Here is a 56,172-nt window from a genome sequence, read left to right on the forward strand (position 1 = left end):
CGGACAGTACCCCATCGTGTTCGTCACCGCCTACGATCAGTACGCGGTCCAGGCTTTTGAGGAAGGCGCCATCGACTACCTGCTGAAGCCGGTGGAAGACGCCCGGCTGCTGCGCACGCGCCAGCGCTGGGAGCAGAAGCAGCCGCCGCTGCCGCAGGATTGGCAAAGTACTTTATTAAAGCTCAGCCGCCAGCTGGATAAGCCGGAATACCTGCGCTGGATACGCGCCTCGGTGGGCAACAGCCTGCGCCTGATCAGCATCGATGAGGTGCTGCTGTTCCAGTCGGACGAGAAATACACCCTGGTGCAAACCGCCAGCTGCGAAGCCCTGATCCGCACCCCGCTGAAGGAATTGCTGCCGCAACTCGATCCCGAGCAGTTCTGGCAAGTGCACCGCGCCACCCTGGTGCGGGTGGCGTCGATAGAAGAAGTGCGCCGCGGCGAACGCGGCCTGCTGCTGAAACTGCGCGCTTACGGCCCGCTGGTGGAAGTGAGCCGCAGCTACGCCCATCTGTTTCAGCGGATGTAAGCCTTGTCTCAAACGTCAACAGCCCCTACTCCAGCTTGAACGCCAGCGTGGTCTGCTGCAGCCGCTCCGCCACCACCGCCAGCTCACGTGTGGCTTGCGAGAACACATCCACGGCCAGCCCGTTTTCCTTGGACATCTCGGCGATGGACTCCACCCGTCCGGCCAGCTCGGTGCTGGCCTGGCGCTGCTCGCCCACCGCCATGGCGATCTCGCCGATCGCGGCCACCACCTCGGCCGCCCGCTCCTCCACCGTACTGATGGTGGCCGACGCGCTTTCCGCCGCCACCACCACATCGGCCACGATCTGCCGGCTGCCGCGCATGCCGTCCACCGCCACCCGCGCGCCGTCCTGGATCTTGCCTATCATATTGGTGATTTCCTGGGCCGAGGTGGTGGTGCGCTCGGCCAGCTTGCGCACCTCGTCCGCCACCACCGCGAAGCCGCGGCCCTGTTCACCGGCGCGCGCCGCCTCGATCGCCGCGTTTAAGGCCAACAGATTGGTCTGATCGGCCACGTCCTTGATCACGGTGGCGATGCTGCCGATCTGCTGCGCCTGATCGGACAGCGATTCCAGGCTCTCCGCGGAATGCGTCACGCTGTCGTTGACCTTGCGCACCCGCACCGTGGATTCCTGCACTTCCTTGTTGCCGGCCTTGGCTTGCTGACCGGCGTCCGCCGCCTGTTGGTTGGCCTGGGCGGCATTGCTGGCGCACAGGTCTATGCTGACCGTCAATTGCTCGATAGACGCCGCCGCGCTGGAAGTGGCGTTGACCTGCTGGCCTATGCTGGCGCTGACCTGTTCGGTCGACGCCGCCAGTTGCTCCGAGGTGGACGCCACGCTGCCGGCGGAGCGGATGATCTCGCCCACGGTCTTGCGCAGCCGCTCCTGGGTATCGGCCAGCGATTGCATCATCTTGGCGATTTCATCCTTGCCTTTGGGAACAATCCTGCCGGTCAGATCGCCCTCGCCCATCTTTTCCATCGCTCTGGAAGCTTCCTCCAGGCTGCCCACGATGCCTCTCTGCACCAGCAGCCCCAATGCAACCAGAATGATCAAGCCCACCAGCAGCACACTGAAGGCCAGCGTCCGCACCGACTGATAGTTGCTTTGCGCATCCTCCAGCCCCTTGTCGGCCAGCTTGATATTGATGTCGGACAGCTCACGCAGGATGTCGGCTGCAGCGGTAAACAAGGGCCGGCACTGCTTGGCCATGATCTGCAGAGCCTTCTTGTTGTTCTCGCCATTGCCGGTATCGTTGTAACTCAGCTCCCGCACCTGCTTGCACGGCCCCTCCATCGCCTCCCAGGCCGCGTCGAAACGCTTGAGTCCGTCTACTTCTGGCGGCGTCAATTGAGTCTTGCGGTACTGGTCGAGAAAGCCCTTCATCGCCGCTTCGTACTTGTCGCGATTGGCTTGTATCTGATCCATCACCGGCTTCTCGCTTTCCGCGATATAACGGTAATCGCCGCGATTGACATAAAGCGCCTGAATGGAAGCCTGTCCCAGCAGGTAAACCGGCTTCAGCATGTTGTCGTGCATGTCGGTGGTGAGATCGAACATCTTCGAGGCGCCGTTCATGCCGTTGACGCCGATGATCAGCGCGGACAGGATGCCAAGCAGGATCAAACCGAAAATCTTCAGCCGAATGCTGAATTGGGCAAGTAAATGGTTCACGCTACGCTCCCAACCAGTTAGGTGGATACACATAGCGTTTTAGTTGCAATCAGAACCAATCACCAGTCATGATTTGCGCCGCAAAACCATGCGGCGCGACAGGCCGGGCCGGTTGACGCTTGCCGAGGGGTCGCGAAAGGCGCCCGGCCCTACGGGTTTGGCGAAGCGCGAGCGCGATCCGCGCGGCAGACGTCAACGGCCCCGAGGCTCAATCCGCCCGCAAACACTTGCGGTAGAAGATGCGGCTATGTCCTGGCGGGTAGTCTTCCAGCTCGCCGAAGCGCTGATAACCCAGGCTTTCGTAGAACTTGGGCGCCTGGAAGCTGTGGGTATCCACCCACGCGCCAATGCAGCCGCGGGCGCGGGCCTCGGCTTCGGCCTGTTCCATCATTTGCCGTCCCAAACCCAGGCCGCGCGCGCCGGTCGGCGCGGACAGCAGTTCGGTATACAGCCAGCCGCCGCGGGTATAGCCCCACAGCCCGCCTACCACCTGGCCGGCTTCATCCTCAATCCGGATCACCAGCGGCCTATGGTCGCTGGGCCCGACCTTCCCCTCGTTGTAAGCAATCAAGGGGGCCACGATGGCAGCCCGGGTTTCCGCTGCCGCCACATCGCTCAACACGGTTTGGTACTGCATGCTTCACTCGCTTTATTGTCATTGTCGGAAAAACTGGAATCGCCGCCGCGCGCACGGCTCAGGTCCGGCATCCGCCGCCTCAATCGCCGACGACGATGCCCATGCCGCGGCCGCGCGGGTCGGAGGCGGTTTCCGTCACCGCGCCGTCCACCCGCACCGCCTGGATGTCGCCCATGCGCCAGCCCTGATCCTGCAGCGTGTAGCCCAGCGACCGCAACTGGTCCGCCACCGGGCCGGTCAAGGGCGCGTACTCGTCGTAATAAATGGTGTCCTTGGGCAGCAACTGGTGATGCACGCGCTGCGCCGCCACCGCCAGCTGCAGCGGCATGTCGAAGTCATATAGATTGTTCAGCACCTGGAAGATGGAAGTGAAGATGCGCGAACCGCCCGGCGTGCCGATCACCAGCGTCACCTTGCCGTCGCGGGTGACGATGGTGGGCGTCATCGACGACAGCATTCGCTTGCCCGGCGCGATGGCGTTGGCGTCCTTGCCCACCACGCCAAAGGCGTTGGCCACGCCGGGCTTGGCGCTGAAATCGTCCATCTCGTCGTTGAGCAGGAAGCCGGCGCCCTTCACCACCACGCCGCTGCCGAAATCGAAATTCAGCGTATAGGTATTGGCCACCGCATTGCCCCAACGGTCCACGATGGAGAAGTGCGTGGTCTGGTGCGGCTCCAGCCCCGGCTGGATGTCCGGCGTGGCGGAGATCGCTCGCGGATTGATCTCGGCCGCGCGGCGCTTCAAGTAGCCCGGGTCGACCAGCGCGGCCGTCGGCGCGTCCACGAAGTCCGGATCGCCCAAGTAGTCGGCGCGGTCGGCGAACACGCGCTTTTCGATCTCCGCCAGCAGATGGATATAGCGTGGGGAATTCAGCGCGACGCCGGCGAAGTCCGCCGCGCGGTTCTCCTTGATGCCCAAGAGCTGCGCCAAGGCCACGCCGCCGGAGCTGGGCGGCGGCGCGGTATAGATGACGTTGCCGCGCCAATCGATGCGGATGGGATCACGCCAGCGCGCGCGGTAGTCTTTCAGATCCTCGGCCGAGATCAGGCCGTGATCGCGCTTCATCTGCGCCACCAGCAACTGGGCGGTCTGGCCCTGATAGAAATCGGCTGCGCCGTAACGGGCGATGCGCTTCAAGGTAGCGGCCAGCTCCAGCTGGCGGAAGGTCTCGCCCGCCTTCATCTTGCCAAAGTACTGCGCGAAATTGGTCTTGCCGGCAAACAGTTGCACCGCTTCGCCGCGGTACTGGAACTGGCGGTCGGCCACGGTGAAGCCGCGCTCGGCGTAGCGGATGGCCGGCTCCACCAGCTGACGCCACTTGAGCTTGCCGAAACGCTGATGCGCCTGCCACAGCCCCATCACCGTGCCCGGCACGCCGGCGGCGCGGGCGCCGACCAGGCTCATATGCGGCACCACCTTGCCGTCCGCGTCTAGATACATGTCGCGGCTGGCCGCCTTGGGCGCTGTTTCGCGGTAGTCGAGGAAATAAGGCTTGCCATCCTGGTAGATGGTCATGAAGCCGCCGCCGCCGATATTGCCGGCTTCCGGATAGGTGACGGCCAAGGCGAAGGCCGTGGCTACCGCCGCATCCACCGCGTTGCCGCCAGCCTTCAGCACATGCGCCGCCACTTCGGCGCCGTAGCGGTCCGGCGACGCCACCGCGCCCTGGCCGGCATGAGCCGGCAGGCCGCACAGCAGCAGACAGCCAACAGTGAGCAGACGAGTCAAGACTTCCGGGCGCATGCAATTCCTCCACAATGGTTTGCCGATAACATGCTTATGCCATCAATCGCCGCCGTCCGACAAATGTTTTTCATACTGCGGCCACGCGCCGGCAAGCGTGGCAAACGGATGCGGCAAGGCTCGCCGGCGTGCCCTCAGCAAGCGTCAACCGCCTCGCAACGGTTTATAAAGACTGGAGGAGAGCCCTTTTCTTTGCCCACGGCCGCAAATGGAAACGCCATCATGATCAAGCCGATTGCCAGCGGCTGCCTGCTGCTATTGCTGTATGGATTGAGTCCACATGCTTGCGGGCAGTTGCCCGAAACCGTGCGCATCTGCGTGGACGCGGAGGAGTGGCCGCCGTTCTTCTATTTCGAGCGCGAGGGCACACGCGTCACTCAGCGCAATATCGGTTACACCGTTGACTATTTGCAGGCCATCTTTGAGCAAGCGCGGCAAAAGTACACGGTGACGCGGATGAGCTGGATTCGCTGCCAAGCGGAAGTGAAGAGCGGCAATCTGGACATGACGGTGGATGCGGTCAGTTCGCCGGAACGGGAGCAAGCCTACTTGCTAAGCAAGACCTATTACTACACTACCGGCATCTACTTCTTTTCGCGCGCCCGGCCTATGCCCAAGATCCATAGCCAAGCCGACCTGAAAACCCTGCATGTCTGCGGCCAGCACGGCTACGCCTACCAGCCGTTCGGCTTGGGACCGCAGGACGTGGACACCACACCGTACACGCTGTCCGCCGCGATGATGCAACTCAAAGCCGGCCATTGCGACGCGGTGCTGGAAGAAAAGGAAGTGGCGATTGGCATGGCGGCAATCGGCCTGACCAATTATCTGAAGCACCCGGACTTCGGCTACCGCGAGGTGCCGGGCATGGCCGGCTCCGACTACCACATGCTGATCAGCCGCCAGGTGCCCTACGCCAGCCAGCTGCTACGGCTGGTTGATGCCGGCATCAACGATGAACTGTCCGCCCGGCTGCGCCGGAAAGATGTGGACCCCATATTGGATCTGCGCCAATAGCACCCGCTCGCCTTGCGTAAGGAGGGTCAGGCCGCCGCGCCGTCCAGCGCCGCGCGCAATGCCCTCACCTCGTCCACCGCCGTTTCCTTGCGCAGGTATTCATCGGCGCCCGGCGCGCCCATGCTCAAGCCCGGCTGGCGATAGCGCATGCCGCTGGCCACCTCGGCCCGCGCCGAGGCGTGGAATTCATGGCAGCCGGTGCGGCGCGCCAGCTCGGCGATATTGGCGGCGCGTACCCCTGCGCCCGGCATCACGATCAACCGTTGGCCAGCCTGCTGGCGCAACAGGGCCAGCAAGTCTGCGCCGTCCAGCGCCGTAGTGGCCTGGCCGGAGCTGAGCAGCCGGGCGCAGCCGGTGGCGATCACCTCTTCCAATGCGCGGATCGGATCGCGCGCCATGTCGAAGGCGCGGTGGAAGGTCACGCTCATCGTCCCGGCCAGGCCGACCAGCTCGCGCGTGCCCGGCCCGTCGATGTCGCCATCGGCCGTCAACATGCCCAGCACCACGCCGTTTACGCCCAACTTGCGGCAGAGTTCGATGTCGCGGGCCATGGTTTCGAATTCCAGCGCGGTGTACAGAAAATCGCCGCCGCGCGGGCGGATCAAGACATTGAGGTCTATGCCCAGGCTATCCCGCGCCAGGGCCACCATGCCGTAGGACGGCGTGGTGCCGCCTTCCAGCAGGTTGTCGCACAGTTCGACGCGCTGCGCGCCGCCCTGCTGCGCCGCCAGACAGGACGCCAGCGAACCGGCGCAGATTTCCAGAATCGATTGCATGGCTTTCTCCTTTGCTTACCCTATCTGACTGACTCTCCATGCGCGGCAAAGGTGCCGCCCAAAGGCAAAAAAAACGCCGACACGCAGTGCCGGCGGCGGTCAGGGAGAATGACGCGATGAAAAAATCAGGTGACTTTCAGCCCGCGGCTGGCGAACAGCGCGCGCGCATGGGCGGCTTGGGCCGCCGTGGGAATCGGCGTATCGTTCAGCTGGTATTCCATGCCCAGCTGCGCCCATTTGTCCTTGCCCAATTGATGGAAAGGCAGCACTTCCACCCGCTCCACCAGATCGCCCAGCTCGGCCACGTAGTCGGCCAGGCGCTCGATGTCGGCGTCGCCGTCGGTCAGGCCCGGCACCAGCACGTAGCGTATCCACATTTTCTTGCCAAGCCGCTTCAGGCGCTGGGCGAAGTCCAGCGTCGGCTGCAAGGGCTGGCCGGTGAGCGCCAGGTATTTTTCGGGGTCTGAATGCTTGATGTCCAGCATCACCAGATCGACATCGTCGAACCATTCGTCCGACACCCGCTCGTGCAGGAAGCCCTGGGTGTCCAGCGCGGTGTGCAGGCCATAGCGTTGCTTGATCTGATGGAACAGCTCGCCTACGAACTCGTGCTGCATCAGCGGCTCGCCCCCGGAAATGGTGACGCCGCCGGCAAACTTCAAAAAGCGCGCGTAGGTGGCCACTTCGGACAGCGCCTGCTCCACGGTCACCTGGCGGCCGTTATGCAGCTTCCAGGTATCCGGGTTGTGGCAGTACAGGCAGCGGAACTGACAGCCCGAAACGAAAAACACGAAGCGCATGCCGGGGCCGTCCACGCCGGCGCCGCTCTCGGTGGAGTGCAGATAGCCTATGGTTTCGGCTTTGACGGATGCTTCGGTGTGGTCAGCGGCAATAGGTGGGGTCATGCCGTATCTCCGGTGAATCTTGTGAAAAAGCGGGGCTTTCCTTCCGGACCGCCCCGCCATTGATGCGATGGTGTTTCCGCGCGGGCAAGCCCTGCGGCCTGCCCGCCCTACGGCGTCTTACATCTTGCCGTGGAAGGTGCGGTTGATCACGTCCAGCTGCTGCTCGCGCGTCAGCTTGACGAAGTTCACCGCGTAACCGGACACACGGATGGTCAGCTGCGGGTACAGCTCCGGGTGCTCCATGGCGTCCAGCAGGGTTTCGCGCTTGAATACGTTGACGTTCACGTGGAAACCGCCGCCGGCGATGTTGCGCTCGCCGTCGCAATCGAACGGGGTGCAGTTGGCGCTGCTGAACTCAGTCGGGTGAGCCGAGCAGAAGCCGTCCAGGCAGTTGGCCAGGTTGACGATACGCTCTTCAGCAGTATGGCCCAACGCGTCCGGCGTCGCCGAAGCGGTCCAGCTGATGCCGTCCAGCGCGGAGTCGTACGGCAGCTTGGCCACGGAGGCGCCTGCCGCCACAAAGCCCTTCACGTCGCGGCCGTTCATCGGGTTGGCACCCGGGGAGAACGGTTCGCCGGCGCGGCGGCCGTCCGGGGTGTTGCCGGTCTTCTTGCCGTACACCACGTTGGAGGTGATGGTCAGCACCGACTGGGTCGGCTTGGAGTCGCGGTAGAAGTACGGCTGGGCCTTGATCTTGTCCATGAAGGACTGGGTCAGCCACACCGCGATCTCGTCCACGCGGTCATCGTTGTTGCCGAATGCCGGGTATTCGCCTTCGATCTTGTAGTCAACCGCCAGGCCATCTTCATTGCGGATGATGTGAACCTTGGCGAACTTGACGGCGGACAGCGAGTCGGCGGCCACGGACAGGCCGGCGATGCCGCAAGCCATGGTGCGGACGATGTCGCGGTCGTGCAGCGCCATTTCGATGCGTTCGTAGGCGTACTTGTCGTGCATGTAGTGGATGCAGTTCAGCGCCTTGACGTAGGTGGCGGCCAGCCAGTCCATCATCTTCTCGAACTTCGGCATCAGTTCTTCGTAAGTCAGCACGTCGCCGGTGATCGGCTCGAAGCCGTGGGCCACCAGCGCGCCGGACTTCTCGTCGCGGCCGCCGTTGATCGCGTACAGCATGGCCTTGGCCAGGTTGGCGCGAGCGCCGAAGAACTGCATCTGCTTGCCGATCTTCATCGCCGACACGCAGCAGGCGATACCGTAGTCGTCGCCCCAGTACGGCAGCATCAGGTCGTCGTTTTCGTACTGGATGGCGCTGGTGTCGATGGACACCTTGGCGCAGAAGTTCTTGAAGCCTTGCGGGAAGCGGGTAGACCACAGCACGGTCAGGTTCGGTTCCGGCGCCGGGCCCAGGTTGTACAGGGTGTTCAGGAAGCGGAAGCTGTTCTTGGTCACCAGGGTGCGGCCGTCTTCGCCCATGCCGCCGATGGATTCGGTCACCCAAGTCGGGTCGCCGGAGAACAGTTGATCGTATTCCGGCGTGCGCAGGAAGCGGACGATGCGCAGCTTGATCACCAGATCGTCGATCATTTCCTGAGCTTGCTCTTCGGTCAGCACGCCGGCGGCGATGTCGCGCTCGATGTACACGTCCAGGAAGGTGGACACGCGGCCGAAGGACATGGCGGCGCCGTTCTGCTCCTTAACCGCGGCCAGGTAGGCGAAGTAAACCCACTGGATGGCTTCGCGGGCAGTGGCGGCCGGACGGCTGATGTCGTAGCCATACTTGGCGGCCATCTGGCGCAGTTCGTCCAGGGCGCGGAACTGTTCGGACAGTTCTTCGCGTTGACGCATCACTTCGTCGGTGAAAGCCACGTCATTCAGTTCGGCGAACAGCTGCTGACGCTCCTTGCGCAGGAAGTCGGTGCCGTACAGCGCGACGCGGCGATAGTCGCCGATGATGCGGCCGCGGCCGTAGGCATCCGGCAGGCCGGTGATCACGCCGGACTTGCGGCAAGCCATGATTTCCGGGGTGTAGACATCAAACACGCCCTGGTTGTGGCTCTTGCGATACTTTTCCCAGATTTCCTTGATCACCGGATCCAGCTTGAAGCCGAAGGCTTCCAGGCCGTTCTCCACCATGCGCAGACCGCCGTTCGGCATGATGGCGCGCTTCAGCGGAGCGTCGGTTTGCAGGCCGACGATCACTTCATTGGCTTGATCGATGTAGCCCGCATCGTGAGCGGTAATGGAAGAGGCGCGGTCGGCCGAGACATCCAGCACGCCCTTGGCGCGTTCTTCTTTCAGCAACACACCCAGGGTGTCCCACAGCTTCTTGGTACGCTCGGTGGCGCCAGCCAGGAAGCTGTCGTCGCCTTCGTACGGTTTGTAGTTCAGCTGGATGAAGTTGCGTACATCGACCTTGCTCTGCCACTCGCCAGCGACGAAATCGCGCCACGGGTTGGCTTGAGCTGCATTTTGAGTGATGGCGTCCATCTGGGGCCTCCTTACTTGGCTTGGTCCGGTAACGTGTTAGATATTGAACACATGGTACATTCGGAATCGAAAATTTCGTTTGATCTTGATCAAGTAGCGCCCCGCTTACGGCGCGATTTCGATCCTGCAGCGCAACATGCCAACCGCCTTCAACATCATTGATTTATCAGTGATTTATAGCAAAGTCGGCGCAATACAGGCTGTACTGCGCCGACTACATTCGAAAACGAACATTCACATGCCGTTTACAGGCCAAAAGCCTGCCTTAATGTTCAGACCGCTTTCAGCGTGTGGCGTTCCAGCAAGTACACCACCAGGCCGACGCCAAACGCGCCGCCAACGATATTGCCCAGCGTAGCCGGCACCAGATTATGCGCGATATCCGCCCACTCCAGCCCCGCCATGCCCTGCAGCTTGGCCAGCGCGAAGAAAGCCATGTTGGCGATGCTGTGCTCAAAACCGGAGAAGAAGAACACGAACACCAGCAGCATGATGATCAGCAGCCGCGCCGCTTCGTTACTTAGACGCATCGGCACCCATACCGCCAGGCAGATCACCCAGTTGCACAGCACGCCCTTCCAGAAGATCTCCATGCTCGAGGCGTGCACCTTATGCTCCACCACGTTGAACAGCAGGTGATCGGCAGGCAGTACGCCCATGCCGCCGGCGCCGGCAAGCACGGCGACGAACAGCAGCACGCCCAACAGATTGCCCAGATACACCATCGTCCAACTGCGCAACATATTGCAGGTGCGGCAGCGGCCGCTAAGCCGGCCGACGGTGAAGTACATCACATTGCTGGTGAACAATTCCACCTTGCACACGATGATGCTGACCAGCGCCACGCCAAAGAAGCCGGAAGTGGCGATGTAATAACCGGGAGCGCCGCTGGCGAAGAATACCTGGCCGAGCTTCAGGCTGACGGCCAGCACTACGGCGATCAGCGCGCCGGCCATGGCCGCGCTGAGCAGATAGCGCCCTGGTTCGGACAGCAGCACCTGCTGTTTGCTGGCGGCCTCGTCGACCACGTAGGCGAGAGTTGAAGAGTGGCTCATGATGTAACGTCTCTATAAGGATATGGGTAAGGCGGCGTCGCGTGATGCGGCCGGAGGCGATTCGCATCCGATGCGACTTTGCGAAAATTTTATGTTCGTTTTAGTAAATTCGTGTTTGATACCGATCAATCCATAGCGCACCACCGCTCAAGCCACCCCCACACGGCCAGACTGCAGCACAATCCTTCAACATTGCCACGAATGCCGGCACAAAACACCAGGGAAATGTTGCAGCATCCCGCCAACGCAATGCAGGCAAACCTCCCCGGCCGGCCCGCTTCGCATCAGCCATGCCTGTTGTAGCGCTGGCATTTCGCTATCTCCGAGCCAAGAAACGCGCCCTTGTCATTTCACAGAATGCGAAAGAAAAGGTGTTCATTTTTGTAACTTTATTTTCACATTCGAAAATATTTTAGCAATTTCACGCTCGCATATCATGCACACCGTCACCCAAATCATCAAAAGTGAACAATACAAATTAGTACAATTTAGACACAAGACCATGCTATTCCACCCGGCAGCCCATGCAAATAAATCCATTTCCATCAAAGGCTTGCGCAAACCAAGCACGGAAACGAACGCCATCGCCTGGCTCCCGGCATCTTTGCGTGGGCAGGCAATAGCAGACCCAAGAAAGGCAAAACCACGCAATAAATTGCGCAGAGCAATCACTCAAATTTCAAACTTGTGGCAAGGATAAAAAATGACCATGGCAAAATTACCCATGCGCAATCATTTTATAAAATAGAAAATTTATTGAAATTTAATTGCACCAAAAATGACTTTAAAGGATATAAAACCAATAAAAAAATATTGTCATTTAGAATTTAGGGGGAGAACCATTCCTCAGCCATGTTCATTTGTTCATTTGGTGACAAATTTATCTTGATTAGAATCAACTGATGTTCTTAAATGTGTACCTTGCAAACTACAAATGCCCTTACGATGGGCAGCAATTAAGCAAGACGCGGTTCACAAACAACGACATACAGAGAACCCGTCGGCAACAGTTCGATCCGCCCCCCGCCACAAGCCGTCAACGCCGGCGGCGGAGGATGGAAACCCGGAATTTGCGAAATATCGTTTGAAAAGGCACCTCATCATGTCACAAGCAATCGCCTCAACCGCCTCCCGCTCCGGTTCGTCCGGCTGGACCAAGCACGACACCACCTGGATGCTCGGCCTCTATGGCACCGCCATCGGCGCCGGCGTCCTGTTCCTTCCCATCAACGCCGGCATCGGCGGCCTGTGGCCCCTGATGCTGATGGCCATCCTGGCCCTGCCGCTGACCTTCTTCGCCCACCGCGGCCTGACCCGCTTCGTGCTGTCCGGCAGCAAGGAAGGCGCCGACATCACGGAAGTGGTGGAAGAACACTTCGGCGTAGGCGCCGGCAAGATCATCACCTTGCTGTACTTCTTCGCCATCTACCCGATTCTGTTGATGTACAGCGTGGCCATCACCAACACGGTGCTGTCCTTCCTCAATAACCAGCTGCACATCGACGTGGGCACCGGCATCGCCACCCGCGCCGTGTTCTCGCTGGCGCTGATCCTGGGCCTGATGTCCATCGTCCGCCTGGGCGGCCAGATGATCGTCAAGGCGATGAGCATCCTGGTCTACCCGTTTGTGGTGGTGCTGATGCTGCTGGCCCTGTACCTGATCCCGCAATGGAGCGACGCCGCCATCCGCCACGCCGGCAGCCTGGGCGACGCCGTATCCAGCGGCGCCTTCTACAAGACGCTGTGGCTGGCCATTCCGGTGATGGTGTTCTCGTTCAACCACTCGCCCATCATCTCTTCCTTCTCCGTTGACCAGCGCAAGCTGCACGGCGACGAAGCTGAACCGGCCTCCAGCCGCGTGCTGATCCGCGCCCACACCATGATGGTGCTGACCGTGATGTTCTTCGTGTTCAGCTGCGTATTCAGCCTGAGCCCGGCCGACCTGGCCGCCGCCAAGGCCCAGAACATCTCCATCCTGTCCTACCTGGCCAACCACTTCCAGAACCCGGTGATGGAATGGGTTGCCCCGATCATCGCCATGGTTGCCATCAGTAAGTCCTTCCTGGGCCACTACCTGGGCGCCAAGGAAGGCTTCAACGGCCTGGTGGTCAAGCAACTGCGTCAGAGCGGCAAGACCATCGAAACCTCGAAGCTGGACCGCTACACCGCCATCTTCATGATCGTGACCTGCTGGATCATCGCCACCATCAACCCGTCCATCCTGGGCATGATTGAAACCCTGGGCGGCCCGGTCATCGCGATGCTGCTGTTCCTGATGCCGATGTACGCCATCCACAAGGTACCGGCGATGAAGAAGTACTCCGGCGCCGCCAGCAACATCTTCGTGGTACTGATCGGCCTGATCGCCATCTCCGCCATCTTCTACGATCTGTTCGTCTGATCGTAACCAGGCAGGCCGCCCTGCGGCCTGCTCTCCCCTCCGTACTAGCTTCAAAGAGGTAGCATCATGTTCAGCATGAGTGATATCTACAAAATCGGCGTTGGTCCCTCCAGTTCCCACACCGTCGGCCCGATGAAGGCCGGTCACCAGTTCCTGGGCGCGCTCAAGGAAACCGGCAGATTCAACCAAGTCACCCGCATCCACGTGGACTGCTACGGCTCGCTGGCCCTCACCGGCAAGGGCCACTGCACCGATCAAGCCATCATCCTGGGCCTGGCCGGCAACCTGCCGGACACCGTGGACCCGGACAACTCCGCCAGCCTGATCGCCGACGTGGAGCAAACCGGCCAGCTGACGCTGGGCCGCACCCACCAGCGCGTGATCTTCGGCATGGACTTCCATACGGCCAACCTGCCGCTGCACGAAAACGGCATGCAGATCCACGCCTTCGTCGGCGACGAAAAAGTGCTGACCAAGACCTATTACTCCATCGGCGGCGGCTTCATCGTCGACGAAGAGCACTTCAACCAGTCCAGCTGCAGCGACACCCCGGTGCCGTACCATTTCGTCACCGCCCAGCAGCTGATCGACATGTGCGAAGAGACCGGCCTGTCCATCGCCGCCCTGGTGCTGGAAAACGAAAAAGCCTTCCACGACGTCAAGGACACCGAGGCGCACTTCCGCCGCGTGTGGGAAGTCATGAAGGGCAGCATCGAGCGCGGCATGCGCACCGAAGGCAACCTGCCCGGCCCGATGCGCATCCCGCGCCGCGCCCCGGCGCTGCATCGCATGCTGACCAGCTCCCTCACCGTGGCCAAAGACCCGATGAGCGTGATGGACTGGGTCAATATGTACGCCATGGCCATGTCCGAGGAAAACGCCGCCGGCGGCCGCGTAGTCACCGCCCCGACCAACGGCGCCTGCGGCATCGTCCCGGCCGTGCTGGCCTACTACAACCACTTCATCCAGCCGCTGGATGACGACAGCTGCCTGCGCTTCTTCCTGTCCTCCGGCGCCATCGGCTGCCTGTTCAAGCTCAACGCGTCCATCTCCGGCGCCGAAGTCGGCTGCCAGGGCGAAGTGGGCGTGGCCTGTTCCATGGCCGCGGCCGGCCTGACCGAACTGATGGGCGGCAGCCCGTCCCAGGTGTGCATGGCGGCGGAAATCGCCATGGAGCACAACCTGGGCCTGACCTGCGACCCAGTGGGCGGCCAGGTGCAGATTCCATGCATCGAGCGCAACGCCATCGCAGCGGTCAAGGCGATCAACGCCGCCCGCATGGCCATGCACCGCGTCAGCAGCCCCAAGGTGTCGCTGGACAAGGTCATCGCCGCCATGTACGAAACCGGCAAGGACATGGACGCCAAGTACCGCGAAACCTCCTGCGGCGGCCTTGCCCTGCAGATCAAGGTGGAAAGCAAGGTCGTGCCTAGCCAGGCCATCCGCTGGGTGGACGACGCGGCCTGAGCCCGTCGCCCGCGCTAAGACAAACGCCACCGCCACGGTGGCGTTTTTGTTGACGGCGCGGCTTGCCGCGTGGCCGCCCACTGCCTAACATAACGGCCTTTCGCTCAGAAAATATCCAAGAAGGAATGCGATGGCATCCGCCGACTTCGCCCTGCTGTTCGACCTGGACGGCACCCTGGCCAATAGCGACCCGCTGCACTATCAGGCCTTTGCCCGACTGCTGGAAGAAAACGGCAAGACGCTGACGCCCGAACTGTACCAGCGCCACATCGTGGGCGGCTCCAACGCCAGCATCATGCGCGCGCTGTTCCCGGAGCGGGACGAAAACGCGCACCGCGCCATGGCGGATCACAAGGAAGCCTTGTTCCGCTCCTCTGTAATCCGCATGCAAGCCACGCCAGGCGTCACACAGCTGTTCGATTGGGCCGCCACGCGCGGCTTCCCCATCGCCGTCGTCACCAACGCCCCGCGCGCCAACGCCGAACTGATGCTGGAAAAGCTGGGCCTGGCCGCCCGAGTCCACGCCCTGGTCATCGGAGAGGAGCTGCCCGCCGCCAAGCCAGACCCGCTCCCCTACCTGACCGGCCTCGCCCGCATCGGCGGCGTAGCGGAACGCGCTTGCGCCTTTGAAGACTCTCCCTCCGGCATCCGCGCCGCCCGCGCGGCAGGCCTGCACACCTTCGCCATTGGCGACGCCCTGCCGGCCGAGCAACTGTTGGCCGCCGGCGCCGATGCGATTATTGACGACTTCACCGCGCCCGAACTGTGGCGCTGGCTGGAAGCCGCGCTGGCCTGATCCTTACCCAAACGCAGAGTACAGGCCGCAGCCTATCAGGCAACAGCCGCATAGCCGCGCCGGCCATGACTGCCCCTTGCCCACCAGCCTGCCGCTCAGCAGACAGGCGGCGGCGACGCACAGCAGGAACACCGCCAGCACGGTCAGCAGGAACAGCGGCCCCAGCAACAGCATCTGCCGCGCCGCGTCCGGCCCGGGCTGGATGAACTGCGGGAAGTAAACGATCAAAAAACCGATGATTTTAGGGTTGGGCAGCGTCGCCATCAGGCCGCGCCGGAACGCCCCGCCGGGCGCTTGCGCCACCGCCTCTTGTCCTGATGGCGACGTTCGCAACTGCCCCACGCCCAGCCACAACAGATAGCCTGCGCCCAGCCACTTTAGGCCAAGCAAGATAAGCGGCGACGCCTGGGCCAGCGCGCCCAGGCCGCTCAACGCCGCCAGCAGCAGGTTGGCGTCCGCCGTCACCACGCCCAGCGACGCCGCCGCGCCGGCGCGCCAGCCCTCGCGCAAGGCCGCGGCCACAATCACCAGCAGCGATGGCCCCGGCAGCAGGGTGATCAAGGCCGTCGCCACGATAAAGCTCCAGATCATGGCCGCCTCCTCAGCGCAACAAGCCAAGGCTGCCCGTCAACTGGCGCACCCGCTTGGCCGGCCCGCACAGCGCCAGGCCCTGGTATTGCAAAGCCTGCTCCGGCGTGGCGGCCAGCGCGGCCGCGTACTCCTGGTAACTCCGCGTATTCCGGGTGACGCTGGTCAATTCCACCAGCGTCAGCTCATCCCGGTGCGCGCTCGCCGCCGCGCGCAAGGTCCGCAATTGCTCGGCGTCGCACTTCAGGATGGGAATCGCCACCGTAGTGATGCCGAGCCGCAATTCGCCCGCCGCGTCCGGCAAGTCCTCCCCCACCAATTGCGGATGCCGCCTGCCCAGCGATAGCGACAGCACGGCGGCGGTATTGGCGATGACGCCCGACGGCAATGCCGGGTCGATGACGATGACGCAACGCATGTCCTGCATGACAGTCCCCTATCCGATTGGAATGACTCACTATGCGCGGCCACCCACTGCGCTACAATCCGGATTAATTGAAACTGTCTGATCGAAAAAATCGAACTATGATAGACGAACTGCGCGCCCTGGCCGTCTTCGCCAAAACCGTGGAAACCGGATCGTTTCGCGCCGCCGCGCGGGCGCTGGAGCTATCGCCATCAGTGGTGAGCCACCATGTGTCGCAGCTGGAAACGCGCCTGGGCACGGCGCTGCTGTACCGCTCCACCCGCAGGCTATCGCTCACGCCGGACGGACAAGCACTCTACCACCACGCCCAAGCCATGCTGGAAGCGGCGCAAAGCGGGCTGGACACCATCGCCGGCCGCGCCGCGGAACCCGTCGGCACGCTCAGCCTGACGCTGCCCGCCTTTTTCGCCCGCCACCCGCTGGTGGGACAGCTGGCCGAATTCGCTCGCCGCCATTCCAAGGTGGAATTGGCGCTGGACTTCAGCGACGAAAAACGCGACCTGATCCGCGACGGCATCGATCTGGCCATCCGCATCGGCGAACTGCCGGACAGCGCGCTCAAATCGCGCCGTCTGCACGACATGCCACGCCTCACGGTGGCTGCGCCCAAGCTGCTGGCAGAGCGCCACGCGCCGCAAAACCCGCAAGAGCTGGCGGAATGGCCCTGGCTGGGCATCCGCATGCGCCCCAATCGCAAGACGCTGCTCCATGAAACAGGCCTGGCGCAATCGTTTTCCTTCCAGCCGCGCCTCACCGTCAACAGCCTGGACGCCGCCTGCCAGTTGGCCATCGCCGGCTGCGGCCTGGCCACGCCGCCGGCGTTTCTGGTAGCGGACGACATCGCTGCCGGCAGGCTGCAGACGGTGCTGCCCCAGTGGCAGGTGGAGCCGCTGGGCGTCTACGCCGTATGGCCGGCCAACGCCGCGCGGGAAAGCCTGACGCTGCGTTTGGTGCGTTTTTTGGCCGAGGCGGAGACCATCGCCCAGCTCTCGAACATTCCAATGCTATAATTTGCCATCCGCCCGACTCGGAGGCAGATCATGCAAAACCAAGGCGACCTGGATCAAATCATCGCCGCCGCCATCCGCGCCAGCGAACAAAGCGGCGAATTGCAGCGGGCAAAAGGCTGGGGCAAGCCGCTGGAGTTGGACGAAACCTATGCCGCCACGTCGGCCGAGCTGCGGATGCCGTACAAGATCCTGAAAGACGCCGGCTGCGTGCCGGCCGAGGTGGAAATGATGAAGGCGCTGGCCGCACTGCGCGCCGAACTCGCTGAATTGGAGCCGGACAGCGCCGCCTGTCAAGCCAAGCGCCGGCAGGTGCAGCAGCTGGCGCTAAAAGTGGCCTTGCAGATGGAGCGGCTGCGGGGAGGCAACTGAACCGCCTCCGCAGCAACGCCTCAGAGGGGGATGAAACAGCGTTAAGATCCCGCTTGCGCGCGAAAAGCCTGAAGCGCAGCCAGCAAGCTGGATAGATTGTCAGCAACGCCGCCTTGCGCCGCCATGGCTCCCGCCAAGGTGTCTACGTTATAGATTTGCGTTACGCCCATCCCCGCCACCGCCTGCGATAGCATAGTTTGTTGCTGCTGCGCGGAAACAGCGTTCTGGAACATGATGCCGGTGGAATGGACCATGGTTTGATAGATGCTTCCCATCGCCATGGCAGGCGCCTCGGCCAACACCTTCACGTTGCTCTGGGTAACGGCATCGGTAATCTGATCGTTGACTGCAGTGGGAAAAGCCATCTTAAGCCCTTCCGGTTTCTCGGAATTTCAGACTGGCACCCACATCGCCCACGTTCAATCAGTAAGCCTACTTACCCGGTGCGTATCCGTCCGGCTGATCGGTTCATCCCCACTGTCGTGGGAAACACGTCTGGCCGCTGATGGCGCAGGGCAGCATGGCCGGTTCATCCCCACAGACGTGGGGAACACTGCCGCAGTTGCGCCAGGCACTCGCCGACTTCCGGTTCAGCCCCACGGACGTGGGGAATACACCAATTTCAAATTGCTGATTTTTAAAGATAAAAATCCAACCTGAAATTCTACCGATTTTCCACTTCCCAAATACCGTCTCAATCTACCTTGGCGATAACCCGCCAACTGGCCAGGGACAATGGCTGCCCCTGGCCAGCAAAACCACATCGGCATTATCGCGGCAGCTTATTTGCCAGCGCAATCGGCCGCCCGCAACAGTCGCGGCGCTTGGCCGGCGAGCTCGGCCAACAGGCTTTGCGGCGGCAGGGTTTGTCCTCCATTCGATACCGGCGTCGATCCGAAATTGGCGGTGAGGCGGCTGCCGTCGGCAAAACGGGTTTGCTGCAGCGTGTGTTCCGCGTTGAGCCAGGCGAAGCCGGTCAGCGCCTGGGTGGCCAGTTGCTGATGCAACGGACGGAAGGCGCGGTCGGCGCATTGCAGCTGCGGCAGCCGGGCCCTGAGGCTGGCCGCGGACAGGTGGAACAGCGGCGGGACGTTGTACAGCCATTGCGCCAACAGGTTGTTGGCGTAGACGTTGCGGAATTTCAGATTGTCATACAGCCAATGGTTGGTGGTGATCACCGAGCCATGGAACACCGCCTGGTACAGAGGCAGCCGATACTCCGGGCCGTAGTAGAGGTCGCGGTACGGTTGCTTCAGCGGCACCGGCTTGAAAAAGGTTTCCGGCTGATCGGCCGGGAACCAGCGGCCCAGGTAGTACGGCGACTTCGGGTTCCTCTGCAGATCCGGATCGCCCCACCCCAGCACCGGCACCTGCATGCCATGGGCGAAGGCGATGCCGCGGCTGGTGGTGGCGTTGCCCATTTCGGAACCCACCGGCAGCTGGTAGCGGTCCGCCACCCATTGCATGGACTGTTCATAGCCTTGCGCCATCGCGGCCTCGCCTGTGCGGCGGCCCGGCGTGTAGTCGTCAAACACCATGCCGGTGGCGTAGGCGTCCAGGAACCAGCTATTGAAGCCGGTCGCCGACAGCAGCGCGCTCGTGCGCTGCTGCAAGGTATCGCGCACGCAAGCCGGGTTGGTGTAGTAGCCGGATTGCTGGAAACCGGCTTTTTTCTTGCCGTTTGCCAGCGTGATGCCGCACTGGCGGTACACCGCCTCGCCCTGCTGGGCGGTAATCCAGTCCTCATGCTTGCCCGGCTGCAGCGCCGTTTCGTAGGAGTCGTAGCTAGACATCAGATAGCCGGCCGCCACGCCGGCTTTCACCGCCTGCGGCTGCCACAAGCCCCCTTCCCAGTTATCCACGCCCAGCCATAGCCGTTTCAGTCCGGCCGATTGCAGCGCGTCCACCGTTTTGCGCGACAAGCCGCCGCCCCAGCGCGAGGCGTCCGCTTGCAGCGCGGGGCCGAAGGTCTGCGCCGTTTGCGCGCGCAGGGCGCGGTACGGTTCCGCCATTTTGGCCCAGTCCGGCTTGGGGCCGAGCCAGCCGGCGCGCGCCTCCGCGGTCAGCGCCTGATTGACGGCTTCGATCAACACCTTTTGCTGGTAGCGGTCCGGTTTGGCCCCGGCTTGGCGCAGCGCCTGACGCGCTGCCGTGTCGAAGCGGGCGCGCAGCTGGACGGCCAGGGCCGCATCGCCGCGCAGCAGCTTGAGGAAGGCAGGCCAGTCGCGCACATCGCTGGCGTCCAGCAAATTATTGCCCCATAGATAGACATGGCTGGCACCGACCAGCTTAGCGGTTTCGGGCTGGCGCTGGATCTTGTCCGCCAAGGTCTGGTAGCGGCCTGCCGACACCAGCCATTGGCGATAGCGCTGCGCGCCGCCTAGCAAGTTGCCATCGGACAGATGCAGCAGCAGCGTCACCGGCTGGTCTTGGTTCAGCGCGTTGAACTCGTGGCTCAGCGTCAACGCCAGGCCCTGCCCTTGCGCCGCAAAGGCCAGCTGATTGTTGAACGGATTCAGCAGCAGCCAGTGCAGGCTGCGGCTGCCGTAATCCATGCCCCATAGCGGCAGGCTGAGGTTTTCCGAGGTATCCAGGCCGTCTCCGGCAAAGCCCGGCAGGAAGTCCTGCCACAGCTTGCTGCCGGCGGGGATATAGCTGCCCTCGGCCAACGGCAGCAGCAGGCCGCGCCCCATCGCCGCAGCGGGCTGGCGCAATAGCTCCAGCCGTCCCGGCGCGCGGGCCTGCAGCGTCAGCCGCAAGTCCGGTCCATCGAGGACGGCTTGCCAGCGGTAGCGGCCATCGTCCCACTGCCAGCCCGCGGTCTCGCCGGTTTGTTGCAGGGCGGACACCGCCTGCGGTGCCACGCCGTCGGACACGGTGCGTTTGACGTCGCCGGCCGGCTCCACGCTGACGGCCAAAGTGGCCGGCTCCAGCTCCACCCGCCATTGGGCGTTTTGCAGCAGCACGCCGGCCCAGGCGGACAAGGGCAGCGCCGCCAGCAAACTCCATCCATACTTCAAACCCACGGCAATTCCTTTCAGATGTTTCACAGCCTCTCTCAGAGACCGGCCAAACCCAGGAAAATTCGGAATTGGTGATATTGCCGGCCTTCGCGTGGTAAGCTCGCGCGGTCTTCAATTGTTAACAAATTATGAATCGTCAACACTGGGATATTTTCTGCACCGTCATCGACAACTACGGCGACATCGGCGTCACCTGGCGCCTGGCGCGCCGGCTGGCGGGCGATTGCGGCCTGACCGTGCGGCTGTGGGTGGATGATTTGGCCAGTTTCGCCCGCATCGCGCCGGGGCTGGACCCAGCCCTGCCGCAGCAGACGCTGGCCGGCATAGACGTGCGTCTGTGGCCGCAAGCGGGGTGGCCCGCCGACATCGTCCCGGCCGACGTGGTGATAGAGGCCTTCGGCTGCCGGCTGCCGGACAGCTTCGAGCAGGCGATGGCGGCACGGGCGGCTCCGCCGGTGTGGATCAACCTGGAATACCTGTCGGCGGAAGACTGGACGCGCGGCTGCCACAAGCTGCCGTCGCCGCATCCGCGGCTGCCGCTGACCAAGCATTTCTTCTTCCCCGGCTTTGACGCGGCCAGCGGCGGCCTGATCTGCGAGGACGGGCTGATCGCCGCGCGCGAAGCCTGGCAAGCCGATCCCGAGGCGCAGCGCGATTACTGGCGGCGCAGAAACGTGCCCGCCCTGTCGGAAAACGAGTGGAAAGTCAGCCTGTTTGCCTACGACAACCCGGCCGCCGCCAAACTGCTGCAGGCCTGGGCCGACGGCCCGCAGCCGGTGCGCTGCCTGGTGCCGGAAGGCAAGGCGCTGCCCGTGGTGTCCAGCCTGTTCGACCATCCTCTGCAGGTGGGGGAGCATGCCCAGCTCGGCCGCCTGACCATCGACGTGCTGCCCCTGAGCGATCAGGACGACTACGACCGCCTGCTATGGAGCTGCGATTTCAACTGCGTGCGCGGCGAAGACAGCCTGGTGCGCTCGCAATGGGCGGCGCGCCCCATGCTGTGGCATATCTATCCGCAGGACGACGAGGCCCACATCGCCAAGCTGCAGGCCTTTCTCGACCAATACTGCGCCGGCTTGCCGGACGAGGCCGCCGCGGCGATCCGCGAGCTGCATCTGGCGTGGAACCGCGACGGCGATATCGCCACCGCCTGGCGCAATGCCGCAAGATGGCTGCCGGCGTGGCGGCGACATGCGACAAACTGGCAACAACAACTGCTGCAAGGTGGCGATCTGGCGGCGAGACTGCTGCACTTTATCGCCGAAATCGGATAGAATGCGTCGTTTTTGTCGGAAAGCCGTTCCGGGTTTCCGGCGTTAATTCAAGAGTTTGGGACTCATACGCAATGAAAACCGCACAAGAACTGCGCGCTGGTAACGTATTCATGGTCGGCAACGACCCGATGGTTGTTCAGAAGGCTGAATTCAGCAAGTCCGGCCGCAACGCTTCCGTAGTGAAGATGAAGATGAAGAACTTGCTGACCGGCGCCGGCAGCGAAACCGTTTACCGCGCCGACGACAAGTTCGACGTAGTCGTGCTGGACCGCAAGGACTGCACCTACTCCTACTTCGCCGACCCGATGTACGTGTTCATGGATTCCGAGTTCAACCAGTACGAAGTGGAAGCCGACAACCTGGGCGACACCATCAACTACATCGTTGACGGCATGGAAGACGTTTGCCAGGTGACCTTCTACGACGGCAAGGCCATCTCCGTAGAACTGCCGACCACCGTAATCCGCGAAGTGGAATACACCGAGCCGGCCGTGCGCGGCGACACCTCGGGCAAAGTGCTGAAGCCGGCCCGCCTGGTTGGCACCACCTTCGAAGTTCAGGTTCCGGCCTTCGTCAACACCGGCGAAAAGATCGAAATCGACACCCGCACCAACGAATTCAAGAAGCGCGCCTAAGCTCTTCCTGACCGTTGTGCCCAAAAAAAGCGCCCTGCCGGGCGCTTTTTTCATATCTGCCATTAGACATGGCAAATTTCCGGCAAGCGCCGGAAAAAAACCGGCTACAAGCCATCGGCCCCGTTGCTTACAGTAGTCCTCGACTCAACTGACCATGCAACGGAAGCCACCATGTCCTCCCCCGTACTCTCCCCCGACCATACCCAACAACAGATCGAGGCGCTGAGCCAGCAGGTGCTGGCGCGCGTGCCGGCCCTGCTCGAGGCGGCCGGCAAATGCCTGAACGACAGCCAGCAGCTGAAACTGGAGTCGCATGTGCGCGCCATGGCCCGCCGCTCGCTGACCGGGGAAGGCCTGCCGGATTTCGACCGCTCGCTGTTCGATGAGATTTCGCCCGCCGCGATGCAGCTGTCCCAAGCCGTTGTCGCGCTGTTCGGCAATCTGCCGACAGACGAGGCGCTGCTGCTGTCCATCCACTTTGAAATGGCCCAGAACAAGGCCTGACCCACCGCAAGGAGAATGCAATGAGCCAAATTACCGTAGTGATCGGCGACCGCCTGGGCAAGGGCCAGAAAGTCGGCCTCGGCGTGGAACAGGCTAGCGCCCGCGCCGTGGTGATTCCCGGCATGGCCGCCGACATGAAGCTGGGCGATGTGATGAAGGCGGAAAACGCCCAGCTGGGCATCTCCTTCTGCGGCAGCGGCGGCGCCGGCGCCATCACCGCCCAGACCAAGCACGGCTACAAGGCCAAGTACGGCATGCGCTCCATCGAAGAAGGCGTCACCGCCATCGAGGAAGGCTACAACGTGCTGGGCTTCGGCTTCATGGACAAGGAAGAACTGGGCCAGCGGCTGGTGGCGGCCTACCTCAAGAAGCACGGTGGCTGACATGAAAGAATCCTTCCTCACCACCGTGCAGGTGTCCGGACTGGGCGAGAGCAAGGCGCAGGCCTTTGCCGACGCCTTGTCCAAGGTGCAGCGCGCCGTGCTGGGACAGAGCGGCAAAGTGCTGCTACGGATCGAACCGCATGATGTGCGCGTGGTTTCCGCCGAACAGGCGACGATCACCGAGCGCTTTCTGTTCCTGTTCCTGCGGCGCGAACGCACCCGCTACTCGGTGGTGCTGGAAGTCACGGCAAACGTCGCGGCGATCGATGCCGACCGCGTGGCGTTCGACCCCGTCCCACTTCGCACCTTCGCGAGGACACGCCCATGTTCGTGACCATTCTGCTCAAATCGCTGCTGATCGGCGGCCTGGTCGGCACTGCCGTCGGCGCCGGCGCCGCGCGCATGTTCCATGCCCCCACCACCCAGGGCATGGGCGCCTTCCGCACCCTGGGCGAACTCAACTCCTGCGAAGGCGATCCCGCCTCGCACTTCTCGTTCGGCCTGGGATTTTTCTTCAATGCCTGGGCGTCGTCGGTCGCCGCCGGCGCGTTCACCCAGGACATCGACCACCGCATCATCCCGCACTGGGGCGCGGCCGCGCTGCTGTCGCGCAACCGCAATCTGGCGGAAACCCTGCACAACCCCAAGAAGATGGCGCTGGTATGCGGCCTGATCGGCATGCTGGTGGTGGCCTTCCTGAACTCCACCGCCTCCGCCGTGCCGCCCGCGCTGCAGATCACCGCGGTCAAGGTGCTGGTGCCGGCGGCCAACCTGCTGGTCAACATCATCATGCCGGTGATCTTCTGGCTGGCCGCCATCGAGGCCGGCAAGCGCTCCGGCTTCTGGGGCACCATTTTCGGCGGCCTGGCCCAACTGATCATGGGCAACGCGGTGCCGGGACTGGTGCTGGGCATCCTGATCGGCAAGGGCGTGGACGACGGCGGCTGGAACCGCATCACCAAAGTGATGATGGCCGCCATCATCGCCCTGTTCCTGATGAGCGCCTTTTTCCGCGGCTTCGACCTGAAGATGCTGGAATCCTTCCGCCTGGCGGCGCCGGACTGGCTGCGCGCCTTCCATCAGACCGTCCGCGGCTAACGACAGGAGACAGAGCATGGACGACGTGCAAATCGAAGAACTGAAGCGCAATTTCTGGTACGCGGACTGGACCTTCCCGCTGCTGGTGGCGCTGTTGTCGGCCGGCGTTTTCGGCGGCACCCATATGTACTACGTTTACGGCATCGGCGCTTTCAACGAAGTGGCCTTCGTCTCGATGCTGCGGGCCGGCATCGACACCGGCGTCTACGGCGCGGTGGCGGCCTTCGGCGCCAGCTTCCTGTTCGCCAGGGTGATCGAAGGCTCGCTGGTGGGCATTCTGGACATAGGCGGCGCCATCATGACCGGCGTCGGCCTGGGCATCCCGGCGATGTTCCTGGGCGCCGGCGTGCTGTGGCCGGTGGAAAACTTCTTCGGCGCGCTGCTCACCGGCTTGGCCGTCGGCTTGGCAATAGGCGCCGCCATCATCCTGGCGCGCAAGTTCACCATCAATCAGGGCAACTCCACTTTCGGCGCCGACGTGATGATGGGGGCAGGCAACTCGTCCGGCCGCTTCCTTGGCCCCCTGATCATCCTGTCCGCCATCACCGCGTCCATCCCCATCGGGGTCGGTTCGCTGCTGGGCGCGCTGGGCTTCTATCTGTGGGGCAAGCCCATCACCGGCGGCGCCATTCTGGGTGCGATGCTGTTCGGCGCGCTGTTCCCGGTTGCCCTGGCCTGATGGAGACGCCATGTACGATCTGATCATCCGCCAGGCCCGCCTGCCAGACGGCAGCCTGCACGACCTTGCCGCAGCCGATGGCCACATCGCCGCCATCGGCCGGGTGAACGGCCCCGCCCTGCGCACGCTGGACCTGGCCGGCCGCCATTATCTCAGCGCCGGCTGGATAGACGGCCACGTCCACTGTTTCCCTGAATCCCCGATCTACCACGACGAGCCGGATGCGGTGGGCATCGCCTGCGGCGTCACCACCGTGGTGGATGCCGGCAGCGCCGGCGCCGACGATATCGCCCGCTTCCGCCAGCTGGCGGATCGCGCCCGCACCGAGGTGCGAGCCCTGCTCAACATCTCGCGCATCGGCCTGGCCACCCAGCACGAACTGGCCAATCTGGCCGATGTCGATCTGCCGCTGGCGTTGGCCGCCATCCGCCAGCACCGCGATTTCATCGTCGGCCTGAAGGCGCGGCTGAGCGGCAGCGTGGTGGGCAGCAACGGCCTGGCGCCGCTGACCCTGGCCAAAACCTTGCAACAGCAGGCCGGCGGCTTGCCGCTGATGGTGCACGTCGGCAATACGCCGCCGGACCTGGACGACATCGCCGCCATGCTGGACAAGGGCGACATCCTCACCCACTGCTTCAACGGCAAGCCCAACCGCATCCTGGACGGCCAGGCGCGGCTGCGCCAAAGCATCCTCACCGCCATCGAACGCGGCGTGCTGCTGGACGTGGGCCACGGCAGCGCCAGCTTCAGCTTTGAAGTAGCGCGGGCGGCCCTGGCGCAGGGCATCTATCCGCGCACCATCAGCTCCGACATTTACTGCCGCAACCGCGTATCCGGCCCGGTGTTCGGCCTGGCCCACGTCATGTCCAAATTCCTGGCGCTGGGCATGCCGCTGCCGCGCCTGATCGATTGCGTGACCACCCACGCCGCGGATGCCCTGGGCCTGGCCGGCAAAGGCCGGCTGGAAGCGGGCGCGGCCGCCGATTTCACCGTGTTCGATGTCGCCGCAGACGACGCCCTCCTGGCCGATGCCGAGGGCGGCAGCCTGCAAGCCACGCAAACGCTGCGGCCACTGGCCGCCATCATCGCCGGCCAAATCTGGCCAACTCGCGAAGGAAAGCTATCCCATGTCTTCGATCTATGAGAAATACCAGCTCAAGCCGGTAATCAACGCGTCCGGCCGCATGACCCTGCTTGGCGTCTCCACGCCCGCGCCAGAAGTAGTCGATGCCGCCTGCCACGGCATGGCGCATTACTTTGAAATGGCGGACCTGGTGGACAAGACCGGCGCCTACATCGCCGGCCTGCTGGAAGCCGAAGCCGCCACCATCGTGTCCTGCGCCTCGGCCGGCATCGCGCTGTCGGTGGCCGCCGTCATCGTCCGAGACAATCCGGCGCTGCTGGTCAAGCTGCATGCCGCGCCCATCGACGGCCCGGACGAGATTGTGCTGGCAAAGGGCCACAACGTGAATTATGGCGCGCCGGTCGCCACCATGGTGGCGCTGGGCGGCGGCAAAGTCGTGGAAGCCGGCTGGGCCAACGAATGCACGCCGGCCCAGCTGTCGGCCGCCGTCACGCCGCGCACCGCCGCCATTCTGTACATCAAGTCCCACCACGCCGTGCAGAAAAGCATGCCGACGGTAGAGGAAGCCGCGGCCGTGGCGCGCGCCCATGGCGTGCCGCTGATCGTGGACGCCGCCGCGGAAGAAGACCTCAACCGCTATTACCGCCAGGGCGCCGACCTGGTGATCTACAGCGGCGCCAAGGCGATGGAAGGGCCGTCCAGCGGGCTGGTGCTGGGCCGCCGCCAATACGTCGAGTGGGTCAAGCTGCAAGGCAAGGGCATAGGCCGCGCGATGAAGATAGGCAAGGAAGGCATTCTGGGCCTGACTGCCGCCGTCGAGCGCTATCTGTCCGCCCCCAAGAGCAGCGGCGCGGAAATGGCGCGCAGGCTGGAGCCGCTGCTGGCCCGCCTCAACCATCTGCCCGGCATCCGCGCCCGGTTGGCCTGGGACAGCGCCGGCCGCGACATCGCCCGCGCCGAAGTCGCCTTTGACCCGGCGGCCGGCCTAGACGCCGCCGCCGCCGCCCAGCGGCTCAAGGCAGGCCCCCCCGCCGTTTATTGCCGCGAATACCACGCCAACGAAGGCCGACTGGAATTCGACATCCGCAGCGTGGACGACCAACAGCTCGACACGCTGGGCCACTGCATCGAAACCCTGTTGAAGGAACGCTGAACATGCGACTGACCCCCAACTTCCATCAAGACCGCGTCTGCCTGAACGTACTGGCCGGCAGCAAACAGAATGCGCTGGAAATCTACGATGCCGCCGAAGGCCATGTGCTGGTCGGGCTGCTGTCCAAAAACTACCCGGATGTCGCCAGCGCCGTCGCCGACATGCGCGATTACGCCGCCGCCATCGACAATGCGATCTCGGTCGGCCTGGGCGCCGGCGATCCGCGCCAGTCCGCCATGGTCAGCGCCATCGCCGGCCAGTTGCAGCCGCAGCACGTCAACCAGGTGTTCACCGGCGTCGGCGCCAGCCGCGCGCTGCTGGGCCAGGACGAGACCGTCGTCAACGGCCTGGTGTCGCCGTGCGGCCTGATCGGCATGGTGAAGATCTCCACCGGCCCGCTCAGCGCAAGCGCGCCGTCCGGCGTGGTGCCGGTGGAAACCGCCATCGCCATGCTGAAGGACATGGGCGCCGACTCCATCAAATACTTCTCCATGGATGGCCTGAAATTTCGCGAGGAATACCGCGCGGTGGCCGAGGCTTGCGCCCGCCACGACTTCTGGCTGGAACCAACCGGCGGAATCGACCTCCAAAATTACAGGGAAATTCTGCAAATTGCGCTGGACGCCGGCGTACCGCGCATTATTCCGCACATTTACAGCTCCATCATCGACCCAGCCAGCGGCCACACCCGCCCCGCCGACGTGCGCGCCCTGCTCGCGATGACCCAGGCTGCGCTGGCCTGATCCCGTAACCCGCCGGCCTGCGAGGCCGGCTTGCCGAGGTAGCCCATGGTCCGATTCCCGCACCCCCGACTCGCCCAGCTGTTCGCCACCCTGCAAGCGGAAACGCTGCCGCAGGAAGAGCTGGCGCGCCGGCTGGCGGTCTCCACCCGGACGGTGCGCAGCGACATCGGCGCCCTGAATGCCCTGCTGCAGGATCATGGCGCGCAATTCGTGCTGGAGCGCGGCGAGGGCTACCGGCTGGAAATCGGCGATGCGGAACGCTTCGACAAGCTGCGCCAGGCCGCGCCGTCATCGCGGCGGTTGCCGCGCACCGGCAGCGAGCGGGTGCACTGCCTGCTGTGGCGCTTCCTCACCGCCGCCTATTCGCTGAAGCTGCAGGACATCGCCGACGAGTGGTTCGTCAACCGCGCCGTCTTGCAAGGCGACATGACCGAAGTCCGCGACTGGCTGGCGCGCTACCAGCTCACCATCGAAACCCGCCCGCACTACGGCATGAAACTGCTGGGCCGCGAATCCTCCATCCGCACCTGCCTGGCCGAACTGCTGTGCCAGCTGGCGCGCGACCAGCCGGAACATCCGCTGCTGGCGGGCGACGCCCAGCCAGACGATGACCTCGTCACGCTCAGAAGCGCGTTGGCCGACTACTTGGCCGCCAGCCAGATCCGGCTGACCGACGAAGGCATGCACTTCCTCTGCCAATACTGCGCCCTTGCCTGCCAGCGCTTGCGCGAGGGCTTTCCGCTGGAAGATTTCCACTGCGACGACATCGCTCACGACATCCGCCACCTGGCGGCGCATATCGTCCAGCTGCTATGCAAGCTGTCCGGCGTGGCGCTGTCTGCGGCAGAGGAGGCCTTTCTCGCTGTCCATATCTCGGCGCGCAGCGTGGCCAGCCTCAAGCCGGTCACCATCAACGCGGACGATGCCGAAGCGCTGGTGCATTACCTGCTGGACTACATCAATACCCACTACAACTACGATCTGCGCCACGACGAAAGGCTGGCGCAGGACCTGGCCACCCACGTCAGGACCATGATCACGCGGGTGCGCTACCAGATCAATCTGCCCAATCCGGTGCTGGCGGACATCAAGGAGCACTACGCGATGGCCTACGACATCACGCTGGCGGCGGTGTCCAGCTGGGCGCGCCACTCGCCGTACCGGATCAGCGAAGACGAGATAGGCTATCTGGTGCTGCACATCGGCGTCGGCCTGGAGCGGCACTACCAGATCGGCTTCATCTATCGGCCGCAGGCGCTGCTGGTCTGCGACAGCGGCACCTCCTCGCTGCGGATGCTGGAGGCCATGCTGCACCGCCGCTTTCCGCAGATCAGCATCGCCGGCGCGCTGTCGCAGCAGGAGTACGAAGCGCTGCCCGCCGTCGCCGCGGACTTCGTGATCTCCACCGCGCGGCTGGAGGAAAAGAACCGCCCGGTGGTGGTGGCGTCGCCGTTTCCATCAGATTACCAGCTGGAACAACTGGCGAAGATGGTGCAGCCGGACCGCAGCCGCTGCGCCATGCTGGCGCGTTACTTCAATGCGCGGCATTTTCTGGTGGCCGCGCCGGACATGAGCCAGGCGCAGCTGTTCCGCACCTTATGCGAACAGCTGCAAGACGAGGGCTATGTCGACGGCGACTACTACCCCTCGGTCGTGGAGCGCGAGGCCATACTCGGCACCATGCTGGGCGACGGCATCGCCCTGCCCCACTCGCTGGGCCTGCTGGCACGCCGGACCACCGTCTACACCGTGCTGGCGCCGCATGGCATCGCCTGGGGCGACGGCAACATCGCCCACGTGATCTTCCTGCTGGCCATCAGCAAGGACGACTACGAAGAAGCGATGGTGATCTACGACTTGTTCGTATCGCTGATGCGCGAGCGTTCCACCGCCCGGCTGCGAGAATGCCGCAGCTTCGACAGCTTCAAGCAAGTGGCCACCGACTGCTTGTCCCGGCGTCAGGGCGCGGCCGGCTGACGACTGCTGATATACTGTCAGCCCGAGTCACCGCCGTTCCCGCCCGCCATGTCCGATCTTTTTTCCGTCGAACCGCAAAAACCGCTGGCCGAAGCCCTGCGCCCGGCCGCGCTGGATCAGGTGATCGGCCAGCAGCACCTGATCGGCCCCGGCAAACCGCTGAGCCTGGCGGTGGAAGCCGGCAAACCGCACTCGATGATATTGTGGGGCCCGCCCGGCGTCGGCAAGACCACGTTGGCGCGCATCCTCGCCGCCAGCTTCGACGCCGAGTTCATCCCGATCTCGGCGGTGTTCGCCGGCGTCAAGGACATCCGCGAGGCGGTGGAAAAAGCCCATGCGGCGCTGCAACGCTCCGGACGGCGCACCATTCTGTTCGTCGATGAGGTGCACCGCTTCAACAAGAGCCAGCAGGATGCCTTCCTGCCGTTTGTGGAATCCGGCCTGATCACCTTCATCGGCGCCACCACGGAAAACCCTTCGTTCGAGGTCAATTCCGCCCTGCTGTCTCGCGCCCAGGTGTATGTGCTGAACAGCCTGAGCGAGGACGAATTGCAGCTGCTGTTCCAGCGCGCCCAGTCCGAAGGCGCGCTGGACGGGCTGAGCTTCAGCGAGGCCGCCGTCTCCACCCTGACCGGCTATGCCGACGGCGACGCGCGGCGTTTTCTGAATCTGCTGGAACAGACCCGCACCGCGGCGCAGGCGCGCGGCATGACAGACATTGACCCAGACTTTCTGGAAGAAGTGCTGACGCTGAACGCGCGGCGCTTCGACAAAGGCGGCGACGCCTTCTACGACCAGATCTCCGCGCTGCACAAATCGGTGCGCGGCTCCAATCCGGACGCGGCGCTGTACTGGCTCTGCCGCATGCTGGATGGCGGGGCCGACCCGCGCTACCTGGCGCGGCGCATCGTGCGCATGGCCTGGGAAGACATCGGCCTGGCCGATCCGCGCGCCATGCAGATCGCCAACGACGCCGCGGCGACGTATGAACGGCTGGGCAGCCCGGAAGGCGAGCTTGCGCTGGGACAAGCGGTGATTTATTTGGCCGTCGCCGCCAAGAGCAATGCCGGGTACAAGGCGTATAATGAGGCCCGCGCCTTCGTGAAACAGGACAAATCCCGTCCGGTGCCGGTACACTTGAGAAACGCGCCGACCCGCCTGATGAAGGAACTGGGCTACGGTCACGCCTACCGCTACGCGCACGATGAGCCCCACGCCTACGCCGCCGGGGAAACTTATCTCCCGGAAGGGCTGGAAGACATCGAATGGTATCGCCCTGTACCGCGCGGACTGGAAAGCAAGATTCAGGACAAACTGGCTTTTTTGCGTCAGCTGGATGCAGACGCCCAGCAAAATCCCGATAGTGAAAAACAGGAATAATCATGCTCGACATCAACTTACTTCGCAACGACATCGAAGCCGTCGCCGCCCGCCTGGCTGGCCGCGGCTACACCCTGGATACCGCCGCATTCAATCAGCTGGAATCCGAGCGCAAGTCTCTGCAATCCCGCATGCAGGAACTGCAAGCCAAGCGCAACGCTTCCTCCAAGCAGATCGGCATCGCCAAGAGCAAGGGTGAGGATGTCTCCGCCATCATGGCCGAAGTAGCAACGCTGGGTGACGAGCTGAAGGCCGCCGAACTGGCATTCGAAGGCGTGCAGAGCAAGCTGGACGCCTGGCTGATGTCCATCCCCAACCTGCCGCACGAATCGGTGCCGGTGGGCAAGGACGAAACCGACAACGTGGAAGTGCGCCGCGTGGGCGTGCCGCGCCAGTTCGACTTTGAAGTCAAAGATCACGTCGACGTCGGCATCCCGCTGGGCCTGGACGCCGAAACCGGCGCCAAGCTGTCCGGCGCGCGCTTCACCGTGCTGAAGGGCGACATCGCCCGCCTGCACCGCGCCATCGCCCAGTTCATGCTGAACACCCACTCCGGCAACCACGGCTACGTCGAGCACTACACCCCGTACATCGTCAACGACACCGCGCTGTTCGGCACCGGCCAGCTGCCGAAGTTTGCCGAAGACATGTTCAAGGTGATGCGCGGCGGCGACGAATCCGCCACCCCGCAATACCTGATCTCCACCTCGGAAATCACGCTGACCAACACCGTGGCCGACACCATTCTGCAGGTCGACGAGCTGCCGAAGAAGTTCACCGCGCACTCGCCGTGTTTCCGCTCCGAAGCCGGCAGCTACGGCCGCGACACCCGCGGCATGATCCGCCAGCACCAGTTCGACAAGGTGGAGATGGTGCGCATCGAGAAGCCGGAAGACTCCTACGCCGCGCTGGAAGAGATGGTGAGCCACGCCGAGAACATCCTGAAGGCGCTGGAACTGCCTTACCGCGTGATCACGCTGTGCACCGGCGACATGGGTTTCGGTTCGTCCAAGACCTACGACCTGGAAGTGTGGCTGCCGGCGCAGAACACCTACCGCGAAATCTCCAGCTGCTCCAACTGCGAGGCCTTCCAGGCCCGCCGCATGAAGGCGCGCTACAAGGACGAAAACGGCAAGAACCAGCTGGTGCACACGCTGAACGGCTCCGGCCTGGCCGTGGGCCGCACCCTGGTGGCGATCCTGGAAAACTACCAGAACGCCGACGGCAGCGTGACCATCCCGACCGTGCTGCGCCCCTTTATGGGCAAAGATCGGATCGGCGGCTAAGCTACCCGCTGACAAAAGACCGGCTTCGCGAAGCCGGTCTTTTTTTGCGCGTCGCTTCCGGAGCGGGCCGGCTCAGTGGGCCAGCGCCGGCTGACTGGCCTGGATCGCCAGCAACACCTCGAACTGGCTGCGCGCCAGCGGCTTGCTGAACAAAAAGCCCTGGGCGCAGTTGCACCCCAGCTCCCGCAAGAAGCGGCGCTGCTCCTCGTCCTCCACCCCCTCCGCCACCACGTCCAGCCCCAGGCTGCGGGCGATGGAGACGATGGCGCGGGTAATGGCGGCGTCGTCATTGTCGCGCACTGAATCCGCGATGAAAGAGCGGTCTATCTTCAGCCCGCGCACCGGCAGGCGCTTCAGGTAAGACAGCGAGGAATAGCCGGTGCCGAAGTCGTCGATGGACAGATACACGCCCAATTGCTGCAGCCGGCGCAGCATGTCCACCATACCGCCGGCCTCATCCATCGCCACGCTCTCGGTGATTTCCAGCTCCAGGTCGGCGCTGTCCAGATCGTGCCGGCGCAGCATGTCCTCCAGTTGCCGGGTGAAATCGCCGTGCTTGAGCTGGCGGCCGGAAACATTGACCGCCACCCGCCCCGGCAAATGGCCGGCATCGCGCCAGCGGCGGATATCGGCGCAGGCGGTGTCCAGCACCCAGTTGCCGATCTGGACGATCAGCGCGCTCTCCTCCGCGATCGGAATGAAGCGGTCCGGCGGCACCAGGCCCAGTTCCGGATGGCGCCAGCGCAGCAGCGCCTCGGCGCCGACGATGCGGCCGCTGTCGAGCGCGACTTTAGGCTGATACCACAGCTCCAGTTCCTGCTGCGCCAAGGCGCGATGCAGGCTGTACTCCAGCTTCAGCCGTTCCAGCGCCCGCGCGTTCATATCGGCGGTATAGAACTGAAAGCCGTTCTTGCCGCGCTGCTTGGCGCGGTACATCGCCGTGTCCGCATGCACCAGCAAGGTGTCGGCGTCGCGGCCGTCGTCCGGGAACATGCTGATGCCTATGCTGGCGGAGATGAACATCTGCTGGCCATCCGCGCCGGACAAGGCGGTGATGGCGTCCAGGATGGCCTGAGCGCGCGCCGCCACCTGCGCTTCGCCGGCCGCCCCCTCCAGCAGTACGGTGAATTCGTCGCCCGACAGCCGCGCCGCCGTCTCGCCAGGCAGCAGCAGCGACTGCAATTGGCGCGCGATGTGGATCAGCAACTGGTCGCCGGCATAATGGCCCAGCGTATCGTTGACCAGCTTGAAACGATCCAGATCGATGAACAACAGCGCCACCCCATAGCCGCCGGCATCCGCGCCGTCCACAGCCAGCTGCAAGCGCTCCAGAAACAAGGTGCGGTTCGGCAAGCTGGTCAGCGCGTCGTGGTTGGCCAGGAAATGCAGCCGCTCCTCCGCCTGCTTGCGCTGGGTGATGTCGGAAAACACCGCCACATAATGCAGGCATTCGCCTTGGCCATCGCGGATGGCGGTGATGCTCAGGTGTTCGGTGTACAGCAGGCCGCCCTTGCGCCGGTTCACCACCTCGCCCTGCCAGCAGCCGTCGCGCAGCAGGGTCTGCCACATGTGGTAATAAAACTCCGGCGGCTGCCGGCCGGACTTCAGCATGGCCGGCGTCTGTCCCATCGCCTCCTCGCGGCTGTAGCCGGTGATACGGCTGAAGGCCGGATTCACCGACTGGATCACGCCGTTGCGGTCGGTGATGACGATGCCTTCCATGGTCGATTCGAATACCTTGTCGGCCAGCAGCAAGCTGTGCCGCGACTGCTGCAAGGCGTGGTCGCGCTGGCGCAGCGCTTCGTTCAGCTCATACAGGTATTCGTGCTCGATGCCTTGCACGATGTCGTCGAAGCCAAGCAGCTTCAGTAACTGGCCGTGCTCGCCGAATACCGCCAGATGGCGGATATTGTGTTGCTGCACCAGTTGCCTCGCCTGTAGCAGGCTGGCCGTGTCCGCCACGCCGATCAAGGGCTTGCGGCAGCCCTCGCCCAGCGTCGGCGGCAGGGCGTCGGCGGCCAGCCAGCGCAGCACGTCGCGCTGGGTGACGATGCCGTAAGCGCCGTCGTCCAACGCCACCGCCAGCGCGGATAGCGCGTGTTCGCGCATGGCCCGCATCGCCTCCTGCGCAGACGCGGCGGCAGGCAGAATGCGCGCAGGCTGGCCGGGCAGATCGCGCACCCTCTTGACGATCAGGAACGACTCCAGCCCCTGGTTGCGCACGATATCGGTGAGAGTGACCATGCCCAGCGGCGCGCCGTTTTTCATGACCAAAGCGTGGCGCAGCTGGCGCGCGCGGAATTCCCGCACCACGGCCAACAGCGGCATATCGTGCGGCAACAGCACCACCCCGGCGCTGACCGCCTGTCCCACGGGCAGCAGCGGATCGACCCGCCCCAGCGAGGCATCCAGCGCATCGGCCTCGGTCCAGATGCCCAGCACCTCGCCGCTGTCCTCGTGACGCACCACGATGGAGCTGCAGCCGGCCGCCATCATGCGGCTGGCCGCCTCCCGTATGGACAAAGACTGCGGACAGCTGAGCAGGTCGCACGAGGCGATCTCGGCTATGGTTTGGTCGGGATGAGGCAGGGGCATGGGAATGGATGCGTCATATTCGGTGACGGCCATTATAACGTTAACCCTGCTGCAACAAGGCTGCCTGGCGCAAAATAATGCCAAACAAGAAAAAGGCGCCGCGATTGCCGTGGCGCCTTATCAGTAATCCAAATGCCAGCCTAGCGGCGCATGCCCCACAGATCGTGTTCGCTGCAGTCGACGATTTCCACCTGGTAGAACTCGCCCACCTGCATGCCGGCGGCGTCCTCGACAAACACCAGCCCGTCGATCTCCGGCGCGTCGGCGTAGCTGCGGCACACGGCCGTGCCTTCGTCGTCGATCTCGTCTACCAGCACCTGCAGGGTCTGGCCGACGCGGCGCTCCAGACGGCGCGCGCTGATCTCGGCCTGCACGGCCATGAAGCGTTCCTTGCGCGCCTCCTTCACCTCTTCCGGCACTGGATTCGGCAGTTCGTTGGCGGTGGCACCTTCCACCGGCGAATAGGTGAAGCAACCGACGCGGTCCAGCTCGGCCTCGCGGATGAATTGCAGCAGCTCTTCGAAGTCTTCTTCGGTTTCGCCGGGGAAGCCGACGATGAAGGTGGAGCGGATCACCAGTTCGGGGCAAATCTCGCGCCACTTCTTGATTCGGGCCAGCACGTTGTCGCTGTTGGCGGGGCGCTTCATCAGCTTGAGGATCTTCTGGCTGGCGTGCTGGAACGGGATGTCCAGGTACGGCAGGATCTTGCCGTCGCGCATCAGCGGAATCACCTCGTCCACGTGCGGGTACGGGTAGACATAATGCAGGCGCACCCAGATTCCGTGGCGGCCCAGTTCCTCGCACAGCTCGGTCATGCGGGTCTTCACCGGGCGGCCGTTGTGGAAGCCCAGCTTGTACTTGGTGTCCACGCCGTAGGCGGAGGTGTCCTGCGAGATCACCAGGATTTCCTTGACGCCGGCCTTGGCCAGGCTCTCAGCCTCGCGCAGCACGTCGTGAATCGGACGGCTTTCCAAATCGCCGCGCATCGACGGGATGATGCAGAAGGTGCAGCGATGGTTGCAGCCTTCGGAAATCTTCAGGTAGGCGTAGTGCTTGGGCGTCAAGCGCACGCCGATGTCCGGCACCAGATCGACGAAGGGGTCATGCGGCTTAGGTAGGTGGGTATGCACCGCGCTCATCACTTCCTCGGTGGCATGCGGACCGGTGACGGCCAAGACCGAAGGGTGCGTTTCGCGCACGACATCGCCCTTGGCCCCCAGACAGCCGGTGACAATCACTTTGCCATTCTCGTTCAGCGCCTCGCCGATGGCGTCCAGCGATTCCGCCACGGCGGAGTCGATAAAACCACAGGTATTCACCACCACTAGGTCCGCCCCGTCGTAGGAAGCGGCGATGTCGTAGCCTTCGGCGCGAAGGCGGGTCAGGATCTGTTCGGAGTCGCTCGCGGCCTTGGGGCAGCCCAGCGATACGAAACCAACACGAGGAGTTTTATTCATAGCGAGTGCGCGAAAAACGAAAAACGAAAAACGCGAAAGTATACAGCGATTTACACTTCCGTGATCAAAACTATCATCGCGGACACGCACGCCATCCGCGGCAACTGGATACGCCTTCAGCAATAGCCGCCAGCGCTTAACTGATGACAGGCCCATTCGCCGTCTCGCCGGCGCAACATGAACTTCGACTGGCGAGGCCGGTCCGACTGTCGTTATCCCGGCACATCCACCCTATCGCATCCTTCCGCTCGCCTATCCAGCCGCCGCTTTTGCAGCCAACAAAACATACGACCGCTAGCGCCTGACCCAGGATCGCTACCCGGTTTTGTTCGCAACGCTTCACTACCCATCGCACAGGACTACCCACATGCTGTTTCAACATGCCGACCTCAAGTTGCGCCCGCTGGAGCGGGACGACCTCGCCTTCGTCCACGAAATGGACAACAACGCCAACATCATGCGCTACTGGTTCGAGGAGCCTTACGAAGCTTTTGTCGAACTGCTGGATCTGTACGACAAGCACATCCACGACCAAACCGAGCGTCGCTTCGTCATCGTAGGCGGAGAGCAGAGAGTGGGCTTGGTCGAACTGGTGGAAATCGACTACATCCACCGCCGCGCGGAATTCCAGATCATCATCCAACCGGCGCATCAGGGCCGGGGCTATGCCAGAACGGCCACCCAGCTGGCGCTGCGCTACGCGTTCAACGTGCTCAATCTGTATAAGGTATATCTGGTCGTCGACAAGGAAAACGCCAAGGCGGTCCACGTCTACGAGAAACTGGGCTTTCGCAAGGAGGGCGAGCTGATAGACGAATTCTTCGCCAATGGCCGCTACCGCAGCGCCTTGCGGATGTGCATATTCCAGCCTGAATTTCTGAAACAGGCGTCCTGACGCTCCAAACCGCCCGCCGATGACGCCCCGGGCGGGCGTCATCTCCACGGAACACGCATGAAGGGGGCATTGCCGCGGCTCCCCTATCCCTCCGCGGCGTCGCGCAGCGCGCAAACAAACTCACCCATCACCGGGCATCCCGCCTCATCCCGAACCGGCAGCCGCTCCCGCGTCAGCACTCGCCAGTTGCCCGCCAGCAAACGGTCCAGATAGCCAGGGTGATGGCGATAGCGTCCGCTATGGTGCAGCCGGTAGTCGTCTGGATCATCCTCCAGCATTTCCGTGCAGAACAGCAGCAGGCCTCCGGGGCTCAACGAAGAGGCGCACAAATCGAACAGCCCATCCAGCGTCCCCAGATACGGCAGGGTATCCAGGCAGGAGATCAAGTCGTAGCCGCGCTGTCCCAATCGCAGATGGTCCAGCATATCGGCCTGATGCAAGTTATCGAACAGCTGCTTGGCGCGAGCTTGCTCCAACATGCCTTCGCTCAGGTCCACGCCGTCCAGGCGGCGGGCATACGGCCTCAGGACCGCGCCGATGAGGCCGGTGCCGCAGCCCAGGTCCAGCACGGTACGCGAAGCCGGCGCGATGGCGAGGCGGGCCAGGCAATCGGCCACCCATTGCGGGCCGTGATAACGCAAGCGGGTCAATGCCTGATCAAAGCCAGCGGCCGCCACGTCAAATGCCTGGCCGACATAAGCATCGGAACAGCCTGGGGGCATATCGCCCTTCCCAAACGCCGCCAGCATGTGCAAGGCCACCGGATGCTCCGGCTGCTGAGCCAGCCAGCTCTCCGCCATGGCCCGTGCCTGATCCCAGCGGCCCAGTTCGCACCAGGCCTGGGCCACGGCGATCGGCGTCATCTTGCCCGGCGGCTCCGCCAATACGCCCTGCGCGTTGCTGCGTCTGGCTTCCGCATACCGCTGCTGCGGCAGCAACGCGTCGCGCAATAGGTAATAGGCGTCGGGGCATTGCGGATCGAGCGAGACGGCCTGCCGCAACGCGCGCTCCGCCTCCCCATCGCGCCCCGCCTGCGTCAGCAAGGCTCCCAGATGAGTCCAGTAACAATAACGCGAAGGGTCAAGCTCAATAGCCGTCCGCATGGCGGCGATGGCCTCATCCCCCCTGTGCAGGCGCGCGCTGGCCAGGCCCAGGTTGAAATGCCACTCCGCATGCGAGCCGTCGTCTGCCACGGCGCGCGACAACAAGGCATAGGCATCGGCCAGCCGTTCTTGCTGGAGCAACAGAAAGCCCAGCCAATGGCCGGCCGCCACGCCCACCGCTTCGTCGCCAAGCAGCGCGCGGTAGGCCGCCTCCGCAGCGGCCGCCTCGCCCGCCAAGTGCAGCCGCTGCGCCTGCCGCAATGCTTGTTCGCTCGTCATCTACACCTTGCCATGTGCGAAAAAATAAAGCCGAAGGCGAAACCGCCTCCGGCTTGTTGCTTAGGTCTGCCAGGCAATGGAGCGCCCGTCCCGTTCGCTCAGGACTTGTCCTTGTCCTTTTCTTCGGCGCCCGGATAAGCCGGGAAGCCGAAACCGCCGAACAGCTGTTTGGTCTGCTCCTGCATGCGGTTCTGCATTTCCAGGAACATGCCGGTGCTTTGCTCCATGTAGTTGGCCATCATGTTCTGGATGGCCGGCCCCTGCAGCTTCATGAACTCGCCCCACAGCGGGGTGTTGAGCATGGCGTTGTCGCCGTAGATGGCGCGGGTCTGCTCCTGCATCTTTTGTTGCAGCTGCGAGAACAATTGCAGATTCTTTTCCAGGAACGGCCCCATCATGCCCTGCATGGCCTGGCCATAATAACGGATGAACTGAGTCAGCACTTCGTAGCTGAACATCGGCATCCCGCCGTTTTCCTCTTCCAGAATGATCTGCAGCAATACGCTGCGGGTAATGTCTTCCTGCGTCTTGGCATCCACTACCTGGATATCCACATTGTCCAGAACCAGCTGCTTGACATCGCCCAGCGTGATGTAGGAACTGGTGGCGGTATCGTACAGTCTACGGTTCGGGTACTTCTTGATGACCCGTTTCTCAACACTCATTTAACGCTCCTGGTTATTGTCGTGGCGTTGTCCGCTGGCAATCTAACATAAATACAACAGAGTAGAGCAAATCTACTACCAATCCACCAACTCGTGTGCTACATTTCGTCGTCATTGTGCAATGCACAATCCATCCAAGCACAGCAATCGTTCGACCCCATTTTCCACGTAATGGAGGTTTTACACCATGTCCTTAAACAATGAACAGCTGAACAAACTGTCGCTGACCGGCATCGAATCCTCTCTGCGCTTCGCCCAGATCGCGCTGGACAGCGCCGAACGCCTGGTCAAGCTGCAACTGGACGTTTCCAAGCAATCCCTGGAAGACCACACCAAAGCTGCCAAACAGCTGGGCGAATTCAAGGATCCGCAGGAAGCCGTCAACCACTTCAACAAGCTGGCCACCCAGAACATCGACAAGGCCGTCAGCCACTCCCGCAACGTGTATGAAGTGGTCTCCGCGGCGCAAAGCGAGCTGAGCAAGCTGGTGGAAGAGAGCGTTGGCCTGTACAACAAGTCGCTGATCAACTCGATCGAGTCGTTCGCCAAGAACGCCCCGGCCGGTTCCGACGCCACCCTGAACGCCGTCAAGACTTCGGTTGCCGCCGCGGCCGCCGCCGTCAACACCTTCAGCAAGGCTGCCCAGCAAGTGGCCGAATTCACCGACAGCAGCGTCAAGGCCGCGACCAGCGCCACTGCCGACGCGGTGAAGAACTCCGCCAAGCGCGGCGCTACCGTCTGAAAGATGCCGTGAAGCCATAGCCAACCCCGCCCTTGCCGGCGGGGTTTTTGCTTTAACGGATGCGCGCGGCCCCGCTACGGGGTTACAATCGCGCTTTACAGAGATTGTGCAAGCACCACGGGTTCCCCTCATGAAGATCAGCAGCAACTTCGACGCCGGCAGCATCGAGATCGTCTCCTCAGACAACCTTGACGACATCCAACTGCGCATCCGCCGCGACAATGCGGCAGAGTTCGCGCAATGGTTCTACTTCCGCGTACAAGGCGCTGCCTACCAACACTGCACCTTCCGCTTCCTGAACGCCGCCGAATGCGCCTATCCGCAAGGCTGGGTGGACTATCAGGCGATGGCCTCGTACGACCGCATCAACTGGTTCCGCGTGCCGACGCGCTACGAAGACGGCGTGATGGTGATCGAACATGTGCCGCTGTCCGGCAGCATCTACTATGCCTACTTCGAGCCGTACTCCTACGAGCAGCACCTGAACCTGATCGGCCAGGCGCAAGGCTCCGGCCTGTGCCAGGTCACCGACCTCGGCTCCACCGTGCAGGGCCGCGACATGAACCTGCTGACCATAGGCCACGAAGTGGAGTCCGATCTGAAGATCTGGATCACCGCGCGCCAGCATCCCGGCGAAACCATGGCCGAATGGTTCATCGAAGGTTTGCTGAACCGCCTGCTGGACCCGCAAGACCCAACCAGCCGCGCCCTGCTGGACCGCGCCACCTTCTACGTGGTGCCGAACATGAACCCGGACGGCTCGGTGCTGGGCAATCTGCGCACCAACGCCGCCGGCGCCAACCTGAACCGCGAGTGGGCGAATCCCAGCGCGGAAACCAGCCCGGAAGTGCTGGTGGTGCGCGAAAAAATGCTGGAAACCGGCGTGGATCTGTTCCTGGACATCCACGGCGATGAGAATATCCCTTACGTGTTCCTGGCCGGCACCGAAGGCGTGCCGTCCTGGAACGAGCGGCTGGAAAAGCTGGCGGACAGCTTCCGCCACCACTTCCTGCTGGCCAGCCCCGATTTCCAGACCGAGCACGGCTACCCGCGCAATGAGCCGGGCAAGGCCAATATGGGCATCGCCACCAACTGGATTTGCGAACAGTTCGGCTGCCTGGCCTTCACGCTGGAAATGCCGTTCAAGGACAACAACAACCTGCCGGACGACGATTTCGGCTGGAGCGGCCAGCGCAGCCTGCGCCTGGGCGAAGCGGCACTGTCGCCGATCTACGCCATCCTGAACGATCTGGAACGCAGCTAACACGCCCCGCATGCGTAAAAAAAGCCGGCATCAGCCGGCTTTTTTGCATTGCGCCGCGCGCGCGCATTCACAATACGACGGGCAGCTTCTCCAAGGTTTTGATCAGCTCCACCTCCGCCATGCACCAGTCGCGACCCTTCTCCATCACCTTGCCCAGCGCGATCTGGAAATGCTTGCCGCGCACAGTCATGTAGAACTGCTTGTCCAACATATACAGCGAAACCGGCAGGATCAGCGCATTGATCAACTTGTCCGCGCGCCGGTACGGCATGAACAGGCTGATATGGCCAGCCAGCCAGACCTGATCCGGCGGCAGCGTCGGATCGATCAGCCGCGCATCCGTCGGACGCAGCGATGCGGCCAGCGGACGCGTGGTCAAGGTCTCCACGCCCAGATAAATCCGTTCGCGACTGGTGCGCCGCACCCGGCGGATAATACCCAGGCTCCAGCCATCGGCGTCGGGCTCGCGGTAACCGATCAGACCGCCCAAAGCCACCCATTCATTGCCCATGACATCCAGGGAAACGCCGAGGCCGGTCTGGCTGATGTTCTCCAGCGACCATTTGGGAAACTGCGGCGGCGGCGGCTCAACCGTCTCTCCCGACAAAGCCAAGGCTCTGGCAGGCTGCGGCGATACGGATTTGTCGCGCTTCCGGCTGGTGACGAAGCCATAGATCCGGATATTGGCGGCGTCCTCGTAACTGTCCTTGTCGCCGGCGCGGGTCGTCTGCGCCGCCTCGTCGTCCGGCTTGCGCACCAGTTTGTGCAGCATGGTCAGCCGATGCGCCACCTCCACCTGCCGATTGCTGACAACCTTGCGCTCGGCGCGAGCAAACCGCACCGGCTTGACCGCCCATATCCGCATCAAGGTTCTGAGCAAGACGGCGTCGATCCCCGGCACGATCAACGATTTCAATTCCGCCGGCACGCGGCCGGCCTCCATCGTAATCGCCCAGTGATGCAAGGTTTCCACCAGCTCGGTGGTATACCAATAACGCGTCCACTCATTGGCGCTGATGCCGCTTGGCCGTTCGGCCGGTTTGGAATCGTTCAACTGAATGGCGAAACTGGCTTCGGCAAAATAGGCTTTGCTCAGCGTCATCCTATTGCTCAGCAAACACAATAGCTGATAAGAGAAATGGATCTGTTTGGCGGTGAGATTGCCATCGCTAAGCATGGACAGCATTTGCAACACCAGATACTGATCCTGCACTGTCGTGGCAAGGGCTTTCTCATCAAACAAAAACACCGGCTGAGCATCCAAACCACGCTGCTCCGCCAGACGGTACAGCTGATTCACATTCAGCCAAAATACTTCATCCGGCTGAAAATTCCGGATGTACTGCCACCTTGCATACTCAAGCAGGTAATAAAAAATCCGCGCCAACACCAAAGGCAAATGGCTCGCGGTCCCGCCTGCCTCCGGGCCATCGTCCACAGCCGGCAATGCATATTGATAAAATTCGGTGAATTTTTGGCCGTAATTCAGTATCTGGGCGCGCAGCTGGCTTTCCAACACCTTGGGCATCCGCGCATTCATCAGGTATTGCACGCACAGGCTGTCATGCAGAGGCTGCGTTTCCTGATTCAACATCAGCACTGCCTCCAGCAGCTCCACGGACAACGGCTGGGAGGATAAGCTGAGTCCGCTCAGCAGCTCGACCGCCTTGTCATGCGCGGCAGGGCCGTACTCCTGCTTCAACGCTTCGACATGCGCCTTGGCCGACTCCGCGTTCGCCATGGGATCCGGCTTGCCCTTGCCCCCCCTTGAAAAGAAATCCAGCATGCTCCCGTCCAGTCCCCTGAAGCCGTCGAAAAACCACGATATGCCTCTATACTACTAGATTTATAGTCAGACTGGCGCGCTTGCTGCAAAGCGCAGCCGCGGCTTGTCCGCGCTTGATTGCACTCATGAAATGATAATTAAGCATTGACGCCCCCCCCCCCCGCCAGCGGCAAAAGCATTTGCCGCTGGCAACGGGCTGTATGCCGCGATGCAAAATAAAAAGCGCCATAAAGGCGCTTTTTTTACCGAGCCGGAAATCAGCTTATCAGATAACCAGATCTTCCAGGGACTTGCCGCTATCGATCCAGGCCTGCACCCAAGCCGGCTTGCGGCCACGGCCAGTCCAGGTCAATTCGGCGCTTTGCGGGTGGCGGTACTTTGCCTCAACCGGCTTGCGCACGACAACGGCTTTGCTCAGCACTTCTTCGACGCTCAAACCGTAGGCGCGGGCCAGCTCGATAATCTGTTTCTTGGCCTTGGCTTTTTCTTCCACCTCGCGGCGCTTGATTTCGTTTTCTACTTCGCCCTTAAGCGCAACCAGTTCGGTAAAGTCGAGTTTCGACAGATCCATGAGATGTTCCCTTGATGATTATTGATTTACCCATTACAGGGTGTAATGTAGCCAATACAATTGGCACAAGTCAAGGATCAAAAAGAAAACAAAATCTCCATTATTCGGCTATGGGATCAATCGAATAGGGTAAATCCAGTTTCCGCAGCGCAATTGCATGCGCCTCATCTGCAAATACACCGGCATCCCAAGTTTGCGATTGCACGACCGCCAAGCCCAAATACCGGGACGCTTCCACTTGGCACACAGCGGCCAGCATACCAATCGATTGCTCGGGCAAATCCGGACTATATAATTTGCAGCCGACCGTCAGCGGTTGATCGAACGCCGCCAGAAACATCCGGCGTTTCATTTTCCCCAGATACTGGCTGCGCGCGACTATTTCCTGGCCGGGATAGCATCCTTTCTTGAAGTTGACCGCGCCGATCAACTCCATATTGGCCATCTGCGGCACAAATTGCTCCTGGGTCTCGCCCGTCACCCAGGCGATGCCTGCCCGAATATCATGCAGCGCCCATACTGCCGGCGATACCGCGACGACATTCGCCAGCTTGGAAATATCGGCCTCCAAACCGCCGCCGCGACGCAGCGCCAGCAAATAGCCGTCATGCGGCAAGCGCAACAGCGCGCCATCACCCTGCTCGGCTACCCGCATTTTCTCCAGATTGGCCGCTTCGGCAAAATGCGGCTGCAATATATGGGCTGCCTGCGGTCCGGACATGCCCAGAACAAACCACTCCTCGTCCATGGTGATTTTGACCTTGGAACGCAGGACGAACATCGTCAGCCGCTTGGCGATAGCCGGCGCGATATCGGCCGATACCATCAGGTAATAAGCATTGCCATGCCGCCAGATCAAAAAGCTGGCCAACATCCGGCCCTTGGCGGTTGAATAGGTGCTGTATTGCGCCTCGCCTGGCTGAACCTGGCGGATATCATTGGACAGCTGTCCCTGCAAAAAAGCCTCGGCGTCTTCGCCTTCCACTCTGAGCAATACAAAATTGTCCAAAGGCGCCAGCACGGTTTCCCGCTCCAGCGCGGCGACTTGCCGCAAATGCGCCTCAATCGGTTGCTGACCTTGCTCGTCGAGGTTTACGCCTTTTTGACGCAGCCACTGTTGCCAGAATGCATACATGCCGTCGCTCCCTAATTGAAATCAATGTGCGATCTTACCGCCAAGCGGCACTCCGTCGCCAGCCGTTGCCACGCCTTCGTTTGATGCGTCGGGAAAATATCTTTTCGCAACAATCGCCTAGCGGCGGCTGCCGTCGCGGCTGCTGGAATCTCTCAAAAAAACCGTCGCCAAGCATTGACACGCCAGCCGGCCTCCGTATATAGTTCGCCCTCACTCAATTCCCCGATAGCTCAGTCGGTAGAGCGACGGACTGTTAATCCGCAGGTCGCAGGTTCGAGCCCTGCTCGGGGAGCCAATTCACTTTGGCTCAATTGAGTTCATGTGTTCCCTGATAGCTCAGTCGGTAGAGCGACGGACTGTTAATCCGCAGGTCGCAGGTTCGAGCCCTGCTCGGGGAGCCACACCGCCGCACGGCGCCCAATTCAAAGTTTTGTTCCCTGATAGCTCAGTCGGTAGAGCGACGGACTGTTAATCCGCAGGTCGCAGGTTCGAGCCCTGCTCGGGGAGCCAGAATACGATGAAGCCGCAGCTTATGCTGCGGCTTTTTCGTTTGGCATTTCCCCCTTACAATCGTCTCCAAGCTGATTGGAGAAACGATGCCTCGCCACCCTACCCTACTTGCCGCCGGCGCCATCCTGCTATGGGCCTCGCTCGCCACCCTGGGCGCGCTGACCCGCTCGCTGCCGCCTTTTTTCGTGGTCGGCATCTGCTTGTGCATAGGCAGCCTGCTGTCGCTGCACCGGATACGCGACTGGAAAGTCGCGCCAGCCACGCTGCTCGTCGGCGTATACGGCCTGTTCGGCTACCACTTCCTGCTGTTCTTCGCCTTTCGCCTGGCGCCGGCCTTGGAAGCCAATCTGCTCAACTATCTATGGCCCTTGCTGATCGTCACGCTGTCGCCGCTGCTGATTCCCGGCACGCAACTGACGCGCCGCCACATTGCCGGCGGCCTGCTCGGCTTTCTCGGCGCGGCGCTGATCGTCACCGGCGGCAAACTGTCGCTATCGCAGCAATATCTGCCAGGCTATCTGCTGGCCATCGCCGCGGCAGTGGTCTGGTCCACTTTCAGCTTGCTGCTGAAGCGGCTACCCAGCTTCCCAAGCAGCGCCATGGGCGGATTCTGCCTGCTGTCCGGATTGCTGTCGCTGGCTTGCCATGCGCTGTTCGAGCCGGCCGCGCGGCCGGATGCCGCGCAATGGGCCACGCTGCTGTTGCTGGGCCTGGGTCCGATGGGCGGCGCATTCTTCCTATGGGAACGCGCGCTGCGCCACGGCGATCCGCGCCGCATCGGCTCGCTGTCCTATGCCACGCCGCTGCTGTCCACCCTGCTGCTGACCGCCAGCGGCCGCGGCGAGCTGAATCAACTGGCGCTGCTGGCCATCCTATTGATTCTGGGCGGCGCGCTGCTGGGCACACTGCCGGAACGGCCCACGCCAAAAACTCAGCCGCTGTAGCCATACCAAGAAAATACTGAAAAAGTTATAATTACGGGTATCAAATAAAGGAAAAGCCATGTCCGTATTGAAGGAGTTCAAGGAATTCGCCGTCAAAGGCAATGTGATCGATCTGGCTGTCGGCGTGGTGATCGGCGGCGCATTCGGCTCCATCGTCAAATCGCTGGTGGACGATGTAATCATGCCGCCTATCGGCCTGCTGGTCGGCAACGTCGACTTTTCCAACCTGTTCTTCGTGCTGAAGGACGGCGCCAAGCAAGCCGGGCCCTATGTTTCGGTTGCGGCGGCCAAGCAAGCCGGCGCGGTTACCTTGAACCTAGGCCTGTTCATCAACTCGCTGGTCAGCTTCACCATCGTCGCCTTTGCCATCTTCATGCTGGTGAAGGCCATCAACCGGCTCAAGCGCGAACAGCCCGCGGCTGACGCGCCCCCTGCTCCGGCCACCAAGGAATGCCGCTACTGCCTGTCCGCCATTCCGGAAAAAGCGACGCGCTGCCCCTGCTGCACCTCGCAGCTGGATTAAGACCCACTAACAAAACTCCTGATCCTGCGTCGGAGCGCCTTGGCCCCGGTCCTCCAACGAGGTTTTGTTAGCGGCGCAAAGTCCTTGCCCGCGCCGGCCGATTCCCCTACAATCCGCGTCGTTCTGGGGGAGTAGCCTCGGCGCGGCTTCGCGTCGGCAATGGTCAACATACTTGGCGGCAGCCATGGCCATTGCGACGAGCTTCCGTTTGGCAAGACCCATGACATGCTTGCGCGCAGCGGGGCCGCCGCGCAGGTTTGTCATGGCGTATGCGCGGCCCTTGGAGCATTCATGCAAGCCTTCCTGATTTCCACCGGCGTGGTGGCTCTGGCCGAGATCGGCGACAAAACCCAACTGCTGGCCCTGCTGCTGGCCTCCCGCTTTAAAAAGCCCGGCCCCATCATACTCGGCATCTTCGTCGCCACCCTGGTCAATCATTTTGCCGCCGCCGCGGTCGGCCACTGGCTGATGGCCAAGGTTGGCCCGGACATCATGCGCTGGGGCCTCGGCATCTCCTTTATCGCCATGGCCGCCTGGATGCTGATTCCGGATAAGCTGGACGACAGTAATCTGCTGCGCGAGCGTTTCGGCGTTTTCGGCACCACCGTCATCGCCTTTTTCCTGGCGGAGATGGGCGACAAGACGCAAATCGCCACGGTCGCGCTGTCCGCGCGCTTCCCGGAACAGCTTTACATGGTCGTGCTGGGCACCACGCTGGGCATGATGATCGCCAACGTGCCCGCGGTGCTGCTGGGCGAGGTTGCAGCCAAGAAGGTGCCGCAGAAGCTGATGCACGCGATCGCCGCCGCGCTATTCGTCGGCCTGGGCATCGCGACGCTGCTGACGCCGCTGTCGCTGTAAGGCATAAAAAACGAGGGAGGCCGCAGCCTCCCTCGCTCCCATCGATTCAACCCTGCGACAACAGGACGTTCGGATCAAAGCCTATGCGCAGCGCGCCCCAATGCCGCCCGCCCAGTTCCAGCGGCAAATCCACTTCCGACAATACTTCGCCGGTATCGCGGCTATAGGTTTGCAACAGGAAAGGTTGCACATTGCGGGCGGCGCGCAAGCCGGCCGGATCGTTGAAAAGGCGCTTGTCGCGGCTCTCCGCCAGATCCTTCTGCGCATCGCCGCAGGGCGGCCGGCTATACCAGCTGTTATGCGTCGGCGCGTAGCCATTGCCGTCCACCGCCAGGCAGAACTTGCCGCCCGGTATCAGCTCCACCACGCGGTCGATCACCGGCTGCAGCTGCTTGGCCAGGCGGTCGTCGTAACTGGTGTGGTACTTGGCCGGCTGAGTCCCGGCAATGGGCTGATAGCGCCGATCGAACAAATCCAGCCCGCGCTGCAACTCGGCCTGCAGCAATTGCGCCACCTGATCGCGCGCCGCGCGCGCGTGGCTCAGCGCCTGGTCGAACGCGCCCTCGCCTATCACAAACTTCGATACCAGCCCCTGCACCTGCTCGGCGGCCTCGGTCAATTCGCCGGCGGCGCGTTCCGTCTCGCCCAGCCTCTCGTTCACCAGCAACCCCAACTGGTGCATCTCGGCCACATGTCGGTTGACCATCTGGTTGCCGTCCATGAACTCATGCATGGTGGCGGCGATCTGGCTCAGGCTGGAGGAAGTGGATTCGAAGTCGCCCATCATTTTGCTGAAATGCTCGGATGCGCGCGAAATCACCTCGCGCGCCTGATGGGTGTCCTCGGTGATCGCCGCGGTTTCTTGCTGCGTATTCGCCACCAGGCCCAACATGCCGTCGATATTGTGCGAAATTTCGTCCGTGGCCGTTTTCACGCGCTCCGCCAGCTTTCGCACCTCGTCCGCCACCACGGCAAAACCGCGCCCGCTCTCGCCGGCGCGCGCCGCCTCGATCGCCGCGTTCAAGGCCAGCAGATTGGTCTGCTCTGAGACATCCTTGATCAGGTCGACGATGGCCTTGATGCTGGAGGAACGCTGGCTCAAGTCTTCCACCGTGTGGTTGAAATGCCCCACCTTGCGGCTGATGTCGTGAATGCTGTCCGTCACCGAGCGCAGTTCCTCGTAGGAATCGCGGGCGACGCGAAGGTTTTCCGCTGTCGTCGCGGAAATCGTCTCGGTCTGCTCCGTCACCTGCTCCACGCCGTGCATGGACTGGTCGCTGGCCTGCCGCACCTGCTTGGCCAATTCGTCCTGTTGACGCGCGCTATTCACCGATTCCGTCACATTGCGCCGCGTCACGGCGGAATCCATGGCGATGCGCACCGTCATCCGCCGCACATTGCTGATGATCTCGCGCATTTTCAGCAGGAAGCGGTTGTACGACAGCGACAGCTCGCGGATTTCGTCGTAGGTGACGGTGGGGATCTCGCGCGACAGATCGCCGGCGCCGGCGCCGATTTCATTGAAGATTTGGATGATCATCTTCAACGGTCGCACGATCAGGTAGCGCAGATACCAGACCATGAAGGCGATGAACAGGAAGCTCAGAACCCATAATCCCAGCGTCCAGTACAGGGCGCTATCGACCGTCGCGTCCACCCGCGCCAGCACTTGCGCGGAAACGCCGGCATCGCGCACCGTCGCCCGGATATCGCTCAGCGCGTAATAGCAATATCCCGCCATCAGCAACTGAAACAGGCTGATGAAGAAAAAACTGCCGAGTTTCCTGCTCAGGCTATGCCAGAAGGTCTTTTCCGAAAACGTATACAGCCGCCAAAACCACTCCATTTGCTCTCCTCCCGAACAATCTGAACCGTTTTATTTTTATCGGTCGCTATTTTTTCTGAAACCTGCCACGCTGACCATTCCCTCAGGCCTTTAAGGTTTGATCCAAATCAAATCCCCGTCGTTTCCATACCATCCAGCATTCCCGGCCAGAGAAAACCGGCAGGCCATCCGGCAGCGGCAAAGCCTGCTCCTGCGTAAACCAAGGATTCAGCAACGCTTGCAGATCATTCTCCGCCATGCCGAACGGCGGTCCCCTTTCGCCATCGCCCAGGAAAAACACGCCGGCCAATACTCCGCCAGGTTTGACCAGACCCGCCACTCTTTCAGCATACTGTCCGCGCATTTCCTTGGGCAACGCGCACAAAAAAGCCCGCTCGAACACGCAGTCGAAAGCGGGCAATTCCAGCTGGAAAAAATCACCCAGCAGCAGCCTATCCGCGCCGGCGGGCCACTGCTTGCGGGCCAGCGCGATTGCCGACTCGCTGAAATCCACGGCCAGCACTTGGTGACCCAGCGCCAGCAGGGGCGGCATGTCTCCCGCGCTGCCGCACCCCGGCAACAATACCGTGGACGGCGGCAGGCTGGCGAAGAAACACCGCGCCGGCTCCGGCAGGCTCGCCCCTTCCCAGGGCGTCACGCCTTCGCGATAACGCTGTTCCCAGAAATCCACTCGAGAACTGTCTGCCATGGTTATTTCCTGTTCATGCCCGTCTCAGCCAGGCCGCCGCCTGTTGCGGCGTCAGATCATCCGCGCGCAGCACCTCGGCCGCGCCATCGCAGCCCACCCTATGCAGAGCGCCCCGCTCGTCCAGCCGGTAGCGGCTGCCATCCGGCAGGCGGCCCCACTCGACGCCATCCAGGCTGTCCAGCTCCAGCAAGGCGCCGCATGCCGCAGCCAGCTGCAGCAAACGCTGACGCTGCGGCAAGCGCAGCCAGACCGCTTCGCGCTCATCGTCGCCCATGAAGCACCACTGGCTGATTTCGCCGAACGTGCGCGCGCAGCCGCGGCACACGTTGTCGCCCAAGGCGGTGGAACACAGTGCGATGCAAGGAGAATCAGGACGATTGCGACTCATCAAGGCGATATCCAAATACAAAACAATGACTTGAAACCGTTATTTTATCGCAGACGATAAACCAAACCGGTTTCGATCGAGTATATCAGCAGAATTAAACGGGCACGCATATTGGATGCGCAGAGAAGGGAGAAAGACGGAAAATAAAAAACCCGGCTATACCGGGTTAGATTTACCACTGTTTTTAAACAGGTTTTATTTGGTCGGGGTGAGAAGATTCGAACTTCCGACCCTCTGCACCCCATGCAGATGCGCTACCAGGCTGCGCTACACCCCGACTCAAGAGAAACGTAGTCTAACTGATTTATTATTTTTTGCCAATACCCGAATCCAGCCATTCCAGGATGGATTCCAACTCGGCGCGCACTTCCTGAGCGGTAATCGGACGCTCGCCTTCACTTCCCATTCCCAGACGCTGGCGAGCGCCCTGAATGGTGAAACCGTCATCGTAAAGCAGCGCGCGTATTCTGCGCACCAGCAACACTTCATGGTGCTGGTAATAGCGGCGATTGCCGCGCCGTTTTACCTGGCGCAGCTGGGAAAATTCCTGCTCCCAATATCGCAGCACATGCGGCTTGACGCCGGTCAGCTCGCCGACTTCGCTGATGGTGAAGTATCGCTTCGATGGAATCGACGGCAGATCAGCCTTGCTTGTTAGCATGGTATTGCTCAACCATTCCCTTGAGTTTCTGGCTTGCGTGGAACGTTACCACACGGCGCGCGGTAATGGGAATCTCTTCCCCGGTTTTGGGATTGCGGCCCGGACGCTGCGGCTTGTCGCGCAGCTGGAAATTGCCGAAACCGGACAATTTCACCGAATCCCCGGACTCCAGCGCCAGCCGGATCTCTTCAAAAAACGACTCGACCATGTCCTTGGCTTCGCGTTTGTTCAGACCTACCTGGTCAAACAGCAAATCGGCCAGTTCAGCCTTCGTCAAAGTCATGACATTCCCCTCAAACATCTGAACCAATCGGCGGGCACGCGGCCCGCCCAATTCTCAATCAAACGCGCAACTGCGCACCCAGCTCCAGCGCCGCCTGCAACAAAGCCTGCATCGCCGGCTCGACGTCTTCGTCGGTCAGGGTGCGGCTATTGTCCTGCATCAGCACGCTAAAGGCCAGACTCTTCTTGCCTTCCGCGACGCCTTTGCCACGGTAAACGTCAAACAATGCGATTTCCGTCACGATGTCGGTTCGCTTCGCCTCGAACGCCGCCAGCAATGCTGCCGCGCTGACTTGCTCATCGACCAGCAACGCCAGATCGCGGCGGACCGGCTGGAACTTGCTGACCGGCTGCGCCTTGATGCGGCTGCGCGCGGTGACGATGGCAAGATCCAGCTCGAACAGCACCGGCGCGCTAGGCAGATCATAAGCCTGCACCCACTGCGGATGCAGCTCGCCGATCACGCCCACCGTCTCGCCGCCCACCCGCACCTCGGCGCAACGGCCGGGGTGGAAAGCAGGATGGCTAGCCTTGCGATACTCGGCCGCCACCGGGTGCAGCAGCGCCTCCACATCGGCCTTCACGTCGAAGAAATCGACGCGCTCGGCCTTGACGCCCCACTGCTCAGGCAGGCGCGGCCCCCAGGCCAGGCCAGCCACTTTTTCCGGCTGGTCGAAACCCTGTTCCGCGCGCAGGAACACGCGCGCCGCCTCGAACACGCGCACGCGCGGCTGCTTGCGGTTGATGTTGCCGACCAGCACGTCCACCAGGCCGCCGATCAGCGTCGAGCGCATCACGCTCATTTGGCTGGCGATGGGGTTCTGCAGGCGGATGGCCTTGTCGATGCCGGCGAAATCGCGCTCCCAGCGCTCGTCGACAAAAGCGTAGCTGACCACTTCCTGGTAGTCGCGCGCCGCCAGCAGATGGCGCAGCTGGTCCACCGGGCGCAGCTCTTCCGGCTGCCGCAGCATGCGCATGGAAGAGCGCGGCGCGTCATCCGGAATCTGGTTGTAGCCGTAAACGCGGGCCACTTCTTCGATCAAGTCTTCCTCGATCTCGATGTCGAAGCGGAACGACGGCGCCTGAACGGTGAACACCTCATCCGCCAGGCTGAATTCCAGACCCAAACGGCCCAGAATTTCGGCAATCTGTTGCGAGGACAGCGCCACGCCCAGCACCTTGGCCACGCGCGCCACGCGCAGCGGGACCGCTGGACGCTGCGGCAGCTCGGCCACTTCTTCCACCACCGGACCGGCTGCGCCGCCGCAGATGTCCAGCACCAGGCGGGTGGCGCGTTCGATCGCCTCGCGCTGCAGCTGGAAATCCACGCCGCGCTCGTAGCGGAAGGACGAGTCGGAACCGAAGCCCAGTTCGCGGGCGCGGCCGGCGATGGCCTTGGGCGCGAAGAAAGCGGATTCCAGGAAAATATCGGTGCTGGCGGTGGTCACGCCGCTCAGTTCGCCGCCCATGATGCCGCCCAGCGCCAGCACCTTGGCGTCGTCGGCGATCACCAAGTGCTTGTCCTGCAGCTCGACGGTCTTCTCATTCAGACACAGCAGGCTTTCGCCGGCTTGCGCTTGGCGCACGGTGATGCCGCCTTCAATCTTGGCCAGATCGAATGCGTGCATAGGCTGCCCTTGCTCCAGCAGCACGTAATTGGTGATGTCGACGATGGCCGAAATCGAACGCAAGCCGGAACGCTCCAGGCGCTGGCGCATCCAGGCCGGCGTCGCGGCGGCGGCGTTGACGCCCTTCACCACGCGGCCCAGGTAACGGCCGCAGGCTTCGCGCGCGACGATCTTCACCGGACGGGTGTCGTCGATGCTCGGGGCCACCGGCTCGATGGCTACCGGCGCAAGCGCGGCGCCGGTCAGCGCCGCCACTTCGCGGGCGACGCCGCGGATCGACAGGCCGTCGGCGCGGTTCGGCGTGATTTTCAGCGTGAACAGCTGGTCGTCCAGGCCCAGGTAGTCGCGGATGCTCTGGCCCACCGGCGCGTCGGCCGGCAGCAGCATCAGGCCATCCACGTCTTCCGGCACGCCCAGCTCCTTGCCGGAGCACAGCATGCCGTTAGATTCCACGCCGCGCATCTTGGTCGGCTTGATCTTGAAGTCGCCCGGCAGGATGGCGCCCGGCAAGGCGCACGGCACGCGCACGCCGACAGCCACGTTCGGCGCGCCGCAGACGATCTGCACCAGCTCGCCCGTTCCCACGTCAACCTTGGTGACGCGCAGGCGGTCGGCGTTTTCGTGCTTGACGCATTCTTTGACTTCGGCGATCACCACGCCGGAAAACGCCGGCGCGGCGGCGATGGTTTCTTCGACTTCCAGGCCCGCCATGGTCAGCAGGTCGGACAGTTGTTCAGTGTTCAGCGCCGGATTGACCCAGCTTCTCAGCCATTGTTCGGAAAATTGCATAGTCGGCTCCGTGCGCGATCAGTTGAATTGCTTCAGGAAATTGAGATCGTTCTCGAAGAACAGGCGCAAGTCGTTGACGCCATAGCGCAGCATGGCGAAACGGTCCAGGCCGATGCCGAAGGCGAAGCCGGTGTACTTTTCCGGATCGATGTTGACGTTGCGCAGCACATTAGGATGCACCATGCCGCAGCCGCCGACTTCCAGCCAGCCGCGCTCGCCCAGCACGTCGATTTCGGCCGACGGTTCGGTGAACGGGAAGAAGGACGGGCGGAAACGCACTTGCAGGTCGTCGCGCTCGAAGAAGCGGCGCAGGAAGTCGGTCACCACGGCCTTCAGGTCGGCGAAGGACACACCCTCTTCCACCCACAAGCCTTCCATTTGATGGAACATCGGCGAATGGGTGGCGTCGGAATCGACGCGATACACGCGGCCCGGCGCGACGATCTTGATCGGCGGCTCGTTGTTCATCATGAAGCGCGCCTGGATCGGGCTGGTATGCGTGCGCAGCACGTCGCCGTTCTCTACGTAGAACGTGTCCTGCATGGCGCGCGCCGGATGGTTTTCCGGCACGTTCAGCGCCTGGAAATTGTAGAAGTCGGTTTCGATTTCCGGGCCGTCGGCCACCTCGAAACCCATGGTGCGGAACAGGCCGCTGATGCGCTCCAGCGTCAAGGCCACCGGGTGCAGGCCGCCGCCCACCGCGCCGCGGCCAGGCAAGGTGACGTCCAGCGCCTCGGCTGCCAGCTGGGCTTCCAGCTTGGCGGCGTTGAGCTGGTCGCGCTTGTCGTTGTGCGCGGCCTCGAATGCCTGCTTGGCCTGGTTGATGGTCGCGCCGGCCGCCTTGCGCTCTTCCGGCGCCAGCTTGCCCAGCTGCTTGAGGAGTTCGGTCAACTCGCCGCTCTTGCCGAGATAGCGCGCTTTGACCTGTTCGAGCTCGATCAGATCGGTCACCGCCGCCACGGCGGCGAGACCGGCTTGGAGAATCGCGTCAACGTTGTTCATCGTGTTCCACACCGCATGCGAATAGAAGGCTGATCACAGCGGGCATGCGGCATACCCGATCTGATCAGCGCTCTGCTGGCAGATGCCGATAGAAAAAAAGGGAGGCATTTGCCTCCCTTCAGATCCGTCTGGGCGATTAAGCAGCGAGGCTTGCTTTCGCCTTTTCGACGATCTGCGCAAAAGCCGGCTTGTCGAACACGGCCAGGTCGGCCAGGACCTTGCGGTCGATTTCGATAGCGGCTTTCTTCAGGCCGTTCATGAACTTGCTGTACGGCAGGCCGTTTTCACGAGCAGCTGCGTTGATACGAGCAATCCACAGTTGACGGAACTGACGCTTTTTCTGACGACGGTCGCGGTAGGCGTATTGACCCGCCTTCATCACCGCCTGTTTGGCGATGCGATAGACGTTCTTCCGGCGGCCGCGATAGCCTTTCGCCAGGGCGAGGATTTTCTTGTGACGAGCACGTGCGGTTACACCGCGTTTTACGCGTGGCATAT

General features: G+C 62.6%; 55 protein-coding genes and 4 tRNA genes. 31 read left to right on the top strand and 28 right to left on the bottom strand.

The window, feature by feature from the left end:
• The coding region (locus JHD59_RS08085; RefSeq protein WP_199153879.1) for a LytTR family DNA-binding domain-containing protein at positions 1–529 on the top strand (529 nt) is incomplete at its 5' end.
• A 25-nt stretch (positions 530–554) separates the two neighbouring features.
• On the opposite strand, the gene JHD59_RS08090 is transcribed toward JHD59_RS08085, so the two are convergent.
• The 3 genes from JHD59_RS08090 to ggt form a co-directional block, all read right to left on the bottom strand.
• Positions 555–2,204, bottom strand: coding sequence for a methyl-accepting chemotaxis protein (locus JHD59_RS08090; RefSeq protein ID WP_199153880.1), 1,650 nt, complete (start codon positions 2,202–2,204; stop codon positions 555–557).
• A gap of 208 nt (positions 2,205–2,412) precedes the next feature.
• Positions 2,413–2,841: a GNAT family N-acetyltransferase gene (locus JHD59_RS08095; RefSeq protein WP_199153881.1), complete on the bottom strand. Its 429-nt coding sequence runs from the start codon at positions 2,839–2,841 to the stop codon at positions 2,413–2,415.
• 79 nt (positions 2,842–2,920) lie between these two features.
• Positions 2,921–4,585: a gamma-glutamyltransferase gene (gene ggt / locus JHD59_RS08100; RefSeq protein ID WP_199153882.1), complete on the bottom strand. Its 1,665-nt coding sequence runs from the start codon at positions 4,583–4,585 to the stop codon at positions 2,921–2,923.
• 222 nt (positions 4,586–4,807) lie between these two features.
• Here ggt and JHD59_RS08105 point away from each other — a divergent pair, with 222 nt between their 5' ends.
• On the top strand, positions 4,808–5,602 hold the full coding sequence (locus JHD59_RS08105; RefSeq protein WP_158248669.1) for an ABC transporter substrate-binding protein: 795 nt from the start codon (positions 4,808–4,810) through the stop codon (positions 5,600–5,602).
• A 26-nt stretch (positions 5,603–5,628) separates the two neighbouring features.
• On the opposite strand, the gene JHD59_RS08110 is transcribed toward JHD59_RS08105, so the two are convergent.
• From JHD59_RS08110 to JHD59_RS08130, 5 genes are all read right to left on the bottom strand, one after another.
• Positions 5,629–6,378, bottom strand: a complete 750-nt coding sequence (locus JHD59_RS08110) for a copper homeostasis protein CutC (RefSeq protein ID WP_199153883.1) — start codon at positions 6,376–6,378, stop codon at positions 5,629–5,631.
• A 125-nt stretch (positions 6,379–6,503) separates the two neighbouring features.
• On the bottom strand, positions 6,504–7,283 hold the full coding sequence (gene pflA, locus JHD59_RS08115) for a pyruvate formate-lyase-activating protein (RefSeq protein WP_199153884.1): 780 nt from the start codon (positions 7,281–7,283) through the stop codon (positions 6,504–6,506).
• A gap of 117 nt (positions 7,284–7,400) precedes the next feature.
• Complete coding sequence (pflB, locus tag JHD59_RS08120) at positions 7,401–9,728, bottom strand: formate C-acetyltransferase (protein ID WP_199153885.1); 2,328 nt, start codon at positions 9,726–9,728, stop codon at positions 7,401–7,403.
• 272 nt (positions 9,729–10,000) lie between these two features.
• On the bottom strand, positions 10,001–10,783 hold the full coding sequence (locus JHD59_RS08125; protein WP_084201626.1) for a formate transporter FocA: 783 nt from the start codon (positions 10,781–10,783) through the stop codon (positions 10,001–10,003).
• 375 nt (positions 10,784–11,158) lie between these two features.
• Entirely contained in the window at positions 11,159–11,455 is a 297-nt protein-coding gene (locus tag JHD59_RS08130; RefSeq protein ID WP_199153886.1) for a hypothetical protein, read from the bottom strand.
• A gap of 430 nt (positions 11,456–11,885) precedes the next feature.
• Between JHD59_RS08130 and JHD59_RS08135 the strand changes: the two genes are divergently transcribed.
• The 3 genes from JHD59_RS08135 (at position 11,886) to JHD59_RS08145 (ending at position 15,447) form a co-directional block, all read left to right on the top strand.
• On the top strand, positions 11,886–13,184 hold the full coding sequence (locus JHD59_RS08135) for an HAAAP family serine/threonine permease (RefSeq protein ID WP_103317117.1): 1,299 nt from the start codon (positions 11,886–11,888) through the stop codon (positions 13,182–13,184).
• Between the two features lie 66 nt (positions 13,185–13,250).
• Positions 13,251–14,651, top strand: coding sequence for an L-serine ammonia-lyase (locus tag JHD59_RS08140; RefSeq protein ID WP_043623360.1), 1,401 nt, complete (start codon positions 13,251–13,253; stop codon positions 14,649–14,651).
• Between the two features lie 130 nt (positions 14,652–14,781).
• Positions 14,782–15,447 (top strand): HAD family phosphatase, encoded by a 666-nt coding sequence (locus JHD59_RS08145; RefSeq protein ID WP_199153887.1) that lies wholly within the window; start codon positions 14,782–14,784, stop codon positions 15,445–15,447.
• A gap of 3 nt (positions 15,448–15,450) precedes the next feature.
• Here JHD59_RS08145 and JHD59_RS08150 read toward each other — a convergent pair whose 3' ends face one another.
• Together JHD59_RS08150 and JHD59_RS08155 are read right to left on the bottom strand one after the other, a co-directional pair.
• Positions 15,451–16,038 (bottom strand): LysE family translocator, encoded by a 588-nt coding sequence (locus tag JHD59_RS08150; RefSeq protein ID WP_199153888.1) that lies wholly within the window; start codon positions 16,036–16,038, stop codon positions 15,451–15,453.
• A 10-nt stretch (positions 16,039–16,048) separates the two neighbouring features.
• On the bottom strand, positions 16,049–16,462 hold the full coding sequence (locus JHD59_RS08155) for a DUF2000 domain-containing protein (protein WP_199153889.1): 414 nt from the start codon (positions 16,460–16,462) through the stop codon (positions 16,049–16,051).
• Between the two features lie 98 nt (positions 16,463–16,560).
• On the opposite strand from JHD59_RS08155, the gene JHD59_RS08160 reads away from it, so the two are divergent.
• Both JHD59_RS08160 and JHD59_RS08165 read left to right on the top strand, forming a co-directional pair.
• Complete coding sequence (locus JHD59_RS08160; RefSeq protein ID WP_199153890.1) at positions 16,561–17,472, top strand: LysR family transcriptional regulator; 912 nt, start codon at positions 16,561–16,563, stop codon at positions 17,470–17,472.
• Between the two features lie 30 nt (positions 17,473–17,502).
• Positions 17,503–17,841, top strand: a complete 339-nt coding sequence (locus JHD59_RS08165; protein WP_199153891.1) for a DUF1992 domain-containing protein — start codon at positions 17,503–17,505, stop codon at positions 17,839–17,841.
• Positions 17,842–17,882: 41 nt separating this feature from the next.
• Here the strand turns inward: JHD59_RS08165 and JHD59_RS08170 are convergent, their stop codons facing one another.
• Positions 17,883–18,206, bottom strand: coding sequence for a RebB family R body protein (locus JHD59_RS08170; protein ID WP_199153892.1), 324 nt, complete (start codon positions 18,204–18,206; stop codon positions 17,883–17,885).
• A 417-nt stretch (positions 18,207–18,623) separates the two neighbouring features.
• The gene (locus tag JHD59_RS08175; protein ID WP_368671552.1) at positions 18,624–20,867 is read right to left on the bottom strand and encodes a glycoside hydrolase; all 2,244 of its coding nucleotides are present in this window, start codon (positions 20,865–20,867) and stop codon (positions 18,624–18,626) included.
• Between the two features lie 125 nt (positions 20,868–20,992).
• On the opposite strand from JHD59_RS08175, the gene earP reads away from it, so the two are divergent.
• From earP to serS, 13 genes are all read left to right on the top strand, one after another.
• Positions 20,993–22,138: an elongation factor P maturation arginine rhamnosyltransferase EarP gene (gene earP / locus JHD59_RS08180; protein ID WP_103317119.1), complete on the top strand. Its 1,146-nt coding sequence runs from the start codon at positions 20,993–20,995 to the stop codon at positions 22,136–22,138.
• A gap of 71 nt (positions 22,139–22,209) precedes the next feature.
• Complete coding sequence (gene efp / locus JHD59_RS08185) at positions 22,210–22,773, top strand: elongation factor P (protein ID WP_043623327.1); 564 nt, start codon at positions 22,210–22,212, stop codon at positions 22,771–22,773.
• A gap of 171 nt (positions 22,774–22,944) precedes the next feature.
• Entirely contained in the window at positions 22,945–23,277 is a 333-nt protein-coding gene (locus JHD59_RS08190; protein ID WP_199153893.1) for a hypothetical protein, read from the top strand.
• A 20-nt stretch (positions 23,278–23,297) separates the two neighbouring features.
• A complete protein-coding gene (locus JHD59_RS08195; RefSeq protein ID WP_199153894.1) occupies positions 23,298–23,660 on the top strand; it encodes an SFCGS family glycine-rich protein in 363 nt (120 codons plus the stop codon).
• Between the two features lies 1 nt (position 23,661).
• Positions 23,662–23,994 (top strand): DUF4312 family protein, encoded by a 333-nt coding sequence (locus JHD59_RS08200; RefSeq protein WP_103317124.1) that lies wholly within the window; start codon positions 23,662–23,664, stop codon positions 23,992–23,994.
• Entirely contained in the window at positions 23,985–24,758 is a 774-nt protein-coding gene (locus JHD59_RS08205; protein WP_199153895.1) for a DUF4311 domain-containing protein, read from the top strand. The genes JHD59_RS08200 and JHD59_RS08205 overlap by 10 nt, the downstream gene beginning before the upstream one ends.
• A 16-nt stretch (positions 24,759–24,774) precedes the next feature.
• Positions 24,775–25,437 (top strand): DUF4310 family protein, encoded by a 663-nt coding sequence (locus JHD59_RS08210; protein ID WP_199153896.1) that lies wholly within the window; start codon positions 24,775–24,777, stop codon positions 25,435–25,437.
• Between the two features lie 10 nt (positions 25,438–25,447).
• The gene (locus JHD59_RS08215) at positions 25,448–26,581 is read left to right on the top strand and encodes an amidohydrolase/deacetylase family metallohydrolase (protein WP_199153897.1); all 1,134 of its coding nucleotides are present in this window, start codon (positions 25,448–25,450) and stop codon (positions 26,579–26,581) included.
• Entirely contained in the window at positions 26,565–27,674 is a 1,110-nt protein-coding gene (locus JHD59_RS08220; RefSeq protein WP_199153898.1) for a DgaE family pyridoxal phosphate-dependent ammonia lyase, read from the top strand. Before JHD59_RS08215 ends, JHD59_RS08220 begins: the two co-directional genes overlap by 17 nt.
• A 2-nt stretch (positions 27,675–27,676) precedes the next feature.
• A complete protein-coding gene (locus JHD59_RS08225) occupies positions 27,677–28,417 on the top strand; it encodes a KDGP aldolase family protein (protein ID WP_199153899.1) in 741 nt (246 codons plus the stop codon).
• A gap of 45 nt (positions 28,418–28,462) precedes the next feature.
• Entirely contained in the window at positions 28,463–30,394 is a 1,932-nt protein-coding gene (locus JHD59_RS08230) for a transcription antiterminator (protein ID WP_199153900.1), read from the top strand.
• Between the two features lie 48 nt (positions 30,395–30,442).
• Positions 30,443–31,774 (top strand): replication-associated recombination protein A, encoded by a 1,332-nt coding sequence (locus tag JHD59_RS08235; protein ID WP_199153901.1) that lies wholly within the window; start codon positions 30,443–30,445, stop codon positions 31,772–31,774.
• A gap of 2 nt (positions 31,775–31,776) precedes the next feature.
• Positions 31,777–33,060 carry a serine--tRNA ligase gene (serS, locus tag JHD59_RS08240; RefSeq protein ID WP_199153902.1) on the top strand — a complete coding sequence of 428 codons (1,284 nt, stop codon included), beginning with the start codon at positions 31,777–31,779 and terminating at the stop codon, positions 33,058–33,060.
• 72 nt (positions 33,061–33,132) lie between these two features.
• Here serS and JHD59_RS08245 read toward each other — a convergent pair whose 3' ends face one another.
• Entirely contained in the window at positions 33,133–35,655 is a 2,523-nt protein-coding gene (locus tag JHD59_RS08245; protein WP_199153903.1) for an EAL domain-containing protein, read from the bottom strand.
• Between JHD59_RS08245 and JHD59_RS23090 the strand changes: the two genes are divergently transcribed.
• Positions 35,654–35,782, top strand: a complete 129-nt coding sequence (locus JHD59_RS23090; RefSeq protein WP_255408065.1) for a hypothetical protein — start codon at positions 35,654–35,656, stop codon at positions 35,780–35,782. The two genes, JHD59_RS08245 and JHD59_RS23090, sit on opposite strands and share 2 nt — an antisense overlap.
• Positions 35,783–35,795: 13 nt before the next feature.
• Here JHD59_RS23090 and rimO read toward each other — a convergent pair whose 3' ends face one another.
• Positions 35,796–37,112 carry a 30S ribosomal protein S12 methylthiotransferase RimO gene (rimO, locus tag JHD59_RS08250; RefSeq protein WP_103317138.1) on the bottom strand — a complete coding sequence of 439 codons (1,317 nt, stop codon included), beginning with the start codon at positions 37,110–37,112 and terminating at the stop codon, positions 35,796–35,798.
• A gap of 367 nt (positions 37,113–37,479) precedes the next feature.
• Between rimO and speG the strand changes: the two genes are divergently transcribed.
• Positions 37,480–38,007, top strand: coding sequence for a spermidine N1-acetyltransferase (gene speG / locus JHD59_RS08255; protein WP_199153904.1), 528 nt, complete (start codon positions 37,480–37,482; stop codon positions 38,005–38,007).
• Between the two features lie 83 nt (positions 38,008–38,090).
• Here speG and JHD59_RS08260 read toward each other — a convergent pair whose 3' ends face one another.
• Positions 38,091–39,389 carry a methyltransferase domain-containing protein gene (locus JHD59_RS08260; protein WP_199153905.1) on the bottom strand — a complete coding sequence of 433 codons (1,299 nt, stop codon included), beginning with the start codon at positions 39,387–39,389 and terminating at the stop codon, positions 38,091–38,093.
• A 98-nt stretch (positions 39,390–39,487) separates the two neighbouring features.
• The gene (gene phaR, locus JHD59_RS08265) at positions 39,488–40,054 is read right to left on the bottom strand and encodes a polyhydroxyalkanoate synthesis repressor PhaR (protein WP_043626620.1); all 567 of its coding nucleotides are present in this window, start codon (positions 40,052–40,054) and stop codon (positions 39,488–39,490) included.
• 187 nt (positions 40,055–40,241) lie between these two features.
• On the opposite strand from phaR, the gene JHD59_RS08270 reads away from it, so the two are divergent.
• On the top strand, positions 40,242–40,796 hold the full coding sequence (locus JHD59_RS08270) for a phasin family protein (RefSeq protein WP_043626618.1): 555 nt from the start codon (positions 40,242–40,244) through the stop codon (positions 40,794–40,796).
• A 130-nt stretch (positions 40,797–40,926) separates the two neighbouring features.
• A complete protein-coding gene (locus JHD59_RS08275; RefSeq protein ID WP_199153906.1) occupies positions 40,927–42,060 on the top strand; it encodes a M14-type cytosolic carboxypeptidase in 1,134 nt (377 codons plus the stop codon).
• A 67-nt stretch (positions 42,061–42,127) separates the two neighbouring features.
• Here JHD59_RS08275 and JHD59_RS08280 read toward each other — a convergent pair whose 3' ends face one another.
• The 3 genes from JHD59_RS08280 to JHD59_RS08290 form a co-directional block, all read right to left on the bottom strand.
• Positions 42,128–43,846: a hypothetical protein gene (locus tag JHD59_RS08280; protein ID WP_199153907.1), complete on the bottom strand. Its 1,719-nt coding sequence runs from the start codon at positions 43,844–43,846 to the stop codon at positions 42,128–42,130.
• 265 nt (positions 43,847–44,111) lie between these two features.
• The gene (locus tag JHD59_RS08285) at positions 44,112–44,417 is read right to left on the bottom strand and encodes an H-NS family nucleoid-associated regulatory protein (protein WP_043626609.1); all 306 of its coding nucleotides are present in this window, start codon (positions 44,415–44,417) and stop codon (positions 44,112–44,114) included.
• Positions 44,418–44,517: 100 nt separating this feature from the next.
• The gene (locus JHD59_RS08290) at positions 44,518–45,438 is read right to left on the bottom strand and encodes a folate-binding protein YgfZ (RefSeq protein ID WP_368671554.1); all 921 of its coding nucleotides are present in this window, start codon (positions 45,436–45,438) and stop codon (positions 44,518–44,520) included.
• Here JHD59_RS08290 and JHD59_RS22750 point away from each other — a divergent pair.
• The 7 genes from JHD59_RS22750 to JHD59_RS08320 all read left to right on the top strand — a co-directional run bounded on the left by JHD59_RS22750 (position 45,322) and on the right by JHD59_RS08320 (position 48,390).
• Positions 45,322–45,567, top strand: a complete 246-nt coding sequence (locus JHD59_RS22750; protein ID WP_233163957.1) for a hypothetical protein — start codon at positions 45,322–45,324, stop codon at positions 45,565–45,567. The two genes, JHD59_RS08290 and JHD59_RS22750, sit on opposite strands and share 117 nt — an antisense overlap.
• A 204-nt stretch (positions 45,568–45,771) precedes the next feature.
• Positions 45,772–45,847 (top strand) — tRNA-Asn (locus tag JHD59_RS08295).
• Between the two features lie 30 nt (positions 45,848–45,877).
• Positions 45,878–45,953, top strand: a tRNA-Asn gene (locus tag JHD59_RS08300).
• Between the two features lie 33 nt (positions 45,954–45,986).
• Positions 45,987–46,062 (top strand) — tRNA-Asn (locus tag JHD59_RS08305).
• 86 nt (positions 46,063–46,148) lie between these two features.
• Positions 46,149–47,006 (top strand): DMT family transporter, encoded by an 858-nt coding sequence (locus tag JHD59_RS08310; RefSeq protein ID WP_199153909.1) that lies wholly within the window; start codon positions 46,149–46,151, stop codon positions 47,004–47,006.
• Positions 47,007–47,064: 58 nt separating this feature from the next.
• The gene (gene mscL / locus JHD59_RS08315; RefSeq protein WP_043626605.1) at positions 47,065–47,529 is read left to right on the top strand and encodes a large-conductance mechanosensitive channel protein MscL; all 465 of its coding nucleotides are present in this window, start codon (positions 47,065–47,067) and stop codon (positions 47,527–47,529) included.
• A gap of 291 nt (positions 47,530–47,820) precedes the next feature.
• Positions 47,821–48,390, top strand: coding sequence for a TMEM165/GDT1 family protein (locus JHD59_RS08320; protein ID WP_199153910.1), 570 nt, complete (start codon positions 47,821–47,823; stop codon positions 48,388–48,390).
• 46 nt (positions 48,391–48,436) lie between these two features.
• Here the strand turns inward: JHD59_RS08320 and JHD59_RS08325 are convergent, their stop codons facing one another.
• The 9 genes from JHD59_RS08325 to rplT form a co-directional block, all read right to left on the bottom strand.
• Positions 48,437–50,236: a methyl-accepting chemotaxis protein gene (locus JHD59_RS08325; RefSeq protein ID WP_199153911.1), complete on the bottom strand. Its 1,800-nt coding sequence runs from the start codon at positions 50,234–50,236 to the stop codon at positions 48,437–48,439.
• Positions 50,237–50,318: 82 nt separating this feature from the next.
• Positions 50,319–50,924 (bottom strand): methyltransferase domain-containing protein, encoded by a 606-nt coding sequence (locus tag JHD59_RS08330; RefSeq protein ID WP_199153912.1) that lies wholly within the window; start codon positions 50,922–50,924, stop codon positions 50,319–50,321.
• A 13-nt stretch (positions 50,925–50,937) separates the two neighbouring features.
• Complete coding sequence (locus JHD59_RS08335; protein ID WP_199153913.1) at positions 50,938–51,312, bottom strand: DUF1289 domain-containing protein; 375 nt, start codon at positions 51,310–51,312, stop codon at positions 50,938–50,940.
• Positions 51,313–51,512: 200 nt separating this feature from the next.
• Positions 51,513–51,589 (bottom strand) — tRNA-Pro (locus JHD59_RS08340).
• A 30-nt stretch (positions 51,590–51,619) separates the two neighbouring features.
• Positions 51,620–51,973: a MerR family transcriptional regulator gene (locus tag JHD59_RS08345; RefSeq protein ID WP_103319839.1), complete on the bottom strand. Its 354-nt coding sequence runs from the start codon at positions 51,971–51,973 to the stop codon at positions 51,620–51,622.
• The gene (locus JHD59_RS08350; protein WP_011134908.1) at positions 51,954–52,256 is read right to left on the bottom strand and encodes an integration host factor subunit alpha; all 303 of its coding nucleotides are present in this window, start codon (positions 52,254–52,256) and stop codon (positions 51,954–51,956) included. The genes JHD59_RS08345 and JHD59_RS08350 overlap by 20 nt, the downstream gene beginning before the upstream one ends.
• A 58-nt stretch (positions 52,257–52,314) precedes the next feature.
• Positions 52,315–54,672, bottom strand: coding sequence for a phenylalanine--tRNA ligase subunit beta (gene pheT / locus JHD59_RS08355; protein ID WP_199153914.1), 2,358 nt, complete (start codon positions 54,670–54,672; stop codon positions 52,315–52,317).
• Between the two features lie 18 nt (positions 54,673–54,690).
• Positions 54,691–55,674 (bottom strand): phenylalanine--tRNA ligase subunit alpha, encoded by a 984-nt coding sequence (gene pheS / locus JHD59_RS08360; RefSeq protein ID WP_199153915.1) that lies wholly within the window; start codon positions 55,672–55,674, stop codon positions 54,691–54,693.
• A gap of 136 nt (positions 55,675–55,810) precedes the next feature.
• Positions 55,811–56,170, bottom strand: a complete 360-nt coding sequence (gene rplT / locus JHD59_RS08365; RefSeq protein ID WP_011134905.1) for a 50S ribosomal protein L20 — start codon at positions 56,168–56,170, stop codon at positions 55,811–55,813.
• Positions 56,171–56,172: the final 2 nt, after the last annotated feature.

This window comes from Chromobacterium sp. ASV23 (assembly GCF_016428945.1).
In the GTDB taxonomy this organism is placed as follows: domain Bacteria; phylum Pseudomonadota; class Gammaproteobacteria; order Burkholderiales; family Chromobacteriaceae; genus Chromobacterium; species Chromobacterium sinusclupearum.

Bases quoted from the DNA above. Each gene is read 5' to 3' on its own strand.
- JHD59_RS08095 (WP_199153881.1), bottom strand. From the start codon at position 2,841: ATGCAGTACCAAACCGTGTTGAGCGATGTGGCGGCAGCGGAAACCCGG.
- ggt (WP_199153882.1), bottom strand. From the start codon at position 4,585: ATGCGCCCGGAAGTCTTGACTCGTCTGCTCACTGTTGGCTGTCTGCTG.
- JHD59_RS08105 (WP_158248669.1), top strand. From the start codon at position 4,808: ATGATCAAGCCGATTGCCAGCGGCTGCCTGCTGCTATTGCTGTATGGA.
- JHD59_RS08110 (WP_199153883.1), bottom strand. From the start codon at position 6,378: ATGCAATCGATTCTGGAAATCTGCGCCGGTTCGCTGGCGTCCTGTCTG.
- pflA (WP_199153884.1), bottom strand. From the start codon at position 7,283: ATGACCCCACCTATTGCCGCTGACCACACCGAAGCATCCGTCAAAGCC.
- pflB (WP_199153885.1), bottom strand. From the start codon at position 9,728: ATGGACGCCATCACTCAAAATGCAGCTCAAGCCAACCCGTGGCGCGAT.
- JHD59_RS08125 (WP_084201626.1), bottom strand. From the start codon at position 10,783: ATGAGCCACTCTTCAACTCTCGCCTACGTGGTCGACGAGGCCGCCAGC.
- JHD59_RS08135 (WP_103317117.1), top strand. From the start codon at position 11,886: ATGTCACAAGCAATCGCCTCAACCGCCTCCCGCTCCGGTTCGTCCGGC.
- JHD59_RS08140 (WP_043623360.1), top strand. From the start codon at position 13,251: ATGTTCAGCATGAGTGATATCTACAAAATCGGCGTTGGTCCCTCCAGT.
- JHD59_RS08145 (WP_199153887.1), top strand. From the start codon at position 14,782: ATGGCATCCGCCGACTTCGCCCTGCTGTTCGACCTGGACGGCACCCTG.
- JHD59_RS08150 (WP_199153888.1), bottom strand. From the start codon at position 16,038: ATGATCTGGAGCTTTATCGTGGCGACGGCCTTGATCACCCTGCTGCCG.
- JHD59_RS08155 (WP_199153889.1), bottom strand. From the start codon at position 16,462: ATGCAGGACATGCGTTGCGTCATCGTCATCGACCCGGCATTGCCGTCG.
- JHD59_RS08160 (WP_199153890.1), top strand. From the start codon at position 16,561: ATGATAGACGAACTGCGCGCCCTGGCCGTCTTCGCCAAAACCGTGGAA.
- JHD59_RS08165 (WP_199153891.1), top strand. From the start codon at position 17,503: ATGCAAAACCAAGGCGACCTGGATCAAATCATCGCCGCCGCCATCCGC.
- JHD59_RS08170 (WP_199153892.1), bottom strand. From the start codon at position 18,206: ATGGCTTTTCCCACTGCAGTCAACGATCAGATTACCGATGCCGTTACC.
- earP (WP_103317119.1), top strand. From the start codon at position 20,993: ATGAATCGTCAACACTGGGATATTTTCTGCACCGTCATCGACAACTAC.
- efp (WP_043623327.1), top strand. From the start codon at position 22,210: ATGAAAACCGCACAAGAACTGCGCGCTGGTAACGTATTCATGGTCGGC.
- JHD59_RS08190 (WP_199153893.1), top strand. From the start codon at position 22,945: ATGTCCTCCCCCGTACTCTCCCCCGACCATACCCAACAACAGATCGAG.
- JHD59_RS08195 (WP_199153894.1), top strand. From the start codon at position 23,298: ATGAGCCAAATTACCGTAGTGATCGGCGACCGCCTGGGCAAGGGCCAG.
- JHD59_RS08200 (WP_103317124.1), top strand. From the start codon at position 23,662: ATGAAAGAATCCTTCCTCACCACCGTGCAGGTGTCCGGACTGGGCGAG.
- JHD59_RS08205 (WP_199153895.1), top strand. From the start codon at position 23,985: ATGTTCGTGACCATTCTGCTCAAATCGCTGCTGATCGGCGGCCTGGTC.
- JHD59_RS08210 (WP_199153896.1), top strand. From the start codon at position 24,775: ATGGACGACGTGCAAATCGAAGAACTGAAGCGCAATTTCTGGTACGCG.
- JHD59_RS08215 (WP_199153897.1), top strand. From the start codon at position 25,448: ATGTACGATCTGATCATCCGCCAGGCCCGCCTGCCAGACGGCAGCCTG.
- JHD59_RS08220 (WP_199153898.1), top strand. From the start codon at position 26,565: ATGTCTTCGATCTATGAGAAATACCAGCTCAAGCCGGTAATCAACGCG.
- JHD59_RS08225 (WP_199153899.1), top strand. From the start codon at position 27,677: ATGCGACTGACCCCCAACTTCCATCAAGACCGCGTCTGCCTGAACGTA.
- JHD59_RS08230 (WP_199153900.1), top strand. From the start codon at position 28,463: ATGGTCCGATTCCCGCACCCCCGACTCGCCCAGCTGTTCGCCACCCTG.
- JHD59_RS08235 (WP_199153901.1), top strand. From the start codon at position 30,443: ATGTCCGATCTTTTTTCCGTCGAACCGCAAAAACCGCTGGCCGAAGCC.
- serS (WP_199153902.1), top strand. From the start codon at position 31,777: ATGCTCGACATCAACTTACTTCGCAACGACATCGAAGCCGTCGCCGCC.
- JHD59_RS23090 (WP_255408065.1), top strand. From the start codon at position 35,654: ATGGGAATGGATGCGTCATATTCGGTGACGGCCATTATAACGTTAACC.
- JHD59_RS08245 (WP_199153903.1), bottom strand. From the start codon at position 35,655: ATGCCCCTGCCTCATCCCGACCAAACCATAGCCGAGATCGCCTCGTGC.
- rimO (WP_103317138.1), bottom strand. From the start codon at position 37,112: ATGAATAAAACTCCTCGTGTTGGTTTCGTATCGCTGGGCTGCCCCAAG.
- speG (WP_199153904.1), top strand. From the start codon at position 37,480: ATGCTGTTTCAACATGCCGACCTCAAGTTGCGCCCGCTGGAGCGGGAC.
- JHD59_RS08260 (WP_199153905.1), bottom strand. From the start codon at position 39,389: ATGACGAGCGAACAAGCATTGCGGCAGGCGCAGCGGCTGCACTTGGCG.
- phaR (WP_043626620.1), bottom strand. From the start codon at position 40,054: ATGAGTGTTGAGAAACGGGTCATCAAGAAGTACCCGAACCGTAGACTG.
- JHD59_RS08270 (WP_043626618.1), top strand. From the start codon at position 40,242: ATGTCCTTAAACAATGAACAGCTGAACAAACTGTCGCTGACCGGCATC.
- JHD59_RS08275 (WP_199153906.1), top strand. From the start codon at position 40,927: ATGAAGATCAGCAGCAACTTCGACGCCGGCAGCATCGAGATCGTCTCC.
- JHD59_RS08280 (WP_199153907.1), bottom strand. From the start codon at position 43,846: ATGCTGGATTTCTTTTCAAGGGGGGGCAAGGGCAAGCCGGATCCCATG.
- JHD59_RS08285 (WP_043626609.1), bottom strand. From the start codon at position 44,417: ATGGATCTGTCGAAACTCGACTTTACCGAACTGGTTGCGCTTAAGGGC.
- JHD59_RS08310 (WP_199153909.1), top strand. From the start codon at position 46,149: ATGCCTCGCCACCCTACCCTACTTGCCGCCGGCGCCATCCTGCTATGG.
- mscL (WP_043626605.1), top strand. From the start codon at position 47,065: ATGTCCGTATTGAAGGAGTTCAAGGAATTCGCCGTCAAAGGCAATGTG.
- JHD59_RS08320 (WP_199153910.1), top strand. From the start codon at position 47,821: ATGCAAGCCTTCCTGATTTCCACCGGCGTGGTGGCTCTGGCCGAGATC.
- JHD59_RS08325 (WP_199153911.1), bottom strand. From the start codon at position 50,236: ATGGAGTGGTTTTGGCGGCTGTATACGTTTTCGGAAAAGACCTTCTGG.
- JHD59_RS08330 (WP_199153912.1), bottom strand. From the start codon at position 50,924: ATGGCAGACAGTTCTCGAGTGGATTTCTGGGAACAGCGTTATCGCGAA.
- JHD59_RS08335 (WP_199153913.1), bottom strand. From the start codon at position 51,312: ATGAGTCGCAATCGTCCTGATTCTCCTTGCATCGCACTGTGTTCCACC.
- JHD59_RS08345 (WP_103319839.1), bottom strand. From the start codon at position 51,973: ATGCTAACAAGCAAGGCTGATCTGCCGTCGATTCCATCGAAGCGATAC.
- JHD59_RS08350 (WP_011134908.1), bottom strand. From the start codon at position 52,256: ATGACTTTGACGAAGGCTGAACTGGCCGATTTGCTGTTTGACCAGGTA.
- pheT (WP_199153914.1), bottom strand. From the start codon at position 54,672: ATGCAATTTTCCGAACAATGGCTGAGAAGCTGGGTCAATCCGGCGCTG.
- pheS (WP_199153915.1), bottom strand. From the start codon at position 55,674: ATGAACAACGTTGACGCGATTCTCCAAGCCGGTCTCGCCGCCGTGGCG.
- rplT (WP_011134905.1), bottom strand. From the start codon at position 56,170: ATGCCACGCGTAAAACGCGGTGTAACCGCACGTGCTCGTCACAAGAAA.